The sequence below is a fragment of the Pararhodobacter zhoushanensis genome, from assembly GCF_003990445.1.
Lineage (GTDB): Bacteria > Pseudomonadota > Alphaproteobacteria > Rhodobacterales > Rhodobacteraceae > Pararhodobacter > Pararhodobacter zhoushanensis.
Genome location: NZ_REEZ01000016.1, coordinates 56086 through 103497 on the forward strand (window position 1 = coordinate 56086; position 47412 = coordinate 103497).

At 65.8% G+C, this 47412-nt stretch carries 52 protein-coding genes and 1 tRNA gene (1 of these 53 only partly in view); 30 read left to right on the forward strand and 23 right to left on the reverse strand.

The window, feature by feature from the left end; all coding sequences use genetic code 11:
- The 5 genes from EAE28_RS22150 to EAE28_RS22170 all read right to left on the reverse strand — a co-directional run.
- Positions 1 to 63, reverse strand: partial view of a TSCPD domain-containing protein gene (locus EAE28_RS22150; RefSeq protein WP_127110408.1) — the beginning only. Its footprint begins 297 nt before the window's first position; only the first 63 of its 360 coding nucleotides appear in the window; it begins with the start codon at positions 61 to 63; its stop codon lies off the left edge, out of view.
- An 82-nt stretch (positions 64 to 145) separates the two neighbouring features.
- On the reverse strand, positions 146 to 577 hold the full coding sequence (locus tag EAE28_RS22155; protein ID WP_127110410.1) for a RusA family crossover junction endodeoxyribonuclease: 432 nt from the start codon (positions 575 to 577) through the stop codon (positions 146 to 148).
- 3 nt (positions 578 to 580) lie between these two features.
- Positions 581 to 829, reverse strand: coding sequence for a DUF2312 domain-containing protein (locus tag EAE28_RS22160; RefSeq protein WP_425466786.1), 249 nt, complete (start codon positions 827 to 829; stop codon positions 581 to 583).
- A gap of 116 nt (positions 830 to 945) precedes the next feature.
- A complete protein-coding gene (locus tag EAE28_RS22165) occupies positions 946 to 1140 on the reverse strand; it encodes a hypothetical protein (RefSeq protein ID WP_127110414.1) in 195 nt (64 codons plus the stop codon).
- Between the two features lie 106 nt (positions 1141 to 1246).
- Positions 1247 to 1687, reverse strand: a complete 441-nt coding sequence (locus EAE28_RS22170) for a hypothetical protein (RefSeq protein ID WP_127110416.1) — start codon at positions 1685 to 1687, stop codon at positions 1247 to 1249.
- A 251-nt stretch (positions 1688 to 1938) separates the two neighbouring features.
- Here EAE28_RS22170 and EAE28_RS22180 point away from each other — a divergent pair, with 251 nt between their 5' ends.
- The 7 genes from EAE28_RS22180 to EAE28_RS22200 all read left to right on the forward strand — a co-directional run bounded on the left by EAE28_RS22180 (position 1939) and on the right by EAE28_RS22200 (position 5264).
- Entirely contained in the window at positions 1939 to 2685 is a 747-nt protein-coding gene (locus EAE28_RS22180) for a S24 family peptidase (RefSeq protein ID WP_342773127.1), read from the forward strand.
- 235 nt (positions 2686 to 2920) lie between these two features.
- On the forward strand, positions 2921 to 3205 hold the full coding sequence (locus EAE28_RS22185; protein WP_127110422.1) for a hypothetical protein: 285 nt from the start codon (positions 2921 to 2923) through the stop codon (positions 3203 to 3205).
- Positions 3202 to 3354 carry a hypothetical protein gene (locus tag EAE28_RS23915; protein WP_164736746.1) on the forward strand — a complete coding sequence of 51 codons (153 nt, stop codon included), beginning with the start codon at positions 3202 to 3204 and terminating at the stop codon, positions 3352 to 3354. Before EAE28_RS22185 ends, EAE28_RS23915 begins: the two co-directional genes overlap by 4 nt.
- 23 nt (positions 3355 to 3377) lie before the next feature.
- A complete protein-coding gene (locus tag EAE28_RS22190; RefSeq protein WP_127110424.1) occupies positions 3378 to 3692 on the forward strand; it encodes a hypothetical protein in 315 nt (104 codons plus the stop codon).
- A gap of 231 nt (positions 3693 to 3923) precedes the next feature.
- Positions 3924 to 4085 (forward strand): hypothetical protein, encoded by a 162-nt coding sequence (locus tag EAE28_RS23920; protein ID WP_164736747.1) that lies wholly within the window; start codon positions 3924 to 3926, stop codon positions 4083 to 4085.
- On the forward strand, positions 4082 to 5062 hold the full coding sequence (locus EAE28_RS22195) for a site-specific integrase (RefSeq protein WP_127110426.1): 981 nt from the start codon (positions 4082 to 4084) through the stop codon (positions 5060 to 5062). Before EAE28_RS23920 ends, EAE28_RS22195 begins: the two co-directional genes overlap by 4 nt.
- 116 nt (positions 5063 to 5178) lie before the next feature.
- Positions 5179 to 5264: transfer RNA gene (locus EAE28_RS22200), tRNA-Leu, on the forward strand.
- Between the two features lie 159 nt (positions 5265 to 5423).
- On the opposite strand, the gene EAE28_RS22205 is transcribed toward EAE28_RS22200, so the two are convergent.
- From EAE28_RS22205 to EAE28_RS22215, 3 genes are read right to left on the reverse strand one after another with little or no spacing between them, the layout of a single operon-like run.
- On the reverse strand, positions 5424 to 6251 hold the full coding sequence (locus EAE28_RS22205; protein WP_127110429.1) for a CPBP family intramembrane glutamic endopeptidase: 828 nt from the start codon (positions 6249 to 6251) through the stop codon (positions 5424 to 5426).
- The gene (locus tag EAE28_RS22210) at positions 6248 to 6730 is read right to left on the reverse strand and encodes a DUF3237 domain-containing protein (protein ID WP_127110431.1); all 483 of its coding nucleotides are present in this window, start codon (positions 6728 to 6730) and stop codon (positions 6248 to 6250) included. Before EAE28_RS22210 ends, EAE28_RS22205 begins: the two co-directional genes overlap by 4 nt.
- A gap of 41 nt (positions 6731 to 6771) precedes the next feature.
- Positions 6772 to 7356 carry a TetR/AcrR family transcriptional regulator gene (locus tag EAE28_RS22215; RefSeq protein WP_127110434.1) on the reverse strand — a complete coding sequence of 195 codons (585 nt, stop codon included), beginning with the start codon at positions 7354 to 7356 and terminating at the stop codon, positions 6772 to 6774.
- Between the two features lie 90 nt (positions 7357 to 7446).
- Between EAE28_RS22215 and EAE28_RS22220 the strand changes: the two genes are divergently transcribed.
- The 8 genes from EAE28_RS22220 (at position 7447) to EAE28_RS22255 (ending at position 16416) form a co-directional block, all read left to right on the forward strand.
- Entirely contained in the window at positions 7447 to 8307 is an 861-nt protein-coding gene (locus tag EAE28_RS22220) for a beta-keto acid cleavage family enzyme (RefSeq protein ID WP_127110437.1), read from the forward strand.
- 115 nt (positions 8308 to 8422) lie between these two features.
- Positions 8423 to 10027: an acyl-CoA carboxylase subunit beta gene (locus EAE28_RS22225; protein WP_127110439.1), complete on the forward strand. Its 1605-nt coding sequence runs from the start codon at positions 8423 to 8425 to the stop codon at positions 10025 to 10027.
- The gene (locus EAE28_RS22230; protein WP_127110441.1) at positions 10024 to 11901 is read left to right on the forward strand and encodes an ATP-binding protein; all 1878 of its coding nucleotides are present in this window, start codon (positions 10024 to 10026) and stop codon (positions 11899 to 11901) included. Before EAE28_RS22225 ends, EAE28_RS22230 begins: the two co-directional genes overlap by 4 nt.
- Complete coding sequence (locus EAE28_RS22235) at positions 11898 to 12524, forward strand: glutathione S-transferase family protein (RefSeq protein WP_127110443.1); 627 nt, start codon at positions 11898 to 11900, stop codon at positions 12522 to 12524. Before EAE28_RS22230 ends, EAE28_RS22235 begins: the two co-directional genes overlap by 4 nt.
- A 3-nt stretch (positions 12525 to 12527) precedes the next feature.
- Entirely contained in the window at positions 12528 to 13712 is a 1185-nt protein-coding gene (locus EAE28_RS22240; RefSeq protein ID WP_127110445.1) for an acyl-CoA dehydrogenase family protein, read from the forward strand.
- Positions 13713 to 13920: 208 nt separating this feature from the next.
- The gene (locus tag EAE28_RS22245; protein WP_127110447.1) at positions 13921 to 14376 is read left to right on the forward strand and encodes an RrF2 family transcriptional regulator; all 456 of its coding nucleotides are present in this window, start codon (positions 13921 to 13923) and stop codon (positions 14374 to 14376) included.
- Positions 14377 to 14380: 4 nt separating this feature from the next.
- Positions 14381 to 15268 (forward strand): NAD(P)/FAD-dependent oxidoreductase, encoded by an 888-nt coding sequence (locus EAE28_RS22250; RefSeq protein WP_127110449.1) that lies wholly within the window; start codon positions 14381 to 14383, stop codon positions 15266 to 15268.
- A gap of 218 nt (positions 15269 to 15486) precedes the next feature.
- Positions 15487 to 16416 carry a class I fructose-bisphosphate aldolase gene (locus EAE28_RS22255; RefSeq protein ID WP_127110451.1) on the forward strand — a complete coding sequence of 310 codons (930 nt, stop codon included), beginning with the start codon at positions 15487 to 15489 and terminating at the stop codon, positions 16414 to 16416.
- A gap of 239 nt (positions 16417 to 16655) precedes the next feature.
- Here the strand turns inward: EAE28_RS22255 and EAE28_RS22260 are convergent, their stop codons facing one another.
- A complete protein-coding gene (locus EAE28_RS22260) occupies positions 16656 to 18032 on the reverse strand; it encodes an FAD-binding oxidoreductase (protein ID WP_127110453.1) in 1377 nt (458 codons plus the stop codon).
- A gap of 150 nt (positions 18033 to 18182) precedes the next feature.
- On the opposite strand from EAE28_RS22260, the gene EAE28_RS22265 reads away from it, so the two are divergent.
- A complete protein-coding gene (locus EAE28_RS22265; protein WP_127110455.1) occupies positions 18183 to 19847 on the forward strand; it encodes a chloride channel protein in 1665 nt (554 codons plus the stop codon).
- A 115-nt stretch (positions 19848 to 19962) separates the two neighbouring features.
- Positions 19963 to 21102, forward strand: a complete 1140-nt coding sequence (locus tag EAE28_RS22270) for a hypothetical protein (protein ID WP_127110457.1) — start codon at positions 19963 to 19965, stop codon at positions 21100 to 21102.
- Between the two features lie 7 nt (positions 21103 to 21109).
- On the opposite strand, the gene EAE28_RS22275 is transcribed toward EAE28_RS22270, so the two are convergent.
- The 3 genes from EAE28_RS22275 to EAE28_RS23925 are packed head-to-tail and all read right to left on the reverse strand — an operon-like array spanning position 21110 to position 23801.
- Positions 21110 to 22045 (reverse strand): site-specific tyrosine recombinase XerD, encoded by a 936-nt coding sequence (locus EAE28_RS22275; RefSeq protein ID WP_127110459.1) that lies wholly within the window; start codon positions 22043 to 22045, stop codon positions 21110 to 21112.
- Entirely contained in the window at positions 22045 to 23631 is a 1587-nt protein-coding gene (locus tag EAE28_RS22280; protein ID WP_127110461.1) for a hypothetical protein, read from the reverse strand. Before EAE28_RS22280 ends, EAE28_RS22275 begins: the two co-directional genes overlap by 1 nt.
- Positions 23632 to 23636: 5 nt before the next feature.
- Positions 23637 to 23801 carry a hypothetical protein gene (locus EAE28_RS23925; protein ID WP_164736748.1) on the reverse strand — a complete coding sequence of 55 codons (165 nt, stop codon included), beginning with the start codon at positions 23799 to 23801 and terminating at the stop codon, positions 23637 to 23639.
- Between the two features lie 139 nt (positions 23802 to 23940).
- On the opposite strand from EAE28_RS23925, the gene EAE28_RS22285 reads away from it, so the two are divergent.
- A complete protein-coding gene (locus EAE28_RS22285; protein WP_127110463.1) occupies positions 23941 to 24501 on the forward strand; it encodes a shikimate kinase in 561 nt (186 codons plus the stop codon).
- Positions 24498 to 25619, forward strand: coding sequence for a 3-dehydroquinate synthase (aroB, locus tag EAE28_RS22290; RefSeq protein WP_181954512.1), 1122 nt, complete (start codon positions 24498 to 24500; stop codon positions 25617 to 25619). The genes EAE28_RS22285 and aroB overlap by 4 nt, the downstream gene beginning before the upstream one ends.
- A 131-nt stretch (positions 25620 to 25750) precedes the next feature.
- On the opposite strand, the gene EAE28_RS22295 is transcribed toward aroB, so the two are convergent.
- Positions 25751 to 26641 carry a DMT family transporter gene (locus EAE28_RS22295; RefSeq protein ID WP_127110465.1) on the reverse strand — a complete coding sequence of 297 codons (891 nt, stop codon included), beginning with the start codon at positions 26639 to 26641 and terminating at the stop codon, positions 25751 to 25753.
- Between the two features lie 132 nt (positions 26642 to 26773).
- On the opposite strand from EAE28_RS22295, the gene EAE28_RS22300 reads away from it, so the two are divergent.
- The 3 genes from EAE28_RS22300 (at position 26774) to EAE28_RS23930 (ending at position 29674) form a co-directional block, all read left to right on the forward strand.
- Entirely contained in the window at positions 26774 to 27640 is an 867-nt protein-coding gene (locus EAE28_RS22300) for a DMT family transporter (RefSeq protein WP_127110467.1), read from the forward strand.
- 105 nt (positions 27641 to 27745) lie between these two features.
- Positions 27746 to 29023: a phosphopyruvate hydratase gene (gene eno, locus EAE28_RS22305; protein ID WP_127110469.1), complete on the forward strand. Its 1278-nt coding sequence runs from the start codon at positions 27746 to 27748 to the stop codon at positions 29021 to 29023.
- Positions 29024 to 29527: 504 nt separating this feature from the next.
- Positions 29528 to 29674, forward strand: coding sequence for a hypothetical protein (locus EAE28_RS23930; RefSeq protein WP_164736749.1), 147 nt, complete (start codon positions 29528 to 29530; stop codon positions 29672 to 29674).
- Positions 29675 to 29691: 17 nt separating this feature from the next.
- On the opposite strand, the gene EAE28_RS22315 is transcribed toward EAE28_RS23930, so the two are convergent.
- From EAE28_RS22315 to EAE28_RS22335, 5 genes are all read right to left on the reverse strand, one after another.
- A complete protein-coding gene (locus tag EAE28_RS22315) occupies positions 29692 to 30174 on the reverse strand; it encodes a GNAT family N-acetyltransferase (protein WP_127110473.1) in 483 nt (160 codons plus the stop codon).
- A gap of 176 nt (positions 30175 to 30350) precedes the next feature.
- A complete protein-coding gene (gene preA / locus EAE28_RS22320; RefSeq protein ID WP_127110475.1) occupies positions 30351 to 31655 on the reverse strand; it encodes an NAD-dependent dihydropyrimidine dehydrogenase subunit PreA in 1305 nt (434 codons plus the stop codon).
- A gap of 1 nt (position 31656) precedes the next feature.
- Positions 31657 to 32133: a GFA family protein gene (locus EAE28_RS22325; protein ID WP_127110477.1), complete on the reverse strand. Its 477-nt coding sequence runs from the start codon at positions 32131 to 32133 to the stop codon at positions 31657 to 31659.
- Positions 32130 to 33461, reverse strand: a complete 1332-nt coding sequence (locus tag EAE28_RS22330) for an NAD(P)-dependent oxidoreductase (RefSeq protein ID WP_127110479.1) — start codon at positions 33459 to 33461, stop codon at positions 32130 to 32132. Before EAE28_RS22330 ends, EAE28_RS22325 begins: the two co-directional genes overlap by 4 nt.
- A gap of 264 nt (positions 33462 to 33725) precedes the next feature.
- Positions 33726 to 34655 (reverse strand): nucleoside hydrolase, encoded by a 930-nt coding sequence (locus EAE28_RS22335; RefSeq protein WP_127110481.1) that lies wholly within the window; start codon positions 34653 to 34655, stop codon positions 33726 to 33728.
- A 151-nt stretch (positions 34656 to 34806) separates the two neighbouring features.
- Between EAE28_RS22335 and EAE28_RS22340 the strand changes: the two genes are divergently transcribed.
- From EAE28_RS22340 to EAE28_RS22350, 3 genes are all read left to right on the forward strand, one after another.
- Positions 34807 to 35352 carry a flavin reductase family protein gene (locus tag EAE28_RS22340; RefSeq protein ID WP_127110483.1) on the forward strand — a complete coding sequence of 182 codons (546 nt, stop codon included), beginning with the start codon at positions 34807 to 34809 and terminating at the stop codon, positions 35350 to 35352.
- Positions 35353 to 35448: 96 nt separating this feature from the next.
- Complete coding sequence (locus tag EAE28_RS22345; RefSeq protein ID WP_127110485.1) at positions 35449 to 37095, forward strand: asparagine synthetase B family protein; 1647 nt, start codon at positions 35449 to 35451, stop codon at positions 37093 to 37095.
- The gene (locus EAE28_RS22350; protein ID WP_127110487.1) at positions 37076 to 38206 is read left to right on the forward strand and encodes a glycosyltransferase; all 1131 of its coding nucleotides are present in this window, start codon (positions 37076 to 37078) and stop codon (positions 38204 to 38206) included. The genes EAE28_RS22345 and EAE28_RS22350 overlap by 20 nt, the downstream gene beginning before the upstream one ends.
- A gap of 98 nt (positions 38207 to 38304) precedes the next feature.
- Here EAE28_RS22350 and EAE28_RS22355 read toward each other — a convergent pair whose 3' ends face one another.
- Both EAE28_RS22355 and EAE28_RS22360 read right to left on the reverse strand, forming a co-directional pair.
- Positions 38305 to 39795, reverse strand: coding sequence for a replicative DNA helicase (locus tag EAE28_RS22355; protein WP_127110489.1), 1491 nt, complete (start codon positions 39793 to 39795; stop codon positions 38305 to 38307).
- A 153-nt stretch (positions 39796 to 39948) separates the two neighbouring features.
- A complete protein-coding gene (locus tag EAE28_RS22360; RefSeq protein ID WP_127110491.1) occupies positions 39949 to 40623 on the reverse strand; it encodes an orotate phosphoribosyltransferase in 675 nt (224 codons plus the stop codon).
- Positions 40624 to 40735: 112 nt separating this feature from the next.
- Between EAE28_RS22360 and EAE28_RS22365 the strand changes: the two genes are divergently transcribed.
- The 3 genes from EAE28_RS22365 to EAE28_RS22375 all read left to right on the forward strand — a co-directional run bounded on the left by EAE28_RS22365 (position 40736) and on the right by EAE28_RS22375 (position 43064).
- Positions 40736 to 41539, forward strand: coding sequence for a hypothetical protein (locus EAE28_RS22365; RefSeq protein ID WP_127110493.1), 804 nt, complete (start codon positions 40736 to 40738; stop codon positions 41537 to 41539).
- A gap of 93 nt (positions 41540 to 41632) precedes the next feature.
- Positions 41633 to 41833, forward strand: coding sequence for a heavy-metal-associated domain-containing protein (locus EAE28_RS22370; RefSeq protein ID WP_127110495.1), 201 nt, complete (start codon positions 41633 to 41635; stop codon positions 41831 to 41833).
- Positions 41834 to 41837: 4 nt separating this feature from the next.
- On the forward strand, positions 41838 to 43064 hold the full coding sequence (locus tag EAE28_RS22375; RefSeq protein ID WP_164736750.1) for a DUF2254 domain-containing protein: 1227 nt from the start codon (positions 41838 to 41840) through the stop codon (positions 43062 to 43064).
- Positions 43065 to 43123: 59 nt separating this feature from the next.
- Here the strand turns inward: EAE28_RS22375 and EAE28_RS22380 are convergent, their stop codons facing one another.
- The 3 genes from EAE28_RS22380 to EAE28_RS22390 are packed head-to-tail and all read right to left on the reverse strand — an operon-like array spanning position 43124 to position 45212.
- Positions 43124 to 43849, reverse strand: coding sequence for a DUF1194 domain-containing protein (locus tag EAE28_RS22380; RefSeq protein ID WP_127110499.1), 726 nt, complete (start codon positions 43847 to 43849; stop codon positions 43124 to 43126).
- A gap of 7 nt (positions 43850 to 43856) precedes the next feature.
- Positions 43857 to 44285, reverse strand: coding sequence for a VOC family protein (locus tag EAE28_RS22385; RefSeq protein WP_127110501.1), 429 nt, complete (start codon positions 44283 to 44285; stop codon positions 43857 to 43859).
- Positions 44286 to 44345: 60 nt separating this feature from the next.
- Complete coding sequence (locus EAE28_RS22390; protein ID WP_127110503.1) at positions 44346 to 45212, reverse strand: DUF817 domain-containing protein; 867 nt, start codon at positions 45210 to 45212, stop codon at positions 44346 to 44348.
- Positions 45213 to 45296: 84 nt separating this feature from the next.
- Between EAE28_RS22390 and thyX the strand changes: the two genes are divergently transcribed.
- Positions 45297 to 46202 carry an FAD-dependent thymidylate synthase gene (gene thyX / locus EAE28_RS22395; protein WP_127110505.1) on the forward strand — a complete coding sequence of 302 codons (906 nt, stop codon included), beginning with the start codon at positions 45297 to 45299 and terminating at the stop codon, positions 46200 to 46202.
- Positions 46199 to 47077: a DUF4238 domain-containing protein gene (locus tag EAE28_RS22400; RefSeq protein WP_164736751.1), complete on the forward strand. Its 879-nt coding sequence runs from the start codon at positions 46199 to 46201 to the stop codon at positions 47075 to 47077. Before thyX ends, EAE28_RS22400 begins: the two co-directional genes overlap by 4 nt.
- The last annotated feature ends 335 nt before the right edge of the window (positions 47078 to 47412 follow it).

A 47412-nucleotide genomic window follows, 5' to 3' on the forward strand; every position in this document is an offset into this window, starting at 1 on the left:
ACGCTGCCACAGGACCTGCCGCGTGACCGAAGGACGGCGATCTGGGGGGCGCTGACGCATCATGCGGCCCTCAATTCTTGCCGGTCCCGCTGCATCAATGGCGTCTGGACGGCGGCAGTCTTGGTGACGCTCAGGACAACGCGTTTCATCGCAGCAACTCCCGAAGCCCGCGCGGCACAAGGGCGACGATCTCGCTGGCCACCGGCGAAAGGGGCGCAAGCTCGATGACCGCCACGGCACCGGCCATGGCTGGCGTCCACACCGCCGTCGCGCTGCGGACCCACCTGCGGCTGTCGTCAACGATCACGCCCGCCCGGACGAACGCATCCAGATAGCCCTTGAGCGTGTTGTCGCTGTCCATGTTGCCGACGCTGTGCTCGCCGACATAGAGCGTGATCGCGACCGGCAGGGTGAAGCGCGGCGAGGCATTGGCGCGGATCGCATCGAGGACGCTCGCGCGCCACGTCTTGTATTTTGCCGAATGCACACGCCCCTTGCCCGGAACGTTGCAAAACAGGTTGTTGGTGCTGATCGGCCCGGGCAGGGCAAGGCAGGCCGAGGAAGGGGAGACGGCCATCACTCAGCTCATCCCCAGCGCAGCTTTGTAGAGGTCGAGGATTGCCTCTTCCTCGGCAATGTCATCGGGCTCGCGCTTGCGCAGCGCGATAATCTTGCGCAGCACGGCGGTGTCGTAGCCGCGCCCCTTCGCCTCGGCCATGACTTCCTTCTGCTGCTCGGCCAGATCCTTCTTTTCGGCCTCGAGGTGCTCGTAGCGCTCGACAAACTGGCGCAGCTCATCGGCGGTGACGTCATAGGCGGTGTCGGGCATGGTGTCCTCCATCTGCCCGCAGGCGCGGGACAAGGGTGCAGAATATCGGGCGCGCCAGGTGCGGCACGCTGCTGTGGTCTGGTAATTGCGGGTGCTGTGCGGCGCGGGCCGCTGGCTTAATGCGGCGGCTTCCGCCCAAGGCTGCGCTGCACCTCGAAGGTCAGGGAACCGGTGTCAGACGTCACCACGGCCACCGGCCCGGACAGGTCCAGCTCAAAGACCGCGTCGGGTTCCGGCGCGGCGGCGAGGGCGACTCGCAGTGTCGCAATCAAATCGTCAAGCTGGTCGCGGGTCATAGGGGCCGAGATCATGCCGGGCCCTCCGGCCGATAGCTCGGCAGAGCAATGGTGCTGCCGCCGTCCACGGGAGAACAAACGGCGACAGCGATCCGCGCGGAGAGGAGGTCGCGCGAATAGGTCATACGGCGCCCCCTCGAACGCCCATCTTTGTCTTAAGCGCAGCCATCGCATCACCGGTCAGTCGATGCACGTCGTCGAGCTCGGCATAGGCGCGGGCAATGGCCTGCGGGTCTTCGGGCGCAGCCTCATAGGCTGCGAGTGCAGTCACACCCTCGGTGGCCTCGCGCAGCATGTCGAGATGGCAGGCCAGCCCGGACTTCATCGGAAGCCCGGACAACTCGCGCGACCGCATGTTCGAGAACGGGTAGCGTCGCGTGGCGTTTTCGAGAGCACAAACCCACGAGTAAGGAGGTTCGGAGTTGCCATTCTGAATGCGCGACAGGCTGGCCGAAGATACCGAATGCCCGACAGCCGCCTCGATCGCTGCCATCGCGGCTGGCTGGCCGCCTGCGGCTTTGACCAGCTCATCAAACATATGGGCGCGAAGGTGCAGGGTCATTGAAAACGGTTTTCCTTGTTGATGGCCGATAAAGACGGATCTTGCGTTCAGGAAGGGAGGTGCTCGGATGGCATCAGGAAGCGGCACGGAGCGGGGGATTTTCCCGCATGTAGGCTCGAACACGGTCACCGGTCTCAAAGCGAGGGCTGGATTTACCGTCTTTCCAGTCTCGCCACTGGCCGTGGTTTGCGCCGATTGCCAGCTTCAAGAGCCTTTGAGGCGAGGTGCCACACTGCGCACAGTAGGCTTCGATGTCTGAGATGAGCTGTTCCATAGAGGTCTTTATGGGGGATTATTCCCCCGGTACGCAAGGGGAAATCACCTCCATTACACGAGCGCCGCTTGAGGGTATATTTCCCCTCATGGAAAAGCCCTTCAAGGATGCCCTGGAGTTTGCGATCGAGACGACCAAGCGGTCGCTTCGCAGTGTCGCTATCGATGCCGGGGTGTCATACGATCAGCTGAAGAGCCTCATGCAGGGCAAGGCTAAGTCGACGAATTTCGACGACGGCGTGAAAGTGGCCGCTGCCTTCGGCGTGTCGGTAGAGGATTTTCTTGCGGGCAATCTGACATTCGCAGGCCCTACCGTTGCGGTGGCAGGCTGTGTCGGGGCGGGCGCGTCTGTCGAGCTTGTTGATGCCTATGACAAGGGCGACGGATTATATCACGTAAGAACGCCCGAGGGTGTTAGTCCGCGCGGCATCGTTGCAGTAGAGGTGGCGGGCGATAGCATGTCCCCGGTCTACCAGCCTGGCACGGTCTTGTTCTACAGCCGTGATGTTGTTGGTGTCCCTACTGAGGCCATTGGCAAGATCTGCATCTGCGAAGACGAATCTGGCAAGGCATGGGTGAAGGTTGTGCGAGTGGGCCGCGAGGAGGGCACGTTCAGCATGATTTCCCTGAACCCCGAGGCAGGCAACATTCATGGTGTACGCCTCAAGTGGGCGGCGCCGGTTAAGTTCAGCTTGCCGCCGGAATATGTGCAAAAGATTGAGTGACCTTTTTCGAGCTCGTGTGGGCCGCCGCTGGCGGAAAGTCTGCTGAACTCAATGATGACGCACCCCGCCTAGAGCGGGGCTTTTCTTTGCGCTGCCAGGGCGCGCCTGCGTGCCTTGGTGCTTAGCGGCGGCTCGGCTGCTGAATCCGGGGGAATTATCCCCCATATTCTATTGACGGGGGAAAATTCCCCCTATACGTTCGCTCCCATACTCGAAGGCATCGAAGGGAGAGACCATGGACACCATCATCGACCGCCTCGGCCCGGTATCGCCCATGCGCACGGATCTTCCTGCGCGCATGTCACAGCATCGGCCGGGTCAGGTCACATGGCCGGAGCCTCTGCTTGGGCGCAGCTGCGCCCAGTGCGCGCATCTTACCCCGGAGAAGCCCCGCAAGGACGGCACCCTGCGCGGGCGCTGCGCGAAGGTCATGACGCACCAAAACGTGCAGGGGGTGGCGTTCAGCTTCGCCGACGCCGTGGCATGCCCGCAGTTCTACGCAGCGGGGCCAGCACGATGACCTTTCGCCCTGACAGCGCCGACCGGCCAGAATGGCAGGCTCTGGCGATCAACATCCTCGTTGGTGTTGCGATCGGCGGGGCGGCGGGGTGGTTCTATCTCGCAATGACCGCCCAGCGCGTCGCGGCTCTTCTGGTTATTGCGCAATGACGCGGCACCCGTCCGAGGTCAGCTTGCGCCCGACGCCCAGCGCGCTGCGTTACCTCTGGCGCTGGGCGCAAGAGAAGAGCGCGTTCGCCAAGACGGCTGGCCGGGCCTTCCCGAAGCTCGATCTTCTGCCGATGGGGCTGGCCGGGCAACCCGGGAGCCACGTTGAGCTGCGCCACTGGAATGGCGACCGCATGTTGCGCGTCTGGATCGACTACCAGGCTCCGGGCTGCTGGGCGTTGGTTGTCCGGCTCGAGCGCCCGCTGTCGCGACAGAACGATCAAACCACCCTGAACATCCCGCGTGCCGTGGCGCGTCTGGCGATGGCCGAAAAAGGATGACCACTGTGAGCACCACCCGTTCCGTTCCGCTAACCGCCACCGCCGCCCAGCGCCTCGCGCGCTGGACGCCGAGCTTTGAGTGAGGGGGCCGGTGGCCCGCCCAGCGGATGAGGCCCCTATGATCGTTCGAGGCCTCCACCTCGCCCTAAAGCGCCTGCTCTGCCGCCATCAGTGGGAGCGGATCGGCGATCACACCGAATGCGTCAAATGCGGAAGGACCCAGAAATGAGCATGCGAGCCATCATCACAGTCGCCGCCATGCGAGAGGCCATTCAGGCCGCAAAGGAAGGTCTGAAAGTAGAGGTCAAGCCTGACGGTACGCTCATCATTGCGCCGGTTGCATTTGAGCGCGATGCTGGTGATGAGTTCGACCTCGTGAGCATGAAGCGATGAAGCGCGAACTGCCGAAATTCGTCTATCCCAAAGGGAAGCGGGGCTACCTGTATTTCTGCCGCGGGAAGACGACCCAGCGAATTCAGGCCGACTTTGGCACGCCCGAGTTCTGGGCCGAGTATGCTATAGCTCTGAAGGGCAGGGCGCCCGTCCGGCCCGGGAAGACATTCACCGCGCTGATCGAGAGCTACAAACGGAGCAACCGGTTCAGCCGCCTCGCGCCTCGCACAAAGGCTGACTATGACAAGGTCCTGACGTTCATCGTGGATCGGATAGGCGGGCTGGATCCGGCAAAGATGCAGCGCCGCAGCGTCATCGCCTATCGGGATGAGAACGCGGGGGCCGTCCGCTTTGCAAACTACCTGGTGCAGATCCTGCGTATCCTTTTTGAACACGCGCACGACATCGGCTGGAGGAATGACAACCCGGCGAAGGGCGTCTCCCTGCTCAAATCGACGGCCGCACCGCGCGAGCCGTGGCCAGCTGATCTCGTCGAAGCGTTCCGCGCGAAAGCGACAGGCCCAGCGCTTTTGATATTCGAACTGTGCCTGGGCACAGGCCAGCGGATCAGTGACGTGCTTCGGATGCGCTGGAACGACATCGAGGCAGGCGGGGTCAACGTCACCCAGGGCAAGACCGGTGCGCGTTTATGGGTGCCGCTCACGCCTCAACTGCGCGCCGTGCTGGCCGTGACTGCAAAGGACGGTCTCACCATCGTCACGACGCGGGGCGGGCGGATGATGTCCTACAAGACCGCGCAGGGCCATGTGATGCGGGTTCGATTGCAGATCGGCGGGGAAGGGCACGACATCCACGGCTTGAGGCACACGGCGGCATCGGAGTTGGCGCGCCTCGGGTGCAGTGACGAGCTGATCCAGTCGGTCACTGGCCATTCCAGCGCCAGGATGGTTGCTCACTACGCGGGCGCAGCGCGGCAGAAGGCCCGAGCCAAAGAGGCGCAGGAGAGGCGGGAATGATATTTGTTGGGGCATGGAACAGAACAGGACCGGAACGAGAACCTTGAAACGGTCGTTGAAACGGTCCTGCCGAGCCCTTGCGCCCAACGCCCCAACGTGCTGAAAACGTTAGCAGTGGCCGCTTGCTGGAATGGTAGACAGACCGGACTTAAAATCCGTTGCTCGTATGAGCGTGTGGGTTCGAGTCCCACAGCGGCTACCACCTGGACTCTTTCGCATTGTAACACGTTGATTTGCCGGTGTTACGTTTGGCGTGGGTCAGGTTAGGCGCTCATCGCTGCGTTTCATGCCGGTTTCAGCAACGCCAGCACCCGCCGCGCTGCGGCGAAGGGCGGGGGTGTCGCTTGCCGACTGGCGGGTCTCAGGGTGCGCCGGGGACATCGCCGGGCAGGTCGCCGCGCCCGGCATGGCGCAGCAGCCACAGGGCGTAAAGCCCGTTCGGCACCACCACGATCAGCGGCAGGATCATCAGTGAAAACAGCGCCGGCTCGCCGTCCTTGCCCTGCTGGCGCAGCGCGAGTTCCAGCGAGAACGCACCGAAATTCCACAACAGATGATATATCACGGCAGGCCAGATCGAGCCTCGGCGCAACCGCATGGCCAGCAGCAGAAGGCCGGTCGATATGGCGGCGACGGATTGCACGGCGGCGGGGCGGAAGTCACCGATCTCCAGCCCGTTGCCCATATGGATCAGGCCAAACACCCCGCTGGTCAGCAGCATCGCGGGCCAGATCCGCAGCCGACGCCGAAGGGCCGGGAACAGGATGCCGCGAAACATCAGCTCTTCGGACACCGCAATCCAGACCATGAGGGCAAACAGACCGATCAGCTGCGTCACGGGAGGGGTGCCGACCCAGACGACCAGCGCGCCAAAACCGGGCAGATAGAGCCACGGCAACCACATGATCCGCTGCGTGCCGGGTCTGGGCAAGCCCAGCGCCAGATCCGACCAGCGAAACGCCAGCAGGCACAGCACCAGAAAGCCGGTGGCGAGCGCTTGCGGCACCGGCGCCTGAGCGATCGGGCCAAAGGTGCCCGGCAGGAATCCCAGCGAGGAAAGCGCCAGCCAGACCGCGAAGACCACCAGCGCACCAACCAGCCCCAGCGGCCTGCGCGGACGGCCGGTGCCCTGCCATGCGGACGTGTGCGGCGGTTGCAACTCTGGTTGTGGTTCGGGCGCGTCGGTCACGCCGGTTCGACCAGCCAGACGTTGATCTTCACCGCACCACGGTCAGGGGGCAGACTGTTCATCGAGCCGACAAACACCCGGCGGTTCAGCCAGTCCCAACGGCCCCTGGGCGCGGTGATCCTGACATGCGAGAGCGCATAGCGGCCGTTCGGGGTGGGATCGTCGATGGTCACGCGGTTCTCGATATGCAGCACGGTGCCATCGTCGACCTGCATCTCGTAAATCGCCTCCAACTCCTTGACCCCGTCGGCGCGCAGCAATTGGCGGTCCGCGCCGCCGGACAGGACAGTGCCGCTAAGGGTCTCGAACCCCGCGGCGCCACGAAAGAGCCCGCCAATGATGGGCACGATGAACCGTTCGCCATAGGGGCCAATGCCCAGATCCTGCTTGGGCTGGCAGGTCACGACCGCCTCCCACAGCAGGCGCGTTTGCGGGGCGGGCGCGGGATTGGCGCGCAGAAGGCTGTCAAAATCGTCCATAAACCTCTCCAGATCGCGCGCATCCTGCGGCGCGGGCCCCGTCAGCGCAAGGGGGGCAGGACGAGGGTCAGCGCCTGATCGGTCAGCGCCTCAAGGTCCAGCGCGCCGCCCGGCTTGTACCAGAAACTTGTCCAGGCGAGCGCCCCGTGCAGGAACTGCCGCAGCATCGTGGGGTCCAGTGTCGTGAGACCCGCAGTCTGCGCGTCGGTCAGCACCTGCTGCCATAGCGCGAAATAGGCGCTGCGCCCGTCCAGCAGCACGGCACGCCGCGCCTCGGACAGCGCGCGCCATTCGTGGAACAGAACCCCCGTGGCATCGGCGGCAGGGCCGTGCAGGTAGCGCAGCTCGACGCTGATCAGCGCGCGCAGGCGGGTTTGCGGGTCGCTCGCGCTGGCCAGTTCGGCGCGCAGGGCGTCGTGCATGGCGCTGATGACGCGTTCCATGACGGCAAAGAGCATGTCCTCCTTGCTTTTGACATGGTGGAACAAGCTGCCCGACAGGATGCCGACCTCGGCCCCGATCTCGCGCACGGTGGTGGCGGCAAACCCCTGGCGGTGAAACAGCCGCGCGGCGGCAGAGAGCAGCCGGTCACGGGGTTTTTCGGGATCGAAGAGGGGCGGGGTCATGGAACGTGTCTACGCCGTGACGTGGCGGAAAACAACCAAGCGCTTGCTTGTTTTTGCGGGCTTGTTAGGCTGGGACGCAGGGAGAGGCCCATGACAGACACCGCCATCATCACCTGCGCGCTGACCGGCGTGCTGACCGACCCGCGCCAACACCCGGTGCCGGTGACGCCCGAGGAATTGGCCGCCTCGGCGCACGAGGCCTGGGACGCAGGCGCGGTCTGCATGCATGTCCATTTCCGCCAGCAGGGCGCGGGGCGCGGGCATCTGCCCAGCTGGGACCCCGCGCTGGCGGTCGAAGTGGCCGAGGCGATCCGCGCGGCCTGTCCCGGTGTCATTCTGAACTTCACCACCGGCATCGTCGGGCGCGACCAGTCCGGGCCGATTGCCTGCCTGCGTGCCGGGCGGCCCGAGATCGCGGCCTGCAACGCGGGCTCGCTGAATTATCTCAAGACGCGCTCGGGCGGGCAGTGGGCATGGCCGCCGATGTTGTTCGACAACCCGGTCGACAAGGTTGCCGAGATCGTCGGCGTGATGGACGAGACGGGGACAAAGCCGGAATTCGAGTGCTTCGATACCGGGATCGTGCGCTCGGTCGCGATGTTCGCCGAGGTCGGCATCGTGGAACGCCCGCAGGTGAATTTCGTGATGGGCGTGTCGTCGGGCATGCCCGCCGACCCGGATCTGTTGCCGCTCTTGCTGAAATACCGTCCCGAGGGCTGCCCGTGGCAAACCACTGTGATCGGCCGGGCCGAAGTCTGGGATCTGCACCGCCGCGCGGCGGAACTGGGCGGGCATTTGCGCACGGGGCTGGAGGATACATTCTATCTGCCGGACGGCTCGCGCGCCTCGGGCAATGGCGCGCTGGTCGCGGCGCTGGCGCGGGTGGCGCGCGCGGCGGGACGGTCGGTGGCCAGCGCAGCCGAGGCGCGGGCGCTCTGGGGGATCGGGTGAGCGGGTGGCGCACCTCGGGGGCATCGAGCCCCCTCGGCCCGCGCGGGGGTTCCACCCCCACCGGCGCGATGCGCCGCCCCTGGGAGTATTTTCGACAAGATGATGGGAGCGCAGGGTGCAGGGGCTGACATCGGAACTTGACGCGGCGGGGCCGGGGTTCGCGGCGAATGCAGCGGCGATGGAGGCGGCATGGGCGCCGGTGCTGGCGGTGCGCGAGGCCGTCGAAGAGGCAGCTGAGGCCGTGCGCGGGCGCTATGCCAAGCGCGGGATGTTGCTGCCGCGCGAGCGTCTGGCGCTGCTGCTGGACCCGGGCGCGCCCTGGCTGGAGCTGTGTCCTTTCGCCGGCTGGAAGCGCTATGGCGACAAGGACGGCACCGGGGCAGGGGCGGGCGCGATTGCCGGGATCGGGCGGGTGGCCGGGCGGTCCTGCGTGGTCGTCGTCGACAACTTCGCGGTCAAGGGCGGGACAGTGACGCCGGACGGGTTGGCGAAAAAGCTGCGCCTGCAAGAGATCGCGCGCGAGAACCGGCTGCCGCTGGTCAGTCTGAGCCAGTCGGGCGGTGCCAATCTGCAATACGCGCATGAGGTGTTCATCCCCGGCGGGCGCGGCTTTGCCAATCAGGCGCGGCTCTCGGCGCTGGGCATTCCGCAGGTGACGGTGGTGCATGGCTCGGCCACGGCGGGGGGCGCGTATCAGCCGGGGCTGTCGGATTACGTCATCCTCGTGCGCGGGCAGGCGACGATGTATCTGGCCGGGCCGCCCTTGCTGAAGGCGGCGACCGGCGAGGTGGCGACGGATGAGGAGCTTGGCGGGGCCGAGATGCACACGCAGGTCTCGGGTGTCGGCGATTATCTGGCCGAGGATGACGCCGACGGCATCCGGCTGGCGCGCGAGGTGATCAACGCACTGCCTTGGCCTGCGGATGGCGCGGCGGCGGCGGGCGTCGCGCCACTGTATCCGGCGTCCGAGCTGATGGGGATTGTGCCCGCCGACGCCAAGCAGCCCTATGACTGCCGCGAAATCTTGGCTCGGCTGGTGGATGGCTCGGGCTTTCTGGACTTCAAGCCCGAGTACGACGCGGCCACCGTCTGCGGTCATGCCCGCATCGAAGGCCACGCCCTCGGCATCATCGCCAACAACGGCCCGATCACCGCGCAAGGCGCGGCGAAGGCCGGGCAGTTCATCCAGCTGTGCGATCAGGCCGGGGTGCCGCTGCTGTTTGTGCACAACACCACCGGCTTTCTGGTGGGGACCGAGCCCGAGCGCGCCGGGATCATCAAGCATGGATCGAAACTCATTCAGGCGGTGGCCAATGCACGGGTGCCCAAGCTGAGCCTTGTGGTCGGCGGCAGCTATGGCGCGGGGAATTATGCGATGTGCGGGCGCGGCTTCGATCCGCGCTTCATCTTCGCGTGGCCCAACGCGCGCACCTCGGTCATGGGGCCGGCGCAGGCGGGGCAGGTAATGCGCATCGTCACCGAAGCCGCGATGACGCGGGCGGGTGCGGTGGACGCGGCCAAACTGGACGCGCTGGAGCAGGGCACGGCTGCGATGCTGGCCGAAGCGACGACGGCGCTGGCCTCGTCGGCGCGGCTGGAGGATGACGGCATCATCGACCCGCGCCAGACCCGCGACATTCTGGGGCTGGTGCTGGGGCTGATCGCCTCCGAGGGCGCGCGCGTGACGCGGCCCAATACCTTCGGGGTGGCGCGGCTATGAGGATCCTGATTGCCAACCGGGGCGAGATCGCCCTGCGCGTGATGCGCTCGGCCCGGGCGCTGGGCTATGGCTGCGTCGCGGTTCATGGCCCCGGCGAGGCAGGCGCGCCGCATGTGCTTGCCGCCGATCTGGCGGTTGAGGTGCCGGGCTATCTGGACGGGGCCGCGATCATCGCGGCGGCTGTCGCGACCGGGGCAGGCATGGTGCATCCGGGCTATGGCTTCCTGTCGGAAAATGCCGGTTTCGCAAGGGCTTGCGCCGAGGCAGGGCTGGTGTTCATCGGCCCCTCGCCTGAGGCCATCGCGCTGATGGGCGACAAGGGCAGGGCCAAGGCGGCGGCGCTCGCAGCGGGGGTGCCCTGCCTGCCGGGGGCAACCGGAGACCTGCTGGAGGCGGGCCAGCGCATCGGCGTGCCGCTGATGGTCAAGGCGGCGCTGGGCGGCGGCGGCAAGGGGATGCGGCTGGTGCGCGCTCTGGCCGCGCTGCCCGAGGCGCTGACCCGCGCCGCGTCCGAGGCCGAGAAGAGTTTCGGCGACGGGGCGCTGATCGTCGAGAAAGCACTGCTCGCGCCGCGCCATATCGAGGTGCAGGTGTTTGGCGACAGCCATGGCAACGTTGTCCATCTGGGCGAGCGCGATTGCTCGATCCAGCGACGGCATCAGAAGGTGGTCGAGGAAGCGCCATCGCCCGCCGTCGACAACGCCTTGCGCGAACAGATGGGCACGGCGGCGGTCAGTCTGGCACAGGCCTGTGGCTATCAGGGCGCAGGGACGGTCGAATTCCTGCTAGAGGACGGCGCGTTCTATTTCCTTGAGATGAACACCCGCCTGCAGGTCGAACACCCGGTGACCGAGGCTGTTACAGGACTCGATCTGGTCGACTGGCAGATCCGCGTCGCGCGCGGCGAGCCGCTGCCGCTGACGCAGGACCAGATCACCCTGAGCGGCCATGCCATCGAGGTCCGCCTCTACGCCGAAGACCCCGCCAACGGCTTCCTGCCGCAGACCGGGCGCGTTCTGCGCTGGGCACCCGACCCGGCGCTGCGCAGCGACGATGCGCTGGCCGAGGGCGTAGAGGTGGGCGCGGGCTTCGACCCGATGCTGGCCAAGCTGATCGCCCACGGCCCTGATCGGGACACGGCGCGCCAACGGCTAATTGAGGGCCTCAACCGCACCGAACTGCTGGGCCTGCGCACCAACAAACCCTTCCTTGGCCGCGTTCTGGCGCACCCGGTCTTCGCCCAAGGCGACGCGACCACCGCCTTTCTTGAGCGCGACTTTGCCACCGACCCCGCGCTCACCCAAACCCCGCCAGACCCCGCCTTGCTGGCGCTCGCCGTGCTCCTCCTCGCCGGTGCCCCCGCGCCGCGCTTCGGCTTCACCACCGGCCCGCGCCCGACCCTGACCCGCCGCTTTGACACGGGCGTGGGCACCGCCAGCGTAACCCTCACGCTGGACGGCCCCAGCGCCCACATCCCTGACGGCCCCAGTGTCACGCTCGACAGCCTCACCCCGACCCACGCCCGCGCCCGCTTGAACGGCATCGCCCATACTCTGCCCTATGCCCGCGACGGCGACACGCTCCATCTTGGCGACCTCACACTCACCGACATCACCCTTGCGCCCGCGCAATCCCGTGCCCAGCAGGGCGACGGGCGGATCCTCGCACCGATGGCGGGGACGGTGCTTGCCGTAGAGGTCGCGCTCGGTGACCGGGTGACACAGGGCCAGACCCTCGCCATTCAGGAGGCGATGAAGATGGAGCACCCGCTCCGCGCGCCCTTCGCAGGCCGCGTCACCAGCCTCACTCTGACCAAAGGCGCGCAGGTCCGCGCGCGCCAACCCCTGATAACCCTCGACCCGGAGTCCCCATGATCGAGCTATGGCATAGCAAAGGCGCACGCTCTTTCCGCCCTCTGTGGACGCTGGAAGAACTGGGCGTGCCTTATCAGCTGCACATGCTGGGCTTCCCGCCCCGCGCCACGAACCCCGAATTTCTGGGGATCAACCCGTTGGGCACGGTGCCCTACATGACCGACGGCGACACCCAGATGACGGAATCGAGCGGCATCACCCATTACCTGTCGCGCCGCTATGGCGAAGGGTCTCTCGCCGTCGCCCCCGATGAGAAGGCCTATGGCGACTGGCTCAACTGGCTCTACCACTCGGACGCCACGCTGACCTTCCCGCAAACGCTGGTCCTGCGCTATGGCCGGTTCGAGGCCGGTGAGCGCCGCCAGCCACAGGTCGTCGACGACTACACGCAATGGTTCCTCTCGCGGCTCAAGCTGGTCAACGCGCGGGTCGAGCAGGCCGATTTCCTCTGCGCCGACCGCTTCACCGCCGCCGACATCGCCGTGGGCTATGCGCTCTACCTTGGCGAGCTGATCGGCATCTGCCAGCACTACAAACCCCAGACGCAGGCCTATCTCGACCGGCTCAAGGCGCGCCCCGCCTTCCAGCGTGCCGAGGCCCCCGGCCAGATCAGCGCGGTATAAATCATGCAGTTCACCCCCACGCCCGAGCAGCAAGCCCTCTACGACGCCGCCTTTCGTTACGCCGAGGCCAGGCTGCACCCGCTTTTCGCCCGCATGGATGACGAGGACTGGTTCCCCGACCAGCTGATCGCGCAACTCGGCGCAGACGGCTATTGCGGCCTGACCGCGCCCGAAAGCCTCGGCGGCGCGGGCATGGATCTGATGTCAGCGGGCATGGTGGCCGAGGCCTTCGGCTACTGGAACACCAACGCCGCCTTCATCTGGGGGCCGCATGAAAATCTGTGCCTGAACAACATCCTGCGCAATGGCACGCCCGAGCAGATCGCCCGATTTGCGCCTGACCTGATCGCCGGGCGCAAGATCGGCGCGCTGGGGCTGACCGAGCCGGGGGCGGGGTCCGATGCGCTGGGCTCGATGGCGCTGAAGGCGGTGCGCGATGGCGATGACTATGTGCTGACCGGGCGCAAGATGTTCATCTCGAACGGGCCGGTGGCCGATCTGGTCCTGACCTACGCCAAGACGGCACCCGAACGCGGGGCCAAGGGCATCTCTGCCTTTGTCGTCGACACCGCCACGCCGGGCTTCTCTGTCGCCCAGACGTTAACCAAGATGGGCTGGCGCGGCTGCCCCACCGGCGAGCTGGTCTTCGAGGGTGTGCGCGTCCCGGCGGCGAACCTGCTGGGGGCCGAGAACGCCGGGGTCGGCGTCGTCATGTCCGGCCTCGACATCGAACGCGCCTTTCTCGGCCTGCCCTATATCGGCGCGGCCCAGCGCTGCCTCGACCTCTCGCTCGATTACGCGGCCACCCGCCGGCAGTTCGGCAAACCGATTGGCAGCTTCCAGATGATCCAGTCGCATCTGGCCGAGATGGCCACCCTGATCGACGCCGCCCGCCTCTATGCCTACCGCGCCCTCTCGGCCTGCGACGCGCTGGCGCGTGGCGAAGGGGGCAGGGGAGAGATCCACCGCCTCTGCGCGGGATCGGTGCTGTTTGGTGCCGATATGATCGCGCAGGTCACCGACCGGGCGGTGCAGATCCACGGCGGCTCAGGCTTCGTGTGGGAGACCGAAGTCAACCGCCACTACCGCAACGCCCGCATCGCAAGCCTGGGCGGTGGCACCACCGAAGTGCGCAAACTGATCATCGCCGAAGAACTCTTCCGCGCCCGCGGCCTGCGCCTGGACTGAACAAAGCTCAATTTTCTGTCTGAAAATATCCTCAGGGGGTGAGGCCCGGCACGGGCCGAGGGGGCAGAATGCCCCCTGCGCCGCCGGAACGGCGGCGCGTCGGTCGCCCAAGACCTGCGCGCCGCAAGGCGTGCCGGGCGCGGGCGAAACACCGCCCGGTCCCACCCCGATCTTGACGATCAGGCCGAATCGTAATAAATGAAGTTACATGAAACGCGACAGCCGCCTCTCCTCCGTTCTGCATGCGCTCTTGCACATGGCCGAACACGACCAGCCGATGACCTCGGAAACCCTCGCCCAGTGCATGACCACCAACCCGGTCGTCGTGCGCCGCACCATGGGGCTGCTGCGCGAGGCCGGGATCGTCGCCTCGGCGCGCGGTCCCTCGGGCGGCTGGACGATCACCGCAGACCTTGAAACCCTCACCCTGCGCGATCTGCACAACGCGCTGGGCGAACCTGCGGTCTTTGCCATCGGAAACCGCAATGAGACCCCCGACTGTCTCGTCGAGCAGGCCGTCAACGCCGCCCTGCACGATGCCTTCGCGCAGGCCGAAGCCCTGCTGCTCGACCATTTCGCGCAGATCACCCTCGCCACGCTGGCGCGCGACTTTGCGCGCCGTCACGCAGCCAGACGCCAAACGACACCCCACCCACAGGAGTAATCCCATGCCCGATGTCATCATCATCGGTGGCGGCTATGCCGGAATGGCCGCCGCCCTCCAACTGCTGCGCGCGCGCCGTGACGTCCTGATCATCGACGCAGGCCAGCGCCGCAACCGTTTCGCCAGCCATGCGCACGGCTTTCTGACGCAGGACGGCGAAGACCCCGCCGTCATCGCTGCCAGGGCCCGCGCCCAGATCGAGGCGTATCCCGATCTCGACTGGTACGAGGGTGAAGCGACCCGCATCGACGGCGAAAAGGGCAATTTTGTCGTCCTCCTGAGCGATGGGGCGGCTTTCAGCGCCAGCAGGGTGATCCTCGCGCTCGGGGTCAGTGACACGCTGCCCGAGATCCCGGGGCTTGCCGAGCGCTGGGGACAGTCGGTGTTCCACTGCCCCTATTGCCACGGGTACGAGCTGAATCGTGGCCGCATCGGCGTCATCGCCTCAGGGCCTGAGATCACCGGTCACGTCGGACTGTTTTCCGAATGGGGCGAGGTGACCCTATTGGTCAATGGCGCGTTCAGCATGAATGACGATCACACCGCCGCCATGCGCGGGTACGGTATCACCGTTGAGGAGACGCCGATTGCGGCCATCGAGGGCCAAGCCGAGGTCGTGCTGAGCGACAACCGGCGGCTCCAGCCCTTCGCCGGGCTTTTCGTGACCTCGCGCGCCGCCCCTGCCACCGGAATCGCACAGGCAGCAGAGCTGAGCTTGGCCGAAACCCCCATGGGTCAGCAGATCGACACCGACTCGCTCAAGGAAACCTCGCGGCCCGGAATCTACGCCTGTGGCGACGCCGCCCGCGTGCCGCATTCGTTGGCTCTGGCCATCGCCGACGGGTCATGGGCCGGGGCGACGGTGCATCGCTCGCTCGTCTTCGACCACTGACGAACCCCGGGCGGCGGGGGCATCGAACCCCCGCCGCCCGACGGCCCGCGAAGGCGGTCCGCGGCCCGGCCCCAGCGAAATCGCGCTGATTTGGCGCGGTTTTCCGGTTCTGGCGCAGAAAGTTCCGACTGTGGGCGCTAACGTCTCAACCGCGCCATTGTCGTGTCACTTTCCCCCGCGTATCCCTGTGCCCAGCAGTCAAACAAGAGGGACCCGCCATGCGCGCCACCAAGCTCGTTCAAAAGATCCTGGCCAACTACGAGGGCGAAACCCCCGGGGTGAAAGCCAACCTGTGCCGCATCCTGATGGAAGGCAAACTGGGCGGTACCGGCAAGCTGATCATCCTGCCGGTGGATCAGGGCTTCGAGCACGGGCCTGCCCGCTCCTTCGCGCCGAACCCGGCGGGCTATGACCCGCATTACCATTACCAGCTGGCCATCGACGCTGGTCTCTCGGCCTATGCCGCGCCGCTGGGCTCGCTGGAAGCCGGTGCCGACACCTTCGCCGGGCAGATCCCGACGATCCTGAAGGTGAACTCGTCGAACTCGCTGATGTCAGACACGGCGGGCAAGAACCAGGCGATCACCGCCTCGGTCGATGATGCGCTGCGTCTGGGCTGCTCGGCCATCGGCTTCACGATCTATCCGGGCTCGGACTGCGCGCTCGACATGTTCGAAGAGATCGTCGAAATGCGCAAAGAGGCCGCCGCCAAAGGCGTGGCCACCGTGATCTGGTCCTACCCGCGCGGTGAGGCGATCACCAAGGACGGCGAAACCGCCATCGACGTGGCCGCCTATGCCGCCCATATCGCGGCACTGCTGGGCGCGCATATCATCAAGATCAAGCTCTCGACCGACCACCTGATGCTGCCCGAAGCCAAGAAGGTCTACGAGAAGGAAGCCATTGACGTCGCAACGCAAGCCGCACGCGTCAAGCATTGCGTGCAATCCTCGTTCAATGGCCGCCGGATCATCGTCTTCTCGGGCGGCGCTGCCAAAGGCGCAGACGCTGTGTATGACGACGCCCGCGCGATCCGCGATGGCGGCGGCAACGGCTCGATCATCGGGCGCAACAGTTTCCAGCGCTCGCGCGAGGATGCGCTGTCGATGCTGAGCAAGCTGGTGGATATCTACAAAGGCAAAGCCTGACGCTTTCGCCAGCGTCAGCCAGAAAAAGGAGGGGGGCTGTCAGCCCCCCTCTTCGCTTTCAGCGAATTCACCCCCCGAGGATATTTGAAGAGCAAAGAAAGCGCGGTTAACCCTTCGTTAACGCCCCTCTTTGCTCCTTAAATATCCCGGGGGGCGGGCCGGAACGGCCCGGTGGGGGGCAGCGCCCCCCTCGCGGCGCGAGGGCCCTCGATGGGCCCGAGCGCCGCACCTCCCCTGTCTCAGTTCCCGGGCAGCAGCTTGCCCGGGTTCATCACGCCCTCGGGGTCCAGCGCAGATTTGATCGCGCCCATCACGTCCCAGGCGTCGCCATGTTCCGCGCGCATGTATTTCGTCTTGCCCAGCCCGATCCCATGCTCGCCCGACACTGTGCCACCCAGCCGCAGCGCGCGTTCGGCCATGTTGGCCGAGAGTTTCATCGCGGTTTCCCATTCACCCGCGTCGCCGGTTTTGGGCAGCAGCAGCGCGTGGAAGTTGCCGTCGCCGACATGCCCCACGATCGGCCCCGGCAGCCCCGAGGCGGCGATTTCTGCGGCGGTTTCCTCGACGGCTTCCGCCAGCCGTGAGATCGGCACGCAGATGTCCGTGGTGATCGCCGTGCAGCCCGGATAGGCCTGCAGTGTCGTGCGGTACGCATTGTGGCGCATCGCCCAGAGTGCGGTGCGCTCTTCAGGTTTGGCCGCCCAGCGGAACCCCTGCGCGCCAAAGTCCTCGGCAATTTCGGCGAAGCGTTCGGTTTGCTCGATCACGCCTGCCTCCGAGCCGTGGAACTCGACCATCAGATGCGGCGCATCCGGCCAGTCGGTGCCTGCGCCCTTGTTGAACGCCGCCGCGGCTGCCGTATCCACGAACTCGATCCGCGCCATCGGGATGCCCGACTGGATCGTCGCGATCACCGCATCCACCGCGCCCGCCATCGTGTCGAAGGCGCAGACCGCCGAGCGCGAAGCCTCGGGCTGACCGTGCAGCTTGAGCGTGATCTCGGTGATCAGCCCCAGCGTGCCCTCAGCCCCGACGAACAGCGCCGTCAGGTCATAGCCGGTCGAGGATTTCGGCGCGCGCGTGCCGGTGCGGATCACCCGACCGTCGGCCAGCACGACCTCAAGCCCCAGCACGTTCGAGCGCATCGTGCCGTAGCGCACGGCCGTCGTGCCCGATGCGCGGGTCGAGGCCATGCCACCGATCGAGGCATTCGCGCCCGGATCAATCGGAAAGAACAGCCCCGTCGCGCGCAGCTCGGTGTTCAGCGCTTCCCGCGTCACACCCGGCTGGACGCTGACCACCATATCCTCGGGCACGATGTCCAGCACCTTGGCCATGCGCGAGAAATCCACCGTCACCCCGCCGCGCGGCGCCAGCGCGTGCCCCTCCAGCGAGGTTCCGGCACCCCAGCCGATGATCGGCAGGCCCGCGCCGTGGCAGATCTTGACGATCTCGGCCACCTCGGCGGTGCTTTCGGGATAGGCCACGGCGTCGGGGGGCATTTGCTTGAAATGGCTTTCCGAGCGTCCGTGCAGGTCGCGGTCGGATTGCGAGCGGTTCAGGCGGTCGCCCAGCAGGTCGGTGAGCGCATCAAGCGCGGCGGCGGTGGTCGGCATCGGTTTCTCCTCAAACTGGCCCAAGCTTAGCGCGCGGCCGGGCGCGATGCCAGAGAGCCTGTCGCTTGTGCCAATACCCTGGTCTTCCTGTGCAAAGCCTTGCAACCGGGGGCAATCTGCGCTTTGCAAGACCCAAGCGAGGGACCGTCCATGAGCCGCACCAGCCACCGCCGCAAGATCCTGCGCCAGTTCAGTCTGGGCTTGCGCCGCGTGCGCCAGCACGGCCCTTCCGAGGCGCTGTTCTGGCTGATCGCGTTCTTTCTGGGCACGGCGGCGGGGCTGGCGGCGCTGTTGTTCCGGCTGGGCATCTCGACGCTGGAGACGCTGCTCTATAACGCGCAGGATCACGCCGTGCTGGCGTCGGCCTCGGTCATGCCGTGGTGGCAACTGGTGGCGATCCCGGCCACCGGAGGGCTGGTCGTCGGCCTGATCCTGCACCGTTTCACCCCCGATGGCCGGGTCCGCGCCGTGGCCGATGTGATCGAAGGTGCCGCGCTGCACCGGGGCAGGGTGGAGGTGCGCGAGGGGCTGGCCTCGGCGGTGGCGTCGATGATCACGCTGGGCTCGGGCGGCTCTGCGGGGCGCGAGGGGCCGGTGGTGCACCTTGCCGCCGTGATCTCGACCCGCATCGCCGACCGCATCCACGCCAATGGCATCACCGGGCGCGATCTGTTGGGCTGCGCGGTGGCGGCGGCGGTGTCCGCCTCGTTCAACGCGCCGATTGCCGGGGCGATTTTCGCCATGGAGGTGGTCCTGCGCCACTACGCGCTGCACGCCTTCGCGCCCATCGCGATTGCCTCGATCATGGGCACGCTGGTCAACCGGCTGGCCTTTGGCGATGTGGCCGAATTCACCCTGCCGATCCGCAACATGGTGGCGTTTTACTGGGAGATCCCGGCTTATCTGATCCTTGGCCTTGTCGCCGGTCTGGTTGCCGTCGCCCTGATGCGCACGATCTTCTTTGCCGAGACCTTCGCCAGCACGGTTCAGGCCCGCACCGGGATGCCGCGCTGGTTGCGCCCTGCCGTGGCGGGGGCGCTGGTCGGGATCATCGCGATCTTCGTGCCGCAGGTGATCGGCATCGGCTATGAAGTCACCACCCGCGCGCTGACCGGCGAGATGGCGCTGCGCGAGGTGATGTTCATCGCCGTCGCCAAGACCATCGCCGTCGCGATCACGCTGGGCGGGCGCATGGGCGGCGGGGTGTTTTCCCCCGCGCTGGTCATCGGCGCGCTGACCGGGCTGGCCTTTGGCCTGATCGCGACGCAGCTGATCCCGGCCTATTCCGGCAGCGCGACCACCTATGCATTGGCGGGGATGGGGGCGATCGCGGCGGCGGTTCTGGGCGCGCCGGTTTCGACAACGCTGATCGTGTTCGAGCTGACCGGCGACTGGCAGACCGCCATCGCCGTGCTGGCGGCGATCTCGACCGCCTCGGCCGTCGCCAGCCGCTTTGTGAAACGCTCGTTCTTTCTGGCGCAGCTGGCGCGGCGCGATGTGCGCATTGCGCAGGGACCGCAGGAGTATCTGCTGCAACTTGTGGGCATCGCGCATATCACCAAGCAGGAGGGCACCACCGGGGCGCTCAGCCCCGAGGCACTCGACAGCCTTCTGTCTCAAGGCCTGAGCATCGACGCCGAGTCGCGCCTCAAACCCGCGCTTCGCATCTTCGAGCGTACCGGCGCGCTGCATCTGGCCGTCACCCAGCACGGGCGCGACGGGGCGGTGCGGGTGGTCGGCAGTCTCAGCCATGTCGACGCGCTGCGCGCCTATACGCAAGCGCTGGCAGCGACGGCGGCGGAAGAGCATTCCTGACCGCACGGGGACGCCTGACTTGCCCGATAGGGACGGGTCTGGCAGGCTGAAGGCTTTCAAAAAGCCATGTTGGACCAGATCGATGAACAGATTTCACAGGCTCCTGCGCGGGGCCATGCTTGGTATTCTCACGGTTTCTCCGCAGGTTGGCACTGCACAGTCAGCACTTTGGGACTGGTCCGGGGCCGTTGACGAAACCCCCGCGACAGCCCCTTTGCGCGCGATGCTGGCGCAGGTTCCGGCGGCCTATCTGCTGCCATCGGGCGATCTGCTGGCCAGCCTTGGCTTTGGCGATTTAGACGCCGCACGCAGGGTGCTGGCGTCACTGGACAGCGATCTGCCTCTGGCCCTGCGCGCCGCCAACCGGGCGGCCCCGACCGCGCGGCTGACGATGGAGATGGGCGCCGAGACCGAAACCTGGATCAACGCGGTCGGTTTCAGCGTGGCCGATATTCACCAGATGGTGGTCCATGAGAACCGCACGGATGCGGCGAGCCTGATCGCGTTGTCACCCGACGCCGCTGCGAGGGTGCCTGACGCGCTTCTGGCCAGCGGCTACGAGCGGCAGGGATACATGAGCCTGCACGCCTATGCCGCGGGCGAGGATGGCACGCGTGATCGCGAGGCAGGGCGCAGCGGCGATCCGTTCCGTTCGTTCATCGGCCTGTCTGCGCGGGTGGATGTCGCGGGAACGCTGCTGCGCCATGGACGCACGTGGTCCAGCTTTTCGACACTGGCTTATGGTGCGCGGTCGCCCGCCGTCGCCGATCCCGTCGTGCGGGTGCAGCTTGATGCGCTGGACGGTCTGGACGCAGGCGCGCTGTTGCAGGCCACTTTCCACCCCGAAGCCGCGCCGCTGTTGCAAAGCGATCCGGTCGCCGCGCTGCGCGGAACCGACGCCGAGCGCGATGCAGGGGGCTGGCGTTCGCTGCTGCTGGCCGATTTCTCGACCGGCGCGGTATCGACCGGGGTGATGGTGCTGACCGCCGACTGGCCCGCCGATCTGGACCCCACGCCGCTGGCGGCGCTGATTACAGCGCGTTGGAACGGCACCGACATTGCCGGGCGCAGCGCCGCTGTGCAGCTGGGCGTCCCGGTTGAGGTCAACCTGTGGCAGACCGCCGACGGGTTGGTCGTGCTGCGCCTTGCCGCAACCGCGCCCACCGCGGTCGGCCAGCGCGGTGTCACAACAAACCCGGTCTTTGCGTTTTTCAGCCAGAGGCTGCGCATGCTGGACCTGAATTTCCTGCCCTGAATGCCGCTCAGCGCCGCGCCAGCGGGTGGTGATCCATCACCAGCTGTCGCAGGCGTTCATCCAGCACATGGGTGTAAATCTCGGTCGTGCCCAGATCGGCATGGCCCAGCAAGGTCTGGATCACCCGCAGATCGGCACCGCCCGCCAGCAGATGCGTCGCAAAAGCGTGGCGCAGAACGTGGGGGCTGACGCGCTCCGGGTCCAGCCCGGCGCGGGCTGCGACTTGTTTGACGATGGTATGAAAGCGCACGCGGCTCAAATGCCCCTCGGCCCCGCGCGCCGGGAACAGAAAGCGCGAGGGGGGCACCCCCTTTTTGCGCGCCAGATCCTCGTCCCGGTCCCGGTGCGCCAGCCAGATCGCCACCGCCGCGCGGGCCGGGTCAGACAGCGGCACCAGCCGGTCCTTGTTGCCCTTGCCGCGCACCATCAACATCTCGGGCGATCCGCGCAACGCCGCTTGCGGCAGCGTCACCAATTCGCTGACCCGCAGCCCGGTGGCATAGAGCAGCTCGAACAGACAGGCGTTGCGCGCGCGTTCGCCCGCGTCGCGACCATGGGCGCGCGCGGCGTCGAGCAGGCGTGAGACCTCGTCCTCGCTCAACGTGCCCGGCAGTTTCTGGCTGCGCCCCGGACCGTCGATGCGCAGCACCGGGTTGTCTGTGCGCCACCCTTCGTCATAGGCGAAACGGTAGTATTGCTTGAGCGATGACAGCCGCCGCGCGCGCGTGGCCCGCGACAGGCCCTCGGCATCGAGCGAGACCAGATACCCTTCGATCTGATCGCGCCCGGCGCTGTCCAGCGCGCTGCCATGCCCGGACAGCCACTCGGCCGCATGGGCCAGATCGCGCCCATAGGCCAGCAGCGTGTTGCGCGCAGCACCGTTTTCGGCGGCGATGGCCTCAAGAAACGTGGAAATCTGGCGGTTGTCGTCGCTCAGGGCCATCAGCCCCGGCGCTCCAGCAACAGGCTTTCCAGCGCCGTGCGCCGGGCGATGTCTTCCAGCCCCAGCGCGCGCAGGCCGCCAAGACCCTCTGCCAGCACGCGGGGATCGCCCGGTCCGCCCAGCTGCATCAGAATGCGCAGCATTTCTTCGCCCAGCCGCCCCTCTGCCAGCCGCTCGGCCATGCCATCGGGCAGCGGCGGCTCGGGCCCGAAGGCCTGCGTCACGGCGGCGGCCAGCTCGCCCGGCATCGCGCCCGCTTGCGCCGGGTCCAGACCGCGCGCCACGGCGGCAAGGAAGCGCTCCTCAGCATCTGCGCCCGCAGGCAGACCCAGCGCGACGGTCTCATAGGCTTCGGACAACAAGCCGATGCGGTAGGCAATCGCGCGCGCCTCGCCGGTCAGCCCGATCTGTCCCAGTGGCTGCGCATAGAGGCTGGCCATCGGCACCTCCAGCTCACCGGCCTGAATCTGCGGCCAGGCTTCGATCAGGGCAGCGCTTGTCGCTGCTGCATCCGCGTTGCGCAGGGCGGTATCGAGCCGCTGAACGACGCGCACCCGCTCCCAGATCCCGCCCGAAGCCGCCGCGCGGCGCTCGGTGTAAAGCCCCAGCAGCCGGTTGGGCGACAGCGCCCCGGCGCGCACCAGACGCTCGGCGGCTTCGATCTGCGCGCGCCAGCCTTGCGTGCCGCGCAGGTCAGCATGGGCGTACGAGACCGGTAGGCCGAGCGTCGGCAGCCCGTCGCCGACGGCCTCACGCAGACGCCAAGTCAGGGGATCGGGCGTGCCGGGGGGCGGCGGCAGCAGGGTCGAGGCCCCGGGCAACGTTTCATCGCCGTCAAGGAAATGTTGCAGCAATTCAGCCAGATAGGGCGCAACCCGGTTTTCTTCCGCTGCCGCATCCAGCAGCGCCGATGCTTCTTGCCATTGCCCGGCGCGGGCCATGCAGAAGATCAGCGCGGCGGCATCGCCCACGGGCGGCTCTTCGCGCAAGACGGGCTGGCAGGCGGTGTGTTCGTCACCCAGCAACAGGCCGATGTCAAAGCGGCGCAGCCGCAGCACAGGCGCATCCGAATCCAGCGTATCGAGCACCGCCGCCGCTTGGTCCAGCGCGCCGAATTCGATCAGCTTGTCGATGCGGGTCAGCAGGAAATCGGGCACCGGCGACGGCTCGGTGCCGGGCAGGGGGGCGTTGAACTCGGCCAGCAGCAGGCGCAGCGACAACTCGCGCAACGACGGCAGCATATCGGCGGGAAGATCGGCGATCAGATCCGACAGCGCCCGCGCCGGGGTCGTCCCCCACAGCGCGGCGGGCAAGCCGACCCGGGCGGCGGGATAAAGACCCACCGCTTCGGGACGCAGGGCATCCAGCGCGCGCACCGAAATGCCCGTGCTGCCGCCCACGCTGCTCGCCACGGGCGGGGTTATCGGATAGGCGCCGGGCATCTCGACCCCGCCGCGCGTCTGCAACCAGTCGATGGCGGACAAGGGGCCGGGATTTTGCGCCAGAACAGTGCCGGGAAGCATACCAAGGCCGAGCACCACACACACGGTGCGCAGCGAATCGGTGGAAAGGCGGCGCGCGACCATACGGGTCAACCCAGCTGCAAATTGACCGGCAAGCTGCGCGGCTCGGGGGGGCGACCAAGATCGCCGAAATAGGCAAAGGCAACAAAGCCAAGCCCACCCACCAGCACCAGAATCAGCACCAGCCTGAACAGGTAGCCAAAAAAACCGGGGCGGTCGTCATATCGGGGCATAGGGGGCTCGATCCTCACATCGGTCGGCAATCTGCTGCCGGTTGTTTGCAGATTTATAACTGGAACTCTGGGCAAGTTCACGCCATTCAGGGGGACAAAGCGAAAAATCGCCTGCATGTGAAGTGGGCCGGGTGTTTTGATGAAGCCGAGGTTGCACAAGACCGTCATGATGGTCGGGATGATGGGGGCGGGAAAATCCGCCGTGGGCAAGGAATTGGCCCATGTGCTGGGTGTGCCCTTCGTTGATTCGGACGCCGAGATCGAGCGTGCCGCCAATGCCACGATCGCGGAAATCTTTTCGCGCGACGGCGAGGCGTTCTTTCGCGACAAGGAAGCCCGCGTCATCGCCCGCCTGATCGAGGGCGAGCCGTGTGTCCTTTCGGTCGGCGGCGGGGCGTTCCTGCGCGCCGATACGCGTGAGAAAGTGTCGGAACTGGGCGTGTCGGTCTGGCTGAAGGCCGATCTCGACACGCTCTGGAGCCGGGTCAAACGCAAGGACACGCGGCCCTTGCTGCGCACGCCCAACCCACGACAGACGCTTGCCGATCTGATGAGCGCGCGCGAGCCGTCTTATGCACAGGCGGATCTGATCGTCGCCACGACGGCAGACTATGCCATTGAAACCACGGCCCTGAAGGTTGTCGAGGCGCTGGCCGAGCGTCCCGATGTGCTCGAAAAGCTTGAAAGTCCCCCCGCATGACCACCGCCCCGATCGAAGATGTCGCCGTCAATCTGGGCGCGCGCTCGTACACCGTGCGCGTCGGACGCGGGCTGATCGCACGCGCCGGGGCCGAGATTGCCCCGCTGTTGCGCCGCCCGCGTGTGGCCGTGGTCACCGAAGAAACCGTCGCCGCGTGTCAGCTGGACCGTCTGCGGGCCGGGCTTTCGGCCTACGGCATCACCTGCGAGGTTCTTATCCTGCCCGCCGGTGAAGGCACCAAGAGCTGGCCGTATCTGCAACAGACGGTGGAATGGCTGCTGGAGCAAAAGGTCGAGCGGGGGGACATCGTCATCGCGCTGGGCGGCGGGGTGATCGGCGATCTGGTCGGCTTCGCCGCCGCCGTGCTGCGCCGGGGCGTGCGCTTTGTGCAGATCCCGACCTCGCTGCTGGCGCAGGTGGACAGCTCGGTCGGCGGCAAGACCGGCATCAACTCGCCGCGCGGCAAGAACTTGATCGGGGCGTTCCACCAGCCGTCGCTGGTGCTGGCCGATATTGATGCGCTCGACAGCCTGCCGGGTCGGGATTTTCTGGCAGGCTATGGCGAGGTGGTGAAATACGGGCTGTTGGGCGACGCCGGGTTCTTTGACTGGCTCGACACCAACGCGCCCGCGATGGCCGCCGGGGACAAGGTGCTGCGCCAGCAGGCGGTGCGCCACGCGGTGCGGATGAAGGCCGATATCGTCGAGCGCGACGAGACCGAACAGGGCGACCGCGCGCTGCTCAATCTGGGCCACACGTTCGGCCATGCGCTGGAAGCGGCGACCGGCTTCTCGGACCGGCTCTTGCACGGCGAGGGTGTGGCGATCGGCTGCCTTCTGGCCTTCGATCTGTCGGCGCGACTGGGTCTGTGTTCGCAAGAGGCGCCCGAGCGGGTGGCCGAGCATCTGGCCCGCATGGGCATGAAGCGGCGGCTGTCGGATATTCCGGGCGATCTGCCGGGCCGCGACGCGTTGATCGCGCTGATGGGGCAGGACAAGAAGGTGCAGGACGGCACCATGCGCTTCATTCTGGCGCGCGGGATTGGCGAGAGTTTCGTCACCGCCGATGTGCCAAAGGCGGCGCTGGAGGCGCTGTTGGACGAGGCGCTGTCTCTCTAGCTGCCGGGGGCTGCCGCCGCGGGTTTACTGTTAGTGCGGGGGGCTGCCGCCCCCCGGGCCCCCTGCTTCAAGGGGGACGCACGCGCCCCCCTTGAAAATCCCCCCGTGGATATTTGCTGACAGAAAATGGCTCAGGCGCGGCGGCGGTTGATCAGCATCAGGCCGGCGATCAGCAGGGCGATGGCGATGGGGGTGGTGGCCGCGACGGGCTCGTCGAGGACCAGCCAGCCCAGCAACGCGCTCAGCGCCGGGGTCAGGAAGCTGAAGCTGGCCAGCGTCGAGGCCTGATAGCGGCCCAGCAGCCAGAACCAGGTGACAAAGCCGACGCAGACCACGCCGAGCGCCTGCACCACCAGCATGATCGCCTGAAAGCCGTCGAAATCGCGCACCAACGGGCCGCCATAGAGCGGTGCAAGCGCGCAGAGCAGGACCGCCGAGACGACGGTTTGCCACAGGATCTGCGTTTCGGCCGGGGTGTTGCCCAAGGCGGTCTTGCGCGACACCACCACGATGGCCGCCCAGGAAACGCCCGCGAAGATCGCCGCCAGATCGCCGCCGATGCTGCCGTCACCCAGCCCGCCGGCGCGTCCTGCAAGCGTCAGCACGACGCCCGAGAACCCCAGCGCGAAGCCCAGGGCGCGCGGTCCGGTCAGCCGCTCACCCGGGAACAGGAAATGCGCCGCCAGCGCCAACCAGATCGGCATGGCGTAAAACAGCGATGAGGCGCGCACGACGCTGGTGTTGTCGAGCGCAATGAACAGCAGCATGAACTCGGCGCTGAACAAAAACCCCATCATCAGCCCGGCGCGCCACAGGTCCAGCCGCACAGGGATCTTGCGCCACGCCATCCACAGCGCCAGCGCGCCCGTGCCGATGACCGAGCGCACCCCGGCAAAGAACACCGGCTGCAACCCTTCGTTGCCCAGCTTGATCATGAGATTATTGGCGCCGAACAGCAGCGCCAGACCGAGCATAAGCCAGAACCCGGTCAGATCGAGCGGGCGGCGCGGGGCAGGGGACATAGGGGATCTTGAACCTGTGAAATGAGTGTGCGAGTGAACCTCTGGCGGCGGTCGGGGTCAACCCCTGTTTGGCGCGCCTTCCGGTAGGGTGTTGCGCCCGCTTTGTGACCGGGACAATCAAGGAGTGTGGCGATGAGCAGCGTGCGTGGTCCGATCCTGATGGTGGCCGCTATGGCAGGCTTCGCCATCGAAGACGCCTTCATCAAAACCCTTGCACTGCGCATCCCGGCCGGTGAAATCGCCATCGCTCTGGGGCTGATCGGCGGGCTGGTGTTCGGCCTGATGGTTCGGCGCGAGGGCGGCCGGCTGATGAACCTGCGCGCCCTCAAAGGCGCGGTACTGTGGCGCAACCTGTTCGAGACCGGCGCCGTGATGACCATGGTGCTCGGCGTGGCGATTGTGCCGCTCAGCGTCGTATCATCGATCCTGCAGGCCGTGCCGCTGACCGTGACGCTGGGCGCGGCGCTTTTCCTGGGCGAATCCGTCGGTTGGCGGCGCTGGAGCGCGATCCTTGTCGGCTTTGTCGGCGTGCTGATGATCGTGCGCCCGGGCATGGCAGGGTTCGACGTGCTCGTCCTGATCCCGCTGCTGGCCGTCGTCTTTCTGACCGGGCGCGATCTGGTCACGCCCTCGGTGCCGCGCGACATCTCTACCTTCAAGATCTCGGGCTGGGGGTTTCTGACCGGCGTGCCCGGCGGTCTGATGTTGCTGGCCATCACCGGCGACGCGCCGGTCATGCCCAATGCGCTGGAAGCCGTGCTCATGCTCGGCACCGCCGTCAGTGGCATTCTGGCCTATGCCGCCCTGGTGCTGGCGACCCGCGCGGGCAATCTGGGCGCGACGACGCCGTTTCGCTATGCGCGTCTGGTCTTCGCCATGATCATCGGTGTGACCCTGTTTGGCGAGCGGCCCGATGCAATGACGCTGGCGGGGGCAGGGCTGATCGTGGTGGCCGGGTTCTACACGCTGATGCGCAATCTGCGCCTGCGTGAGCGTTAAGCGGCGACACAGGCGCTAACGGTGGCGATAACGCGCGCGGGCGGGCCTTTCAACGCCGGGTCCCGCGCAGTATAGAAGCGCCAAACAGCCAACATGAGGGGCGCCATGACCACCATCCTTGATATCATCGGCCGCGAAATCCTCGACAGCCGGGGCAACCCGACGGTCGAAGTCGACGTCATCCTCGAAGACGGCACGATGGGCCGTGCCGCTGTGCCCTCGGGCGCCTCGACCGGCGCGCATGAGGCCGTCGAGCTGCGTGATGGCGACAAGGCGCGCTACATGGGCAAGGGCGTGCTGAACGCCGTCGCCGCGGTGAACGGCGAGATCGCCGAACTGCTCATTGGTGCCGATGTGACCGAACAGGTCGCCATCGACCGCGCCATGATCGAGCTGGACGGCACCGAGAACAAGTCGCGGCTGGGTGCCAACGCTATTCTGGGCGTCTCGCTCGCCGTGGCGAAAGCCGCCGCCGAGGCCACCGGACAGCTGCTGTATCGCTATGTCGGGGGCACGTCGGCCCGCGTGTTGCCCGTGCCGATGATGAACATCATCAACGGCGGCGAGCATGCCGATAACCCCATCGACATTCAGGAATTCATGATCATGCCGGTCAGCGCGGGCAACATCCGCGACGCCGTGCGCATGGGGTCGGAAGTGTTCCACACGCTGAAAAAAGAGCTGACCGCGCAAGGCCTGTCCACCGGCCTTGGCGACGAGGGTGGGTTTGCGCCCAACCTCAGCTCGACCACGGCAGCGCTGGATCTGATCCTGAGCAGCATCGAAAAAGCGGGCTACAAACCCGGTGAAGACATTTACCTCGCGCTCGACTGTGCCTCCACCGAATACTACCGCGATGGTAAATACGAGATGAAGGGCGAAGGCCTGAGCCTGACCTCGGCCGAGAACGCCGACTACCTGGCCAAGCTGTGCGAAGATTACCCGATCATCTCGATCGAAGACGGCATGGCCGAGGATGACTGGGAGGGGTGGAAAATCCTGACCGAGCGTCTGGGTGACAAGATCCAGCTGGTGGGCGATGATCTTTTTGTCACCAATCCCAAGCGCTTGGCCAAGGGCATCAAGGACGGCGTCGCCAACTCGATGCTGGTCAAGGTCAACCAGATCGGCACCCTGACCGAGACGCTGCAGGCCGTCGATATGGCCCATCGCGCGCGCTATACCAACGTCATGTCGCACCGCTCGGGCGAGACCGAGGACGCTACGATTGCCGATCTCGCCGTCGCCACGAACTGCGGTCAGATCAAGACAGGTTCGCTGGCGCGCTCGGACCGGTTGGCCAAGTATAACCAGTTGATCCGTATCGAGGAAATGCTGGGTGAAGTGGCGGAATACGCCGGGCGTTCGATCCTCAAGGGCTGAGGGTTCAGGCGCAGTCAGATCAGGCGCGATCCTTCGGGGTCGCGCCTTTTTGCTGCGCTGGGGGGGGCGGGCAGAGCTGTCGCATTCGCTTGCGCATCCCGAAAGCGCGGGAGTTTCTTTCGTTAAAATTTGAGAGGTTAAGAGACCCTTAAGGGTGCAAGTATAGAGTGAGGGCATCGACACGCATCGAGGTTTGCCATGACCACTGTTCTGTCCCCTCTCGCGCCCAGCAGCGCCCCGGCCCGTGACCTGCCCCTGACCGGGCAACCGCAGGGCCACCGCGCAGTTGCGCGCGCTACCACGGTGGAAACGGCACGCGCGCCAGCGCCCGTGGACAGCCGTGCCCCGGCTGAATCCCCGCGGAACCAAACCGCGCGCGAGCGCCCGGTGGGGCCACCGCCGGCTTTTGAAATCAACGTGTTGCAGGATATTCGCACCCGGCTCGCCGAGCCAGTCAGAGAGGCACCGCCTGCCCAATCCGCTTTTCCTCCGCCAGGTGACGAAGTGGACGAACCTGAGGGGGAAGCCGACACGGCCACCGTCATGGATGACACCGAAGAAGCGCCAGAAGCAGCAGCACCAGAACCACCCGTCATCCGCGCACCGGCAACCCTCAGCGAAGAGCCGCATCAACTGGACAAGAAAGTCTGACGGTCACAACACCGGGTTTACGCCGATTCGCGGACCGATTTGGCAGGGCGCTGCAAGAAAATGTTCAGGTCAGAGCGTCCGGCCTCGATAAACCCGTGCCGGGTATACAGGCTGCCAACCGGGCTCCAACGTAGATATTCCAGCCGAACAGGCACATCCATCTCGTCGGCTATGCTCAGACAGTGCTCCAGAACCCGTGCCCCGATGCCGTGGCGTTGGTGTTCCGGCTGCAGATAAAACTCGCCAAACCGCACATAACTGACCTGCGACTGCATCGACACCGTGCCGATACGCTCTCCCTTCAACGTGATGGCAAAGAACGGTTTTTCAGCGAAATGCTCGGCGTGGATCTGACGCTGATGTGCCTCGTCCCAGTCCCATTTCTTGATGATATGCGGCTCCATCGCCGCCCGTTTCACCGCAAAGGCAAAATCGCGGTTTGCCTGCGTCGGGTCGAGTCGCGGAAAGGTCAGGTCGGGGGCGAGATCAGGAATGAACATGATGACACTCTAAATCCAAGTTAATCCCGTTGTCACCGGGTCTTTCGCCGGTGTTGCCGGTTCCATGTCAGCCATGCAACCCGCACCGCGCACCGACGAAAGCCTGAACCCCAAGATCGGCAAAAAAAGGACCGGCGCGAAGGGGATACGCGCCGGTCTTCATGTCGCAAACCGGCTTATTCAGCCGCCGGAACCATCGGGTTGTTGGGATGCTGCGTCCAGTTGCCCGGCTCGGCCGACACCACCTTGCCGGTACGCTCGTCCATCTTGCCCGGCGCGACGCGCTCCATGGTGATGCAATCCTCAACCGGGCAGACGTTAACGCACAGGTTGCACGCCACGCATTCCGCATCATTGACCTCGAACACCCGGTCCGGCTTTTGCCAGATCGCCTGATGGCTGGTATCTTCGCAGGCCGCAAAGCACCGCCCGCAGCCGATACATTTCTCGGCGTCGATCTTCGCTTTGGTCACGAAATTCAGGTTCAGATACTGCCAGTCGGTCACATTCGGCACCGCACGACCCACCACCTGCTCAACCTCGGTGAACCCTTTGCGGTCCATCCACAGGCTCAGCCCTGCCGTCATTTCCTTAATGATGCCAAAGCCATAGGTCATCGCCGCCGTGCAGACCTGCACATTCCCGGCCCCCAGCGACAGGAATTCCGCAGCATCGCGCCATGTCGTGATCCCGCCAATCCCGCTGATCGGCAGGTCCGCCGTGTCCGCCGACCGCGCAATCTCGGCGACCATGTTCAGCGCGATCGGCTTGACCGCCGGGCCGCAATAGCCCCCATGTGTGCCTTTGCCGTCGATCGCCGGTTCCGGGCAGAAGTCATCCAGATCGACCGAGGTGATCGAGTTGATCGTGTTGATCAGGCTGACCGCATCCGCGCCGCCCTTCTTGGCCGCCAGCGCGGGTTTGCGCACATCGGTGATGTTCGGCGTCAGCTTCACGATCACCGGCATCCGCGTGTTCTGCTTGCACCAGCGGGTGATCATCTCGATCAGATCGGGGTTCTGCCCCACCGCCGCGCCCATGCCGCGCTCGGACATGCCGTGCGGGCAGCCGCAGTTCAGCTCGATCCCGTCCGCGCCGGTTTCCTCGACTAAAGGCAGGATCGCTTTCCACGCCTCCTCGACGCAGGGCACCATCAGCGAGGCGATCAGCGCGCGATCCGGGTAGTCCCGTTTCACCGCCTTCATCTCGCGCAGGTTCACCTCCAGCGGCCGGTCGGTGATCAGCTCGATGTTGTTGAGGCCCAGAAGCCGCCGGTCCGCCCCCCAGATTGCGCCATAGCGCGGGCCGTTAACGTTGACGACGGGCGGGCCGGCCTCGCCCAGAGTCTTCCAGACCACGCCGCCCCAGCCCGCTTCAAAGGCGCGGCGCACGTTGTATTCCTTGTCCGTCGGCGGGGCCGAGGCCAGCCAGAACGGGTTGGTGGATTTGATCCCGGCGAAAGTAGAGGTCAGGTTTGCCATCTCAGCGCTCCTCTGACGCGATCAGCGTCGCGTAGTCCCCGAGCAACGCCGGAAAGGCGTCCATGGGGGGAAAGGTTTCGTATGTGTGCGGGGCAGGGGTTTCGACCCAGGCCAGCTTCTCCGAGGTGTAGGTCTCGATGAAGGGCACAAAGCCTGAAGCTTCGTCCAGCATGGTCGCGCGCAGGTTCAGGAACGCGTCGACGCCCTCGATGCGGGTGAACACCCAGCTCAGGCACTCCGGGCAATGGTTGTGCACCAGCCCGGGTTTTTTGGTCCCGCCGCGCACAGGGGTGCCCTCGGTCACCTCAAATCCCGTTACCGGGACCATCAGCGTTGTCGAAAATGCCCCGCCGGACATTCTCTGACAGCCGGTGCAATGGCACACCGCGCTCATGATCGGCTGGGCTGTGACGCGGAACCGCAGCGCCCCGCACCGGCAGCCGCCCTCGGCGGGCAGGGCGTAGGGTTTGGCGCTCATGTCAGCGCCCGGTGAATATCCAGCGCCGCGTCGCGCCCCTGCGCCACGGCAGTGACCGTCAGATCCTCACCGCCTGCCGCGCAATCGCCGCCCGCCCAGATCCCGCTGACCGAGGTCCGGCCCGCCGCATCAACGGCGATCTTGCCGCCCTCCAGCGTCAGGCCTTCGGGCGCTCCGGCCAATGTCTGACCAATCGCCTTGAACACCTGATCGGCGGGCAGGGTGAAGGTCTCGCCGGTCTTTTCCAGCCCCGTCGCCCCGCTGCGGGTATAGGCAAACTCGACCGCCTGGGCCTTGCCCGCGCCGGTCACTGCCACCGGCATCGCGTTTGTCAGGATCGTCACGCCCTCGGTCGAGGCATGGTCCAACTCGTAATCCGAGGCCGACATCGCCCCGCGGTCACGCCGGTAGACCATCGTCACATGCTCGGCGCCCAAGAGCCGCGATTGCACCGCCGCATCGACCGCCGTCATCCCGCCGCCGATCACCACCACATGGCGGCCGATGGGAAGCGCGCTCAGATCGTCACACTGGCGCAGTTCGGCGATGAAATCGACCGCGTCGCGCACCCCGTCCAGATCCTCACCCGGCGCGCGCAGCGCGTTCACGCCCGCCAACCCCATGCCCAGAAACACCGCGTCATGGCTTTCCTGCAGCTCGGCCAGCGACACGTCGCGGCCCAGAGCACTGCCGGTCACGATGGAAATCCCGCCGATCCGCAGCAGCCAGTCAACCTCTTCCTGCGCAATGTCATTCGCGGCCTTATAGCTGGCAATGCCGTATTCATTCAGCCCGCCGGGCTTGGCATGCGCATCGTGGATCACCACCTCATGCCCCAGCATCGCCAAACGGTGCGCACAGGCCAGCCCTGCCGGACCCGCGCCCACCACGGCCACGCGCTTGCCGGTCGGGGCCGCGCGCTCGAACGGATGCTCGTTCGATGCCAGCAACCCGTCCGTGGCATAGCGCTGCAAACGGCCGATCTCGACCGGATTGCCCTCGGCCACCTCGCGCACGCAGGACCCTTCGCACAGCGTCTCGGTCGGGCAGACCCGCGCGCACATCGCGCCCAGAATGTTCTGCCCCAGAATGGTCCGCGCCGCCGCTTCGGGCATGCCGGTGGCGATCTGGCGGATGAACAGGGGGATGTCGATTGCCGTCGGACAGGCCGTCACACAGGGGGCATCATGGCAGAAATAACACCGATCCGCCGCCACCCGCGCCTCATGCGGGTCCAGATCGGGATAGATGTCATCGAAATGCGCCGCCAGCGTCTGGCTGTCCAGACGCGCGGCGACGATGCCGTCGGTCTGAGGGGAGTGGGTCACGGGCTACCTCCGGGTTGGCTTGTGCTTGTTTTCTCCCAGACTGCCACGGTTCAAAATTTTATCAACTGATAAAAAACGTAGCCTGCAAAATAAGGCCCCCTTGCCCAACAATTCGCCAGACTGACCCATTTTCTGTCGAGAAATATCCACGGGGGGATTTTCAAGGGGGGGCGCGTGCGTCCCCCTTGAAGCAGGGGGCCCGGGGGGCGGCAGCCCCCCGCACTAACAGCAGACCTGAGGCGGCAGCCCCCTGCACTTACAGCGTCAGAGCCGCCCCAGTCGCTCCGTCAGCAGCGCATAAAACCCGTCCGCATCGCAACCGCCGACAAAGAACGCATTCTTAGGCCGGTCGGTAACCCCCCACCAGTCGGCCACCGTCATGCCCAAGGTCAGCTCGGACACCGTCTCGATCTCGACGTTGATCTGGCGGCCCGAGAACAGGTCGGGCTGCAACAGCCATGCCACCGTGCACGGATCATGCAGCGGAGCGCCCTCGCTGCCGTATTTCGCCATATCGAAACGCTCGAAGAAATCGGTCCAGCCCGCCACCGCCGGCCCCACCGCACCGGGGAGGGCGCGAAACGCGTCGATCCGCGCGCGGGTGGTCAGCACGCTATGCGTCACATCCAGCGGCATCACGGTCAGCTTGATGCCCGAGCGGAACACGATCTGCGCGGCCTCGGGGTCGACGTAGATGTTGAACTCTGCCGCGGGCGTGATGTTGCCGACCTCAAAATACGCCCCGCCCATGATGACGATCTCGTCAATCTTCGCGGCAATATCGGGCGCGCGTTGCAAGGCTGTGGCAATATTGGTCAGCGGGCCAATCGGCACCAGCGTCACGGCCTCGTGCGCCCGGCAACTGTCGATAATGAAATCAACGGCATGCTGTTCTTGCAGCGGCATCACCGGGTCGGGCAGGTCGGTGCCATCCAGCCCGGTCTTGCCATGCACATGCTCGGCGGTCACCAGCGGGCGCACCAGCGGACGGTCGCACCCGGCGAAGACCTTTACATCCGGCCGTCCGGCCAGCTCGCAGACAATCCGCGCGTTGATCGCGGTGCGCGACAGCGGCACGTTTCCGGCAACGCAGGTGATGCCCAGCAGCGCCAGCTCCGGCGAGGCCAGCGCCAGAAGAATGGCGACAGCGTCGTCCTGTCCGGGGTCGGTGTCGATGATAATCTTGCGAGCCATGCTGCCTTCTCGAATTGCGAAGCGACGACCCTAGGAAATCTCCCCTCCGATGTCGAGGGCGACTGGCAACGCCCCGCCGTCGGCTTATCTTGCCGTAAAATGGCCCCGTTTCTCTGGCTTTCAGGGGGGCAGTTACGCTAGGAAGACCCTGATGAGTTTCGCACGCGCAGACCGGATGACTGACCTGACCGAGCCCTCGACCTTTGTGCCCGGACCGGCAACCGAACGCGCCTTTCGCGACGCGCTCGGGGCCTATGCGACCGGCGTGACCGTGATCACGACCAAGAGTGACGTGGGGCCGCTGGGCATCACCGCCAATTCTTTCGCCTCGCTTTCGCTGGACCCGCCGCTGGTGCTGTGGTCGCCCGCGCGCTTCTCACGCCGGTTCGAGGCGTTCACCGCCGCGCCGCATTTCGCCATCCATGTGCTGGGGGCCGATCAGATGGCACTTGGCCGCCATTTCGCCAAGCAAGGCCATGCGTTCGATCTGCCGGGCGTCGCGCTGAACGCGCAGGGCATTCCGGTGCTGCCGGGCTGTCTGGCGGTGTTTGAATGCGCGCTCGAAGCGGTGCATGAGGGCGGGGATCATGCCATTGTCGTGGGCCGGGTGCTGTCGGCGCGGCATCGCGCCGGTGCCCCTTTGGTGTTCCATGGCGGGCTTTATGGCGGTTTTGGCGATGGTTTTTCGCGCGATTAACCCAAAGCCGGGGGTTATGCTTGCTGGATCGCAGCCGGGCAGGGTAGTCTGTCACCAAGCGGGCAAAGACCCGGGCCGAGCGTTGGGATCAAGGCAGTGAACCAAATCAAGACCAGCCCGGGCGCGTTGCAGACCGGGGTCCGTGCGCAATCGCGTCCGTGGATCGACGCGGGGGCGCAGGTGCCCTTTGTCTTCCTCAGCCAGTCGCAAGGTGCCGTACAGGTTCAGGGCACGCCCGCCGCGCTGGTCGGTCACCGCATGCGCGTGCCCGGTGATGCGCGCCCGCGCGGGCTTTGGGGGGAATGGGCATGGGACGGCGAAACCCTCACCGCTGCCGTCGATCCGATGGGCTATTTCAGCCTCTATGTGTATGCCAAAGGTGGCCAGATCGGCCTCTCGCCGTCGATCCTGCACCTGTTGCAAGCCGGGGCTGATCCTGAGCCCGACGACCTTGCGCTGGCTGTCTTTCACCGCGTTGGCTTTTTCGTGGGCGACGACACGCCTTTCCGCCATATCCGAACCCTGCCGCCGAACGCGCGGCTGACATGGGCCAGGGGCAAGCTCAGCATCACCGGCGGCCCGCCTGCGCCCAAAACGCTGGACCTGAGCCGCGAGCAGGCGGTCGAGGCCTTCATCGAACTGCCCCGCGCCGCGATCAGCCGGTTTCTGGGCAGCTGGGATGGCCCCATCGCACTGCCGCTGACCGGCGGGCGCGACTCGCGGCATATCCTGCTGGAAATGGCGCATCAGGGGCGCAAGCCCGACACCTGCCTGACCTTCCACCACGGCGGAAGCGCCCTGAATGCCGAGGTCCAGTCGGCCCGCGCCGTCGCCGGGCGCGTCGGCGTCACCCACCGCATCCTCGGCCATCCCCGCCTGCGCCTGCGCGACTGCGTGCGCGGTTTGCTGATGACCCAGCTGTGCGCCGACGAGCACGCGCAGATGATGCCGATGCATGATTTCCTCAGCGGCAGCGCCTATGCGGCCGTCGACGGCATCGGCGGCGACATCCTGACCAACCCCGACGACTGGGCGGCGGGTTTCATGGAACGCGCCCGGCGCGGTGACTATACCGGCATCGCGCGCGGCATGGCCGAGGGGCATGGCGGTGTGATCAGCCGTCCGGGCCATAGGGGCGGGGCAGGGGCGGTGTTCTCGCCCGAGCTTGACGCCGCTGCCATCGCGCGGATCGCCGATGCGGTAAAGCTCTATGACGACGCGCCCGATCCCTATCAGGCCTTCTGGTTCTGGCACCGCACCCGGCGCGAGATTTCCTTTACCTCGACTGCGGTGATGGGCGGCGCTGCCATGGTGTTCAACCCGTATCTGGACCCCGATTTCGTCGAACTGGGCCTGTCGCTGCCCTGGGACGTGACGTGCGATCAGAAACTGCACGACGACGCCATCTTCCGCGCCTATCCGGCCTATGCGGATATTCCCTTCGCCTCGGGGTTCCGCAACCAGCCGCTCAGCAAGTTCCGGCTGCACCGGGTCGCCAACGCAGTGGATGCGCTGCGCATCGCCGCCATCGCCGGGCCGGGCAGCGCGCTGCAAGGCGTGCGCGCGGCCCTGCGCGAAACGCCGCTCAACCGGATCCCGTCGGACATTCTGCGGCTGCATGACGGCTACGTGCGCGGCATGGATGCGGCAGAAGCGCAGCGCCTGATCGCCCTGTCCACCCGTCTGTCCGCGGCGGCAGTCAAAGGCGAGGGAGTGGTGAGCCATGTCCATTCCGACCCCTGAGGTTTTTGCCAACCGGGTGCGGCTCTACGCCCGCCGCCGCCGCGCCGAGGCGGCGCGCGCGCGCGCGATGGCGAGCGGTTTCCCCAAAGGGGCGAAGGAGCGGCTGCTGTTGGTCAGCCAGCCCGAGCGCATCCCGCAAAGCCAGATCTACCCGTTTCACCACTACGCCGCCGATCTTGAGCGCCTCTACGGCGCGTCAGTGCGCGAGGCCGATACCTGGGCCGTGCTGCGCGGCGAGGTGCCGCGGGCAACCGGAGCGAGTGTCGTGGCCTTTCAGACACCCTTCGACATTGCCGATGCCGACCTGATCCGGCTGGTCGAGACCCTGCGCGCCCAGAACCCCGGCGCGCGGACGGTCTGTCTGGACTGGTTCGCGCCCACTGACCTGCGCAACGCCGCGCGCATGGACCCGCTGGTGGACCTGTACGTCAAGAAACACCTGCTGCGCGACCGATCGCTCTATGGCCAGCCGACGCGCGGTGATACCAACCTGACCGACTATTTCAACCGACGCTATGGCATCAACGAAGCCGAGCAACGCTATGAAATCCCGCCGGGTTTTCTGGACAAGCTGGTGCTCGGCCCCTCCTTCCTGACCGCCCCCGGCATCCTGCCCGCCCTCACCGGCCGCCGCCCGCGCGGGGCGCGGCCCATCGACCTGCACGGCCGTTTCGCGGTTGGCGGGACGCCGTGGTACGCGGGGATGCGCGGCGAGGCCGAGGCGGCGCTGGAACGGTTGGACGGGCTGAGCGTGCTCAAGGGCGAGGGTGTGCCGCTGCCGCGTTTCATGGTCGAGATGAGCCGCTCGAAACTGGGATTCTCGCCCTTCGGCTATGGCGAGGTGTGCTGGCGCGATTACGAATCGATCATGGCCGGGGCGGTGCTGCTCAAACCCGACATGCGCCATATCGAGACCGCGCCGGATATTTTCGAGCCTTGGGAAACCTATGTCCCCGTTGCCTGGGATCTGTCGGATTTCGAGGCGGTTACCCGCCGCGTCTGCGCCGATGACGCGCTGCGCGAGCGGATCGCGGCCAAGGCGTTCGACCGGCTGCATGACTGGCTGCTGTCAGACGCCTTTGCCCGGACCATGGCGCCGCTGTTCGGCTGACGGGCCCCGGCGCTCGGGGGCATCGAGCCCCCTCGCGCCGCTCAAAGCCCGCAGGCGGGCTTTGAGAAGGTGAGTATTTAGGACAAGATGATGGGCGATCAGTAGTCGTTGGCGCCTTCTTGCCAGCTTTGGACAAGGTTGCCGAAGCGGGTGAACTGGCCGTCGAAGCTGAGGTTCACGGTGCCGATGGGGCCGTGGCGCTGCTTGCCGATGATCACCTCGGCGCGGCCGTGCAGGCGTTCCATGCGCTCCTGCCATTTGGCCATTTCGTCGAGCTTGTCGTCCGAGGGTTTCTCGCGCTCGGCGTAATATTCTTCGCGGAACACGAACATCACCGAATCCGCGTCCTGCTCGATCGAGCCGGATTCGCGCAGATCCGAGAGCTGCGGGCGTTTGTCTTCGCGGCTTTCGACCGCGCGGCTGAGCTGTGAGAGGGCGATGACCGGGATCATCAGTTCCTTGGCGATGGCCTTGAGGCCCTGGGTGATCTCGGACACTTCCTGCACGCGGCTTTCCTTGGACGAGCCGCGCAGCAGTTGCAGGTAGTCGATGACCAGCACATCCAGCCCATGCGTGCGTTTCAGGCGGCGGGCGCGGGCGGCGACCTGGCTGATCGGCAGGGCGGGGGTATCGTCGATGTAGAGCGGGCAGTTTTCCAGCGTCTTGGCCGCTTCGATGAAGCGGCGCAATTCGTCCTGGCTGAGCGTACCACGGCGGATTTGCTCCGAGGGTACTTCGGCGGCCTCGGACAGGATACGCGTGGCGAGCTGGTCGGCGGACATCTCGAGGCTGAAGAAGCCGACCGCACCGCCGTTGATCGCGCCTTCGGTGCCGTCCGGCCGGATCCCGCGTTTGTAGACCTTGGCGATGTTATAGGCGATGTTGGTGGCGAGCGAGGTTTTGCCCATCGACGGGCGACCGGCGAGGATCAGCAAGTCCGAAGGGTGCAGCCCGCCGAGCTTCTTGTCGAGATCGTCAAGCCCGGTCGAAATCCCCGACAGCCCGCCATCGCGCTGATAGGCGGCGTTGGCGACGTTGACGGCTTCGGTCGCGGCGCGCAGGAAGCTTTGGAAGCCGCGCTCGGCCACACCCTGTTCGCCCATCTTGTAGAGCGCCTGCTCGGCCTCGATGATCTGCTCTTTCGGCTCGCTGGAAATATCCACCGTTGCCGCCTTGGCGGCGATGTCGCGGCCCAGCTGGATCAGATCGCGGCGCACGGCCAGATCGTAGATCATCTGCGCATAGTCGCGCGCGGCATAGGAGGCGATGGCGGCCCCGGCGATGCGCGCGAGGTACGCCGCGCCGCCCAACTCTTTCAGCCCGGCGTCGTCATCCATGAAGGCCTTGATCGTCACCGGCGAAGCCAGCGCGTTCTTCTGGATCCGCGCGGCGGTGATCTCGAAGATGCGCTTGTGCACCGGCTCGAAGAAATGCTCGGCCTTTACGATGGAAGACACGCGGTCGAAGATCTCGTTGTTGGTCAGGATCGCGCCGATGAGCTGCTGCTCGGCCTCGACGTTATGGGGCAGGACATCGAGCGGTTCGGCCGCGGGGGCAGCGTTGGGACGAATCGCGGTGATCTCGGTCATCTGGACATCCGGGCATGAGGGGGGCTTCGGGGGGCGTGTCCCGTTATGCCAAACCCCGGCGCGTGGGGCAACGCGCCGGGGTGAAATCTCTGGGGGCAGAGCTGTGGATAAGCCGCAAGCCGCTGGCAGCGCTGCGAAAGAAACTGGACCTGCTCAGTGGCTGGGCGGTGTCCAGTCGCGCGGGGCCTTGAGGAAGACTTCCACCGAATCCAGCGTCTCGGTGTCGAAATCCCCGCCGCGACGGGCTTCGGCCAGAACGTCCCACCAGGTGCACAGGTAATGCAGGGCGACGCCGTGTTCGGCCAGACGCGGTTCGGTCTCGGGGAAGATGTCGTAATAGAAGATCACCGCCGTATGGCCGCAGCTGGCTCCGGTTTCCCGGATCGCGTCGACGAAAGAGAGTTTCGAGCCGCCGTCGGTGGTCAGATCCTCGACCAGCAGCACGCGCTGGCCTTCGGACATCAGCCCTTCGATGCGGGCATTGCGGCCGTAGCCTTTGGGCTTCTTGCGCACATAGGTCATCGGCAGCGCCATGCGCTCGGCCACCAGCGCGGCAAAGGGGATGCCCGCCGTCTCGCCACCGGCGATGTTGTCGAAGGCTTCGAACCCGGCGTCGCCCATCACCTTGGCGACCAGAAAATCCATCAGCGTCGAGCGGATGCGCGGAAAGCTGATCAGCTTGCGGCAGTCGATATAGGTGGGGGCCTTGTTGCCGCTGGCATGGGTGAAGGGCTCGCGCGCGTTGAAGTGCACGGCCTGAATATCCAGCAGCATGCGAGCGGTGAGGCGGGCCATGACGGCTGGATCAATGTGCGTGGCGGGGATCATCTGGGCACTCCTGCGGCAATCGGGGGCAAAGCGGGGATCTGCCGCGTCCTAGCCGCTAATCCTTTCGCTGACAACGGGCCGGGCTGCTATCAGGGCGCACAGGAGGCCCCCTATGTACCGAATCGTTCCCACCGCCGTTTTCGCTGCCCTTGTCGGGGCGGCGCTGCCGGCTCAGGCCCAGACCCTGGACGGCCACTGGATGGCTGTCGGCGATATGCTGGGCCTCGCGCCCGGCAATATCGAGGCGCTGACCATTGAGGATGGCCACGCCGCCTCGGTGCTGTGGCGCGCGCCGACGGAAGCCTGCGCAACCGCCCCGGCGGCCGAGGGCTGCGCCATGCCGGTGCCCAGTGCCTCGGGTGCGATCAGCGTCGATGCGGTGACGTTCGGGATCACGGCGGACGAGGCTGATGCCTCACCGTTCCCCGATGTGGCGACATGGCCGTTTCTGGCGCTGCCGGGCGGGGCGTGGTCGATCATCAGTCAGGACCGGCGGTTGATGTCGATGCGCGAGGCCAGCGTGAACGGCAACTCGGTGCCGCTGATGCGCATCTGGCTGCAGGTCGCGCCTGAGGTGCCCGAGCAGCTTTATGACTACCTGACCGTTGGTGGCCGTGACATCGCGCGCAGCATCTGCGGGGTGACGACGCTGCATGCCGATGCGGCGCTGTGGCAGGGCTTCACCGCGCATCTGGCCAGCCTGTCCGCGCCGATGCACGACATGCGGCTGGGCACGCCTCAGGCGGACCCAAGCCGCTATGGCCCGCAAGCCGCGCAGTCGCTGCACCAGACGGCGGCGTGGATTCAGGGCGATCTGCCCGAGGGCAGCGTGATGGTCGCCGATATCCTCTACCCGGTGCCCGCCGCGACCGCCGCCGCCATCGCCGATTGCACGACGCGGTTGTTCGGCGGCTGAGGAACCCGGCGGCAGGACTATGCGTTCCACTGGGTGGAAGACTTGACGCCCCGCACCCGAGGGCGCAGCGTTGCGTCAACAAAGGAGCCCGCCATGGCAAACACCTTCACCCTGTCCGTTCCCGATATGAGCTGCGGCCATTGCCGCGCGTCGATCGACAAGGCGCTCGCGCCGCTGGCGGCCAAGCCCGACTTCGACATGGAGCACCGCCGCGTTACCGTCAGCGGTGATGCGCCGGAACCGGCTGTGATCGCCGCGCTCGATGCGATCGGCTTCCCGGCAGAGCGCGTCTAGGCCGTTGTTTCGCCTCGTCCTCTGGCTGCGCAGGCTTGGTCGTGCGCTCTGGCTCCGCGTCGCCGCCTTTGCGGTGCTCGCCCTGCTCGCCGTGGTGGCGGCGCATCTGGCTGCACCCCTCGTGCCCGAGTGGCTGGACGAACGCATCGACGCGAAGGCGGTGCTGCCGGTGCTCGAGATCCTCGCCTCGTCCATGCTGGCGGTGTCGACGTTCTCGCTGGGCATCATGGTGCAATCGCACCGCTCGGCGCAGCAGACTACCACGCCGCGTGTCCTGACGCTGATGATCTCGGACCCGTTGACCCAGACGGTGTTGGGGATCTTCATCGGGGCTTTTGTCTATGCGCTGACCGCGCTCATCCTGTTTCAGGCGGGCTTTGACAGCGGTGCGCCCCTCGTGTTGGGCGTTACGCTGGCCGTTACCGGGGCCGTCGTCTTCGCGCTGATCCGCTGGATTGCCTATCTGACCACGATGGGCACCACCGGCGACGCGCTGGGCCGGGCCGAGGAGCAGGCGCGCAAGGCGCTGAAATCGCACCGCCGCCAGCCCGCGCTGGGGGCGACGCCGATGGGCGCCGATATCGTCACGCCCGATGTGGTCAAGACACTGACTGCCCGGCGCTCGGGCATCTTGCAGGTGATCGACGTCAAGGGGCTGGCCGAATGCGCGGATGGCCCGGTCTGGGTGCTGCGCCGTCCCGGTCAGGCGGTGCTGCGCGGCGCGCCGGTGTTGCAGATCACCGGTGACGGCGACCCCGAGGCGCTGCTGTCGTGCCTGGTGATCGGCGATGACCGCACGTTCGAGCAAGACCCGGCTTATACGCTGACCGTGCTCAGCGAGATCGCCTCGCGCGCACTGTCGCCGGCGGTTAACGATCCGGGCACGGCGATTGCGGTGATCACCCGGCTTGAGCGGCTGTTGTGGGACTGGTCACAGGCAGACCCGCGCGAGGTGATCGATCACCCGCAGGTCTTTGTGCGCCCGTGGACAGCCGAGGAAATGGTCGAGGCCGCCTTCGCCCCCATCGCCCGCGACGGGGCCGGGATGCTTGAGGTGGCGACGCAGCTGCTGGATGCCTTGGGTGCGTTGGGCAAGGGGGGCGATGATGGTCTCGCCGCGGCGGCGCGCGCGATGGGCGAGCGCGCCCGCGCCCATGCCGAGGGCGGGCTGCGGCTGGACGACGATACAAAGCGGCTACCGGGGAGCGGGGCGCGAACGGCGGTGCGTTGAAAACGCACCCTACCTCTGCACAACCGTTGGGCGCAGTTCCACCGCCGTAGGGTGCGTTTTCAACGCACCATCATCCCACCGCCAACCGCCCCCAACAACAACGGCGCAAACTCGCGCAGCAGTTTCACCCGCATCGCCCGCGCGAAATCGCCAAACCCCTGCGCCTCCAGCGCAAACGCCCCCGGACCTTGCAGGATATTGACCTCGTACCAGCCGACCAGCCCGTCCACCGCCCCGTCATAATCGAGCGGCATGTTCCCGGCCACGGCCAGCGCATTCACCGTCACCGCCTCCAACCGGACCGAGGCCGGGCCGTCATTGGACTCGCCATCCCCTGCCAGATCAATCGTTTGGGCATCGCAGACCGGCGCGCGGCTCAACAGCCGCTCACCCGCCGCCAGCGCCGCCCCGACCCCGGTGCGTCCGCCCCAGATGCTCAGGGGATCGCCCGTCGGGCGCGGAAAACCCTGTAGCCGGTCGGCGAATTCGGCCAGATCCGTCTCGCTCTCGATCAGCACCCAGTCGACCGCAATCGCCTGCTCGCGCCGCCCGGCCCAGACATAGGCGGCCAGCGCAACCGGCAGATCGCTCAGCGCCGCCTGCCGCACCTGCGGGTCGCGCAGGGCCTCGGCGGTGCCCTCCATCATCAGCCGGTATTCGCGCGCATCGACCGAGGCCGAGACATCAAACGCCAGCGCCAAAGCCAGCCGACACGCGGCCCCCGCCGGCCCAGCCGCGCCGATCAGCGCCGCGAGCAACAGGGCAGGGGCCGCGCGCCCGTTCATTGCCCGGTCACCAGTGGCCGGTGTTCGGCATCGACGACCACGGCTCGGCGGGAACCTTCGCCTCGCCCTTTTGCAGCAGCTCGATCGAGATGTTGTCGGGGCTGCGCACAAAGGCCATGCGGCCATCCCGCGGCGGGCGGTTGATCAGCACGCCATTGTCCTGCAAATGCTGGCACATCGCGTAAATATCATCGACCTCATAGGCCAGATGGCCAAAATGCCGCCCGTCCGACGGCAGCCCGTCATCGCCGTCCCAGTTATAGGTCAGCTCGACCGGGCATTCCTCTTGCCCCTCGGGGGCCATGAAAATCAGGCTGAACCGCCCCTGTTCGCTGTCCATACGCCGCGTCTCTTTCAGCCCCAGCAGCGCATAGAACGCCATTGACGCCTCAAGATCCTTCACCCGGACCATGGTGTGCAGGTATTTCGTGCTCATGCGTGTCTCCTTAACGCCGTGTGCCGGGAAGATAACGCGCCCGCGCGCAATGTCGCCCCCTCATTCGCCAGAAAGTTCCCGGTCCGCGGGCCGCACCGGGTCGCGGTGCAGCGCGTCGCGCATCACCAGCGTGACGGTGACAAAGCTCACATAGAGCAGCAAATACCACGACCCCAGCTTGCCCAGCGACACCAGATCCAAGCGGCCTTGCCCGGCATAGACCCAGGTCTGCGTCAGTGTGCCGACATTCTCGGCCAGCCACAGAAAGAACGCCGACAGGAACGCGGCGACCGGCAGCGGCATCCAATAGGCATGCGCGCCGGGGAAGAACCAGATCCGCGTGCGCCAGAACATCAGCACCGTCGCGGCGAACAGCACCACCCGGATATCCGGCCCGAAATGATGTGTGAAGAAATTCGCATAGATCGCCCCCGCCAGCACCACCGTCGCCCAGAACGGCGGGTAAGGCGCGAACTGCATGTGGAAGATGCGGATCACCCGCGCCATGAACGAGCCCACGCAGCCATACATGAACCCGCTGAAGAGCGGCACACCCGCGATCTCGAACACCCCCGCATCGGGGTAATCCCACGAGCCCTGCGCCAGCTTGAACACCTCCATCACCGTGCCCGTCACATGGAACAGCACGATGACGCGGGCCTCCTCCCACTCCTCCAGACGCAGCCACAGAAACAGCGCCTGCGTGCCCACCGCGAAGACGAAGAGTGCGTCATATCGGCTCACCACCCAGTCCGGCTGCCACACCGCCCGGCTCACGATCAGCGCCGCCAGAAACAGGATGCCGAACAGCGCCGCCCAGCCCTGCTTGAGCGCGAACATCACAAACGCTGCCGAATGCCGCCCCATCCGTGAGCGGACCCATGTCCCCAACCGGCGCTCCAGAAACGCCGTTCCCCGGTCTTGCATCAATCAAGACCCTTCTTCTTGCGGTCCATGCCCGCTGTGATGCAAAATGTAGTCAAAACGAATCCCGTAAAAGAAAGATACCCCATGCCGCTCAGCGACGAACAACTGGCCGAGATCACCGCATCGCGCGCAACGCCGCAACTCACATTGCGGTCAGTCGCCCCGGGGATGGAAAAGCACCTCTACACCGCCCAGCCCGTGCTGGACCACGGCTTCGTGCGCGCCATCGACTATATGGGCGACGATGCCGCCATCGTGCAGGCCGCCCGCGTCAGCTATGGCGCCGGCACCAAACACGTCTCCAACGACGAGGGGCTGATCCGCTACCTGATGCGCCACTGGCACTCGACCCCGTTCGAGATGTGCGAGATCAAGCTGCACGTCAAACTCCCGGTCTTCGTCGCCCGCCAGTGGATCCGCCACCGCACCGCCAACGTGAATGAATACTCGGCGCGCTATTCGATCCTCGACCGCGAGTTCTATATCCCCGAGCCCGCCCAACTCGCCGCGCAATCCACCGTCAACAATCAGGGCAGGGGGGCCGTGCTGGAAGGGGCCGAGGCCGCCCGCGTGCTGGCGCTGCTCAAATCCGACGCCTCGCAGATGTACGACCATTACGAGGATATGCTGTCCCAGGACGGCCAGCAGGGTCTGGCCCGCGAATTGGCCCGCATGAACCTGCCGATGAACATCTATACGCAATGGTATTGGAAGACCGATCTGCACAACCTCTTCCACTTCCTCCGCCTGCGCGCCGACCCCCACGCCCAATACGAAATCCGCGTCTACGCCGAGGCGATTGCGGCGATGGTCGCGGATTGGGTGCCCTTAGCGTTCGGGGCCTTCGAGGATTACCGGATGGGCGGCGTGAACCTGTCGGGCAAGGCCGTTGACGCATTGAAGCGGATGCTGAAGGGTGAGGAAGTGACGCGCGAGAGCACGGGGATGAGTATCGGGGAGTGGCGGGAGTTTAAGGGGGTTTGGGAGTGAGTGGTGAAAAACGCTCTCGGTTACATCACTATGTGCCTAAAGCACTTCAGCGCCAGTTTTGTTCCGACGGCGAGAAGATTTGGTATTCTAGTCGATTGACGGCGAATGCGTTCGGTGCTCCTGAATGCAGAAATATAAATTCCACATTCAGAGTGAGGGATTTGTATACTGTTCTCGATGATAGTATTTTGTCAGATCGTGTTGAGCGTGATTTTTACGGAGCGCTTGACGATTATTTTGGTAAATTGTTGCCCGAAGTAAATCAGTGCTTCGAAAAGGGAGGTATTCCAATCTTTCAGGATACCCAGCTGCGCAAGCTGCGAAGTGCCGTTTTCGAGATGTTAAAAAGAACCCCTGAAGGGAAGTTCAATTTTGGTGAAGATGAAGCCCTTGGGCGGGAAGCAGTTAAGGAATGCCTGGCGCGTGCAGAAAAGATTGATGATTTGAATAATTCTTCACGCTACAGAGCGATCCTTCAAGATGATAAGAAGCTGAAAGCTTGGGGTAGAGATATTCGAGTTCGGGGCACAATAACAAAGATGGATCGGGTTCTCGAAAAGCTTGAAGAATACTCGGTTCGCTGGATCGAAATAGATGGAAAATGTTCCTTTGTATTGCCCGGCTCTATAGTCTTGAGGGTGGGGAACGGTGGGCCAAATGGTCTCATTAATCCTAAGATGGAAATGTGGATGCCGATAGGCCCGAAGCGCTGTATGGTTCTTTTGCGAGATGTGGATTCACGAATACCATTGATAGTGTTTGAGACTGCCAAAAGGGTCAGAAATTTCAATGAATTTGCAGTCAGGCAATCGCAGAGCGTGGCATCTCATAGCGAAAAATTGCTTAAGTCGGTGACTAATTTTTGTAAGCCGTAGAAACCATTAGAGTGCGCGTTCATTGCGCACCGTTCCCCGTTAACAACCCACGCTCCATCAGTCGCCCCGACAATCCGCGACTTTGCTCTTAGCACCATGCAATCGGCAACGCCGGTTGATGGGTTGGTTGGCGAGCCGTAGGTCGGGGTTCACCCCGACATTTTCTCGACCACGCTCTCACCAAGAATCCCCCACGCGTCCCGCCGAGTCGGGGTGAACCCCGACCTACGTTTGATCCCGGTGCCAACTGGAATACGGCGTAAGCGACGTCTCCGCCCCATTGATGTTCCGCTTGCGGTCGCCCGCTCGGTGGCGCTGTCGACTGGCGTTTGCGG

Excerpts from the sequence above, each read along its gene's own strand:
- EAE28_RS22240 (WP_127110445.1), top strand. The coding sequence starts at position 12,528 with ATGCAGTTCACCCCCACGCCCGAGCAGCAAGCCCTCTACGACGCCGCC.
- EAE28_RS22160 (WP_425466786.1), bottom strand. The coding sequence starts at position 829 with ATGCCCGACACCGCCTATGACGTCACCGCCGATGAGCTGCGCCAGTTT.
- EAE28_RS22275 (WP_127110459.1), bottom strand. The coding sequence starts at position 22,045 with ATGGCCCTGAGCGACGACAACCGCCAGATTTCCACGTTTCTTGAGGCC.
- EAE28_RS22265 (WP_127110455.1), top strand. The coding sequence starts at position 18,183 with ATGAGCCGCACCAGCCACCGCCGCAAGATCCTGCGCCAGTTCAGTCTG.
- EAE28_RS22255 (WP_127110451.1), top strand. The coding sequence starts at position 15,487 with ATGCGCGCCACCAAGCTCGTTCAAAAGATCCTGGCCAACTACGAGGGC.
- EAE28_RS22390 (WP_127110503.1), bottom strand. The coding sequence starts at position 45,212 with ATGCAAGACCGGGGAACGGCGTTTCTGGAGCGCCGGTTGGGGACATGG.
- EAE28_RS23915 (WP_164736746.1), top strand. The coding sequence starts at position 3,202 with ATGACCTTTCGCCCTGACAGCGCCGACCGGCCAGAATGGCAGGCTCTG.
- EAE28_RS22165 (WP_127110414.1), bottom strand. The coding sequence starts at position 1,140 with ATGATCTCGGCCCCTATGACCCGCGACCAGCTTGACGATTTGATTGCG.
- EAE28_RS23920 (WP_164736747.1), top strand. The coding sequence starts at position 3,924 with ATGCGAGCCATCATCACAGTCGCCGCCATGCGAGAGGCCATTCAGGCC.
- EAE28_RS22300 (WP_127110467.1), top strand. The coding sequence starts at position 26,774 with ATGAGCAGCGTGCGTGGTCCGATCCTGATGGTGGCCGCTATGGCAGGC.
- EAE28_RS22280 (WP_127110461.1), bottom strand. The coding sequence starts at position 23,631 with ATGGTCGCGCGCCGCCTTTCCACCGATTCGCTGCGCACCGTGTGTGTG.
- EAE28_RS22215 (WP_127110434.1), bottom strand. The coding sequence starts at position 7,356 with ATGACCCCGCCCCTCTTCGATCCCGAAAAACCCCGTGACCGGCTGCTC.
- EAE28_RS22195 (WP_127110426.1), top strand. The coding sequence starts at position 4,082 with ATGAAGCGCGAACTGCCGAAATTCGTCTATCCCAAAGGGAAGCGGGGC.
- EAE28_RS22285 (WP_127110463.1), top strand. The coding sequence starts at position 23,941 with ATGAAGCCGAGGTTGCACAAGACCGTCATGATGGTCGGGATGATGGGG.
- EAE28_RS22325 (WP_127110477.1), bottom strand. The coding sequence starts at position 32,133 with ATGAGCGCCAAACCCTACGCCCTGCCCGCCGAGGGCGGCTGCCGGTGC.
- EAE28_RS22250 (WP_127110449.1), top strand. The coding sequence starts at position 14,381 with ATGCCCGATGTCATCATCATCGGTGGCGGCTATGCCGGAATGGCCGCC.
- EAE28_RS22340 (WP_127110483.1), top strand. The coding sequence starts at position 34,807 with ATGAGTTTCGCACGCGCAGACCGGATGACTGACCTGACCGAGCCCTCG.
- EAE28_RS22210 (WP_127110431.1), bottom strand. The coding sequence starts at position 6,730 with ATGGACGATTTTGACAGCCTTCTGCGCGCCAATCCCGCGCCCGCCCCG.
- EAE28_RS22260 (WP_127110453.1), bottom strand. The coding sequence starts at position 18,032 with ATGCCGACCACCGCCGCCGCGCTTGATGCGCTCACCGACCTGCTGGGC.
- EAE28_RS22220 (WP_127110437.1), top strand. The coding sequence starts at position 7,447 with ATGACAGACACCGCCATCATCACCTGCGCGCTGACCGGCGTGCTGACC.
- EAE28_RS22230 (WP_127110441.1), top strand. The coding sequence starts at position 10,024 with ATGAGGATCCTGATTGCCAACCGGGGCGAGATCGCCCTGCGCGTGATG.
- EAE28_RS22380 (WP_127110499.1), bottom strand. The coding sequence starts at position 43,849 with ATGAACGGGCGCGCGGCCCCTGCCCTGTTGCTCGCGGCGCTGATCGGC.
- EAE28_RS22360 (WP_127110491.1), bottom strand. The coding sequence starts at position 40,623 with ATGATCCCCGCCACGCACATTGATCCAGCCGTCATGGCCCGCCTCACC.
- EAE28_RS22235 (WP_127110443.1), top strand. The coding sequence starts at position 11,898 with ATGATCGAGCTATGGCATAGCAAAGGCGCACGCTCTTTCCGCCCTCTG.
- EAE28_RS22180 (WP_342773127.1), top strand. The coding sequence starts at position 1,939 with ATGTCTGAGATGAGCTGTTCCATAGAGGTCTTTATGGGGGATTATTCC.
- EAE28_RS22370 (WP_127110495.1), top strand. The coding sequence starts at position 41,633 with ATGGCAAACACCTTCACCCTGTCCGTTCCCGATATGAGCTGCGGCCAT.
- EAE28_RS22295 (WP_127110465.1), bottom strand. The coding sequence starts at position 26,641 with ATGTCCCCTGCCCCGCGCCGCCCGCTCGATCTGACCGGGTTCTGGCTT.
- EAE28_RS22270 (WP_127110457.1), top strand. The coding sequence starts at position 19,963 with ATGCTTGGTATTCTCACGGTTTCTCCGCAGGTTGGCACTGCACAGTCA.
- EAE28_RS23925 (WP_164736748.1), bottom strand. The coding sequence starts at position 23,801 with ATGCCCCGATATGACGACCGCCCCGGTTTTTTTGGCTACCTGTTCAGG.
- EAE28_RS22355 (WP_127110489.1), bottom strand. The coding sequence starts at position 39,795 with ATGACCGAGATCACCGCGATTCGTCCCAACGCTGCCCCCGCGGCCGAA.
- EAE28_RS22385 (WP_127110501.1), bottom strand. The coding sequence starts at position 44,285 with ATGAGCACGAAATACCTGCACACCATGGTCCGGGTGAAGGATCTTGAG.
- EAE28_RS22335 (WP_127110481.1), bottom strand. The coding sequence starts at position 34,655 with ATGGCTCGCAAGATTATCATCGACACCGACCCCGGACAGGACGACGCT.
- EAE28_RS22350 (WP_127110487.1), top strand. The coding sequence starts at position 37,076 with ATGTCCATTCCGACCCCTGAGGTTTTTGCCAACCGGGTGCGGCTCTAC.
- EAE28_RS22365 (WP_127110493.1), top strand. The coding sequence starts at position 40,736 with ATGTACCGAATCGTTCCCACCGCCGTTTTCGCTGCCCTTGTCGGGGCG.
- EAE28_RS22245 (WP_127110447.1), top strand. The coding sequence starts at position 13,921 with ATGAAACGCGACAGCCGCCTCTCCTCCGTTCTGCATGCGCTCTTGCAC.
- EAE28_RS22155 (WP_127110410.1), bottom strand. The coding sequence starts at position 577 with ATGGCCGTCTCCCCTTCCTCGGCCTGCCTTGCCCTGCCCGGGCCGATC.
- thyX (WP_127110505.1), top strand. The coding sequence starts at position 45,297 with ATGCCGCTCAGCGACGAACAACTGGCCGAGATCACCGCATCGCGCGCA.
- preA (WP_127110475.1), bottom strand. The coding sequence starts at position 31,655 with ATGGCAAACCTGACCTCTACTTTCGCCGGGATCAAATCCACCAACCCG.
- eno (WP_127110469.1), top strand. The coding sequence starts at position 27,746 with ATGACCACCATCCTTGATATCATCGGCCGCGAAATCCTCGACAGCCGG.
- EAE28_RS22185 (WP_127110422.1), top strand. The coding sequence starts at position 2,921 with ATGGACACCATCATCGACCGCCTCGGCCCGGTATCGCCCATGCGCACG.
- EAE28_RS22315 (WP_127110473.1), bottom strand. The coding sequence starts at position 30,174 with ATGTTCATTCCTGATCTCGCCCCCGACCTGACCTTTCCGCGACTCGAC.
- aroB (WP_181954512.1), top strand. The coding sequence starts at position 24,498 with ATGACCACCGCCCCGATCGAAGATGTCGCCGTCAATCTGGGCGCGCGC.
- EAE28_RS22170 (WP_127110416.1), bottom strand. The coding sequence starts at position 1,687 with ATGACCCTGCACCTTCGCGCCCATATGTTTGATGAGCTGGTCAAAGCC.